The organism is Caulobacter segnis (assembly GCF_031454995.1).
GTDB classification, from domain to species: Bacteria; Pseudomonadota; Alphaproteobacteria; order Caulobacterales; family Caulobacteraceae; genus Caulobacter; species Caulobacter segnis_E.
Genome location: NZ_JAVDRV010000002.1, coordinates 341,769 through 399,439 on the forward strand (window position 1 = coordinate 341,769; position 57,671 = coordinate 399,439).

The 57,671-nt window shown below is 67.3% G+C and carries 43 protein-coding genes (1 of these 43 only partly in view); 22 read left to right on the plus strand and 21 right to left on the minus strand.

Annotated features, from left to right (window positions below; genetic code table 11):
* Window positions 1-896, minus strand: partial view of an efflux RND transporter periplasmic adaptor subunit gene (locus J2728_RS07810; RefSeq protein WP_309998063.1) — the 5' portion only. Its footprint begins 295 nt before the window's first position; 896 of the gene's 1,191 nt are visible here — the first part of the coding sequence; it begins with the start codon at window positions 894-896; its stop codon lies beyond the left edge, outside the window.
* A gap of 128 nt (window positions 897-1,024) precedes the next feature.
* Window positions 1,025-1,579 carry a hypothetical protein gene (locus tag J2728_RS07815; RefSeq protein ID WP_309998065.1) on the minus strand — a complete coding sequence of 185 codons (555 nt, stop codon included), beginning with the start codon at window positions 1,577-1,579 and terminating at the stop codon, window positions 1,025-1,027.
* A gap of 352 nt (window positions 1,580-1,931) precedes the next feature.
* Between J2728_RS07815 and J2728_RS07820 the strand changes: the two genes are divergently transcribed.
* Both J2728_RS07820 and J2728_RS07825 read left to right on the plus strand, forming a co-directional pair.
* A complete protein-coding gene (locus J2728_RS07820) occupies window positions 1,932-2,903 on the plus strand; it encodes a LysR family transcriptional regulator (protein ID WP_309998066.1) in 972 nt (323 codons plus the stop codon).
* A 457-nt stretch (window positions 2,904-3,360) separates the two neighbouring features.
* Window positions 3,361-4,182: a flagellin gene (locus J2728_RS07825; RefSeq protein ID WP_309998068.1), complete on the plus strand. Its 822-nt coding sequence runs from the start codon at window positions 3,361-3,363 to the stop codon at window positions 4,180-4,182.
* A gap of 122 nt (window positions 4,183-4,304) precedes the next feature.
* Here the strand turns inward: J2728_RS07825 and J2728_RS07830 are convergent, their stop codons facing one another.
* The 5 genes from J2728_RS07830 to J2728_RS07850 all read right to left on the minus strand — a co-directional run bounded on the left by J2728_RS07830 (window position 4,305) and on the right by J2728_RS07850 (window position 11,122).
* Window positions 4,305-4,835: a sigma-70 family RNA polymerase sigma factor gene (locus J2728_RS07830; protein WP_309998070.1), complete on the minus strand. Its 531-nt coding sequence runs from the start codon at window positions 4,833-4,835 to the stop codon at window positions 4,305-4,307.
* A 71-nt stretch (window positions 4,836-4,906) separates the two neighbouring features.
* Window positions 4,907-5,470 carry a cytochrome b gene (locus J2728_RS07835; RefSeq protein ID WP_309998071.1) on the minus strand — a complete coding sequence of 188 codons (564 nt, stop codon included), beginning with the start codon at window positions 5,468-5,470 and terminating at the stop codon, window positions 4,907-4,909.
* Between the two features lie 26 nt (window positions 5,471-5,496).
* Window positions 5,497-6,876, minus strand: a complete 1,380-nt coding sequence (locus tag J2728_RS07840) for an efflux transporter outer membrane subunit (RefSeq protein WP_309998073.1) — start codon at window positions 6,874-6,876, stop codon at window positions 5,497-5,499.
* Window positions 6,877-6,879: 3 nt separating this feature from the next.
* Window positions 6,880-9,996, minus strand: a complete 3,117-nt coding sequence (locus tag J2728_RS07845; RefSeq protein WP_309998076.1) for a multidrug efflux RND transporter permease subunit — start codon at window positions 9,994-9,996, stop codon at window positions 6,880-6,882.
* A gap of 4 nt (window positions 9,997-10,000) precedes the next feature.
* A complete protein-coding gene (locus tag J2728_RS07850) occupies window positions 10,001-11,122 on the minus strand; it encodes an efflux RND transporter periplasmic adaptor subunit (protein WP_309998077.1) in 1,122 nt (373 codons plus the stop codon).
* A 166-nt stretch (window positions 11,123-11,288) separates the two neighbouring features.
* Between J2728_RS07850 and J2728_RS07855 the strand changes: the two genes are divergently transcribed.
* Both J2728_RS07855 and J2728_RS07860 read left to right on the plus strand, forming a co-directional pair.
* Window positions 11,289-11,978: a response regulator gene (locus J2728_RS07855; RefSeq protein WP_309998079.1), complete on the plus strand. Its 690-nt coding sequence runs from the start codon at window positions 11,289-11,291 to the stop codon at window positions 11,976-11,978.
* Window positions 11,975-13,030 carry a HAMP domain-containing sensor histidine kinase gene (locus J2728_RS07860; RefSeq protein ID WP_309998081.1) on the plus strand — a complete coding sequence of 352 codons (1,056 nt, stop codon included), beginning with the start codon at window positions 11,975-11,977 and terminating at the stop codon, window positions 13,028-13,030. The genes J2728_RS07855 and J2728_RS07860 overlap by 4 nt, the downstream gene beginning before the upstream one ends.
* Before the next feature lie 223 nt (window positions 13,031-13,253).
* Here the strand turns inward: J2728_RS07860 and J2728_RS07865 are convergent, their stop codons facing one another.
* The 4 genes from J2728_RS07865 to J2728_RS07880 are packed head-to-tail and all read right to left on the minus strand — an operon-like array spanning window position 13,254 to window position 19,188.
* Window positions 13,254-16,415, minus strand: coding sequence for an efflux RND transporter permease subunit (locus J2728_RS07865; protein WP_309998082.1), 3,162 nt, complete (start codon window positions 16,413-16,415; stop codon window positions 13,254-13,256).
* A 2-nt stretch (window positions 16,416-16,417) separates the two neighbouring features.
* Window positions 16,418-17,560: an efflux RND transporter periplasmic adaptor subunit gene (locus tag J2728_RS07870; protein WP_309998083.1), complete on the minus strand. Its 1,143-nt coding sequence runs from the start codon at window positions 17,558-17,560 to the stop codon at window positions 16,418-16,420.
* On the minus strand, window positions 17,557-18,792 hold the full coding sequence (locus J2728_RS07875) for a TolC family protein (RefSeq protein WP_309998085.1): 1,236 nt from the start codon (window positions 18,790-18,792) through the stop codon (window positions 17,557-17,559). Before J2728_RS07875 ends, J2728_RS07870 begins: the two co-directional genes overlap by 4 nt.
* A gap of 51 nt (window positions 18,793-18,843) precedes the next feature.
* Complete coding sequence (locus tag J2728_RS07880) at window positions 18,844-19,188, minus strand: hypothetical protein (protein WP_309998087.1); 345 nt, start codon at window positions 19,186-19,188, stop codon at window positions 18,844-18,846.
* Window positions 19,189-19,649: 461 nt separating this feature from the next.
* Between J2728_RS07880 and J2728_RS07885 the strand changes: the two genes are divergently transcribed.
* The 11 genes from J2728_RS07885 (at window position 19,650) to cobA (ending at window position 33,683) form a co-directional block, all read left to right on the plus strand.
* Window positions 19,650-21,038, plus strand: coding sequence for an alginate export family protein (locus J2728_RS07885; RefSeq protein ID WP_309998088.1), 1,389 nt, complete (start codon window positions 19,650-19,652; stop codon window positions 21,036-21,038).
* A gap of 11 nt (window positions 21,039-21,049) precedes the next feature.
* Window positions 21,050-22,342, plus strand: coding sequence for a CmpA/NrtA family ABC transporter substrate-binding protein (locus J2728_RS07890; RefSeq protein WP_309998089.1), 1,293 nt, complete (start codon window positions 21,050-21,052; stop codon window positions 22,340-22,342).
* A gap of 14 nt (window positions 22,343-22,356) precedes the next feature.
* Window positions 22,357-23,235, plus strand: a complete 879-nt coding sequence (gene ntrB / locus J2728_RS07895; protein ID WP_309998092.1) for a nitrate ABC transporter permease — start codon at window positions 22,357-22,359, stop codon at window positions 23,233-23,235.
* 11 nt (window positions 23,236-23,246) lie between these two features.
* The gene (locus J2728_RS07900) at window positions 23,247-24,032 is read left to right on the plus strand and encodes an ABC transporter ATP-binding protein (protein WP_309998094.1); all 786 of its coding nucleotides are present in this window, start codon (window positions 23,247-23,249) and stop codon (window positions 24,030-24,032) included.
* Window positions 24,033-24,148: 116 nt separating this feature from the next.
* Entirely contained in the window at window positions 24,149-24,721 is a 573-nt protein-coding gene (locus J2728_RS07905) for an ANTAR domain-containing response regulator (protein WP_013079182.1), read from the plus strand.
* Window positions 24,718-25,863, plus strand: coding sequence for a CmpA/NrtA family ABC transporter substrate-binding protein (locus J2728_RS07910; protein WP_309998099.1), 1,146 nt, complete (start codon window positions 24,718-24,720; stop codon window positions 25,861-25,863). The genes J2728_RS07905 and J2728_RS07910 overlap by 4 nt, the downstream gene beginning before the upstream one ends.
* A 233-nt stretch (window positions 25,864-26,096) precedes the next feature.
* Entirely contained in the window at window positions 26,097-27,317 is a 1,221-nt protein-coding gene (locus J2728_RS07915) for a nitrate/nitrite transporter (protein WP_309998100.1), read from the plus strand.
* 30 nt (window positions 27,318-27,347) lie between these two features.
* Window positions 27,348-29,813: a nitrite reductase large subunit NirB gene (gene nirB / locus J2728_RS07920; protein WP_309998103.1), complete on the plus strand. Its 2,466-nt coding sequence runs from the start codon at window positions 27,348-27,350 to the stop codon at window positions 29,811-29,813.
* Window positions 29,810-30,175 carry a nitrite reductase small subunit NirD gene (gene nirD / locus J2728_RS07925; RefSeq protein WP_309998105.1) on the plus strand — a complete coding sequence of 122 codons (366 nt, stop codon included), beginning with the start codon at window positions 29,810-29,812 and terminating at the stop codon, window positions 30,173-30,175. Before nirB ends, nirD begins: the two co-directional genes overlap by 4 nt.
* A gap of 3 nt (window positions 30,176-30,178) precedes the next feature.
* Window positions 30,179-32,857, plus strand: a complete 2,679-nt coding sequence (locus J2728_RS07930; RefSeq protein WP_309998107.1) for a molybdopterin-dependent oxidoreductase — start codon at window positions 30,179-30,181, stop codon at window positions 32,855-32,857.
* Window positions 32,847-33,683, plus strand: a complete 837-nt coding sequence (gene cobA / locus J2728_RS07935) for a uroporphyrinogen-III C-methyltransferase (RefSeq protein ID WP_309998108.1) — start codon at window positions 32,847-32,849, stop codon at window positions 33,681-33,683. Before J2728_RS07930 ends, cobA begins: the two co-directional genes overlap by 11 nt.
* Here the strand turns inward: cobA and J2728_RS07940 are convergent.
* The 6 genes from J2728_RS07940 to J2728_RS07965 all read right to left on the minus strand — a co-directional run bounded on the left by J2728_RS07940 (window position 33,680) and on the right by J2728_RS07965 (window position 39,938).
* Window positions 33,680-34,135, minus strand: a complete 456-nt coding sequence (locus J2728_RS07940) for a chemotaxis protein CheW (protein WP_309998111.1) — start codon at window positions 34,133-34,135, stop codon at window positions 33,680-33,682. The genes cobA and J2728_RS07940 overlap by 4 nt on opposite strands.
* A complete protein-coding gene (locus tag J2728_RS07945; RefSeq protein WP_309998112.1) occupies window positions 34,135-35,931 on the minus strand; it encodes a methyl-accepting chemotaxis protein in 1,797 nt (598 codons plus the stop codon). Before J2728_RS07945 ends, J2728_RS07940 begins: the two co-directional genes overlap by 1 nt.
* Before the next feature lie 598 nt (window positions 35,932-36,529).
* On the minus strand, window positions 36,530-37,723 hold the full coding sequence (locus J2728_RS07950) for a benzoate/H(+) symporter BenE family transporter (protein WP_309998113.1): 1,194 nt from the start codon (window positions 37,721-37,723) through the stop codon (window positions 36,530-36,532).
* Window positions 37,724-37,837: 114 nt separating this feature from the next.
* Complete coding sequence (locus J2728_RS07955; RefSeq protein ID WP_309998116.1) at window positions 37,838-38,632, minus strand: alpha/beta fold hydrolase; 795 nt, start codon at window positions 38,630-38,632, stop codon at window positions 37,838-37,840.
* Between the two features lie 203 nt (window positions 38,633-38,835).
* On the minus strand, window positions 38,836-39,612 hold the full coding sequence (locus J2728_RS07960; RefSeq protein WP_309998117.1) for an SDR family oxidoreductase: 777 nt from the start codon (window positions 39,610-39,612) through the stop codon (window positions 38,836-38,838).
* Complete coding sequence (locus J2728_RS07965) at window positions 39,609-39,938, minus strand: nuclear transport factor 2 family protein (protein WP_309998119.1); 330 nt, start codon at window positions 39,936-39,938, stop codon at window positions 39,609-39,611. The genes J2728_RS07960 and J2728_RS07965 overlap by 4 nt, the downstream gene beginning before the upstream one ends.
* Before the next feature lie 62 nt (window positions 39,939-40,000).
* Between J2728_RS07965 and J2728_RS07970 the strand changes: the two genes are divergently transcribed.
* The 4 genes from J2728_RS07970 to J2728_RS07985 all read left to right on the plus strand — a co-directional run bounded on the left by J2728_RS07970 (window position 40,001) and on the right by J2728_RS07985 (window position 45,342).
* Window positions 40,001-40,993: a LysR substrate-binding domain-containing protein gene (locus J2728_RS07970; protein ID WP_309998121.1), complete on the plus strand. Its 993-nt coding sequence runs from the start codon at window positions 40,001-40,003 to the stop codon at window positions 40,991-40,993.
* 82 nt (window positions 40,994-41,075) lie between these two features.
* Window positions 41,076-41,504, plus strand: coding sequence for a hypothetical protein (locus tag J2728_RS07975; protein ID WP_309998123.1), 429 nt, complete (start codon window positions 41,076-41,078; stop codon window positions 41,502-41,504).
* Between the two features lie 61 nt (window positions 41,505-41,565).
* Window positions 41,566-43,869 carry a TonB-dependent receptor gene (locus tag J2728_RS07980; RefSeq protein ID WP_309998125.1) on the plus strand — a complete coding sequence of 768 codons (2,304 nt, stop codon included), beginning with the start codon at window positions 41,566-41,568 and terminating at the stop codon, window positions 43,867-43,869.
* Window positions 43,870-43,881: 12 nt separating this feature from the next.
* Window positions 43,882-45,342, plus strand: a complete 1,461-nt coding sequence (locus tag J2728_RS07985; RefSeq protein ID WP_309998126.1) for a PepSY-associated TM helix domain-containing protein — start codon at window positions 43,882-43,884, stop codon at window positions 45,340-45,342.
* On the opposite strand, the gene J2728_RS07990 is transcribed toward J2728_RS07985, so the two are convergent.
* Together J2728_RS07990 and J2728_RS07995 are read right to left on the minus strand one after the other, a co-directional pair.
* Window positions 45,239-46,534 carry a histidine-type phosphatase gene (locus tag J2728_RS07990; protein ID WP_309998128.1) on the minus strand — a complete coding sequence of 432 codons (1,296 nt, stop codon included), beginning with the start codon at window positions 46,532-46,534 and terminating at the stop codon, window positions 45,239-45,241. The genes J2728_RS07985 and J2728_RS07990 overlap by 104 nt on opposite strands.
* A 97-nt stretch (window positions 46,535-46,631) precedes the next feature.
* Window positions 46,632-49,436 carry a TonB-dependent receptor gene (locus tag J2728_RS07995; RefSeq protein WP_309998129.1) on the minus strand — a complete coding sequence of 935 codons (2,805 nt, stop codon included), beginning with the start codon at window positions 49,434-49,436 and terminating at the stop codon, window positions 46,632-46,634.
* Window positions 49,437-49,615: 179 nt separating this feature from the next.
* On the opposite strand from J2728_RS07995, the gene J2728_RS08000 reads away from it, so the two are divergent.
* Together J2728_RS08000 and J2728_RS08005 are read left to right on the plus strand one after the other, a co-directional pair.
* Entirely contained in the window at window positions 49,616-50,377 is a 762-nt protein-coding gene (locus tag J2728_RS08000) for a DeoR/GlpR family DNA-binding transcription regulator (RefSeq protein WP_309998131.1), read from the plus strand.
* 9 nt (window positions 50,378-50,386) lie between these two features.
* Complete coding sequence (locus tag J2728_RS08005) at window positions 50,387-51,424, plus strand: endonuclease/exonuclease/phosphatase family protein (RefSeq protein ID WP_309998132.1); 1,038 nt, start codon at window positions 50,387-50,389, stop codon at window positions 51,422-51,424.
* On the opposite strand, the gene J2728_RS08010 is transcribed toward J2728_RS08005, so the two are convergent.
* The gene (locus J2728_RS08010) at window positions 51,381-53,873 is read right to left on the minus strand and encodes a TonB-dependent receptor domain-containing protein (protein ID WP_309998134.1); all 2,493 of its coding nucleotides are present in this window, start codon (window positions 53,871-53,873) and stop codon (window positions 51,381-51,383) included. The two genes, J2728_RS08005 and J2728_RS08010, sit on opposite strands and share 44 nt — an antisense overlap.
* A 457-nt stretch (window positions 53,874-54,330) precedes the next feature.
* On the minus strand, window positions 54,331-55,542 hold the full coding sequence (locus tag J2728_RS08015) for a DUF2332 domain-containing protein (protein WP_309998135.1): 1,212 nt from the start codon (window positions 55,540-55,542) through the stop codon (window positions 54,331-54,333).
* A 514-nt stretch (window positions 55,543-56,056) separates the two neighbouring features.
* Here J2728_RS08015 and J2728_RS08020 point away from each other — a divergent pair.
* On the plus strand, window positions 56,057-57,544 hold the full coding sequence (locus J2728_RS08020; RefSeq protein ID WP_309998136.1) for an OprO/OprP family phosphate-selective porin: 1,488 nt from the start codon (window positions 56,057-56,059) through the stop codon (window positions 57,542-57,544).
* Window positions 57,545-57,671: the final 127 nt, after the last annotated feature.

Genomic DNA, 57,671 nt, shown 5'->3' on the forward strand with positions numbered 1-57,671 from the left:
TCGGAATTGGGCACCTCGAACAGCGCGCTGTAGTAGATGGCCGAGGCGGCTGGCGCGCCCTGCGCGGTCGCGCCGGACGCTGGTCCCAGTTCATTGACGATCGTATCGGGGACCGCCTGCACTTGCTCGAGACGCGCGTGGTAAGCCCTGTCCGGATCGCCAAGAATGGTGAAGCGAGCCGGCTGACCCGGCTTGACCTTGATGACGTCGGCTTCGGAGACGCTGGCCTTTACCCGCATGGTGTCCAGACTGGCCAACACGACGATGGTCGGGATCGATAGGGCCGCGCTGACCGTCTGGCCTTGCTTGGTCACGACCGAGACCACGACCCCGTCAATCGGCGCGATGATGCGCGTGTAACCAAGATTGACCTCGGCGTTGGCGACGCTGACGCTGGCCTGGTGAACTTGAGCCTGGGCCGAGATCACGGCCGCGCGGGCGCTTTTCAGCTCCGCCTCGGCCGTCTCGTATTCGGCTTGCGATGTCGCAAGGCCCGGGCCCATGTCCCGCTGGCGTTTGAACGCCAGCTCGGCGCGGGCCAGGGCGGCTTGGCGAGCGCCCTCTTGGGCCTTGGCGTTGGCGAGTTCCGCTCGCGCGACGCTCAGGGCGTTGGTCTGGGGCTGGGGGTCGATTTGAGCGATAAGGTCGCCCTTTCGAACCTGTTGGCCGAGCACGACCTTGAGCGCCTGGACCTGGCCAGAGACCTGGGCGCCCACGCCCACCAGTTGGCTGGGCTCAAGCTTGCCGTTCGCGACGACGGCTTCCTCGATATCGCCTCGCGTGACGACGGCGGTGAGCAGTCGCGGTGACTTGCGTGACGCGAGCATCGTGGGAATTGACACCGCGCCGACGGCTATGACGGCGAGGACGGCGCCGACAATCATGCGACGTTTCATGGCGCGGGTTATGCTCCATTGAATCTACCGCGCGGGGGGAGGGCGATCTCCCGCGGGCGCGAAAAGGGGCCGCCCATGGCCGCGCCAGGGAGCAGCCGCCGGCTCGACGCCGGCGGCGGAGGGCTTCTCTAGGGAGCCGCTTGGCATCCTTGCTTTAGGTGTACGCCGCGCAAGAAGCCGCGACGGGCCAGGCCCGCGTCCACGACCTCGTTCAGGTGGCGGTCGGCCGAAGCGGCGCCGGAGATTTCGCGCACCAGGCCACGGAAGGGGATCATGCCGTTGACCAGCATTTTACCGCCCGCTTCGGCCATCTTGCCGCTACCCGCCTTGGGCTTGTCGTTGACGTCGAAGTCGGGGCCAAGCGCTTCGTTCAACGAGGCGATTTCGGTCTCGATCGCCTTGCAGCTATCGAGGCCCTTCAAGTCGTAGGCGCCGTCATGCGCCTTGCGCAGGCTCGCGGGGATCTCGCGCTTGGCCATTCCAATGTCACGCGCCGGCTGGGAGCCAATATCCATGGCTTTCTTGCGCGCATCGCCCAGGTGGCTCGGCTCGGGCTTTTGGGAGTTCTCGGAGGCGCTCTCGGCGGGACGCGTCTCCGCCTTGACCTGAGCTAGAGCCGGCGTGGCGAGGGCCGCCGCGGCGCTCAGTACAGAGATTAGGAGGTATTTTCTTGAAGATGTCATGTGGTCCATGGTGGGATTATGTGTCTGTAGGTCTATTGTCGGGTATTGAGACTAATTATGGACTTGGCCATATTAGTGAAATTCAGATGATGCGCGCATTCATGTTGTGAATGTCGTGGATTTTTTGTCGCGATAGTTCGGGTTTCTGGGCCTTCATGTTTCGCCGTTGGTTGCGTCGCTTCCGAAAGGCGCGGCTCGCGCCAGCGCCAGAACCGCCGGTGAGGCCCTTATGCGCCCGCGCCGTTGTGCGGGGGTGTAGCCTTGATGGAGGGAGCGTGGAGGCGGCCAACTTCCTCTTGGTGGGGGAAGAGAAGGCTCTAAGACCGAGGGCGTTTACGGCGCGGCGGTCCAAATGTTGGAAGAGTTCGACCTCAATCTCCTGACGACTCTGCATAGCCTCATCGTTACGCGCAGCGTCACGCTGACGGCCCAGCGACTGGGCGTTAGTCAGCCGGCCGTCAGCCGTTCGCTGGGCCGGTTGCGGGAGCTTCTCCACGACCCGCTTCTGATCAAGACCAACAGCGGCATGGCGCTAACCCATCGCGCCAAATCCATGGAGGAGCCTCTCAATCGTTGGCTGGGCGAGACGGAGGCTCTCCTGCGTCAGGGGGACGCCGAAAATCCGCGCGATTTCACCGGCGAATACAGGGTCGCGTCTTCGGATTTTGGTGTTCTGGCGGTGCTCACGCCAGCGCTGGAGCGGATCAGTCGCGCCGCTCCGGATCTATGCCTAAAGGTCGAGCCTCTCTCTCCAGCGCACCTGAGCGGCCTGGCCGTCGGCGACGTTGATCTTGTTCTGACCAGCCAGCGGCCTCAGCCCACGCGCGTGTTCGAGCGGCTGCTCTTCGTCGAGACTTACCAGTGCATCCTCCGCGTCGATCATCCGCTCATGGTCGCCAGGCGGACTTCGGCCGTTGCATCGCGACTTACACTGGACGAGTTTCTGGCTTGGCCGCACGTGATCAACACGGCGCAAGGTGACGATCCCGCCGGCCGCCGCCTTGATGTCCTTGGACTCGAGCGCCGGATCATCATGCACATGCCGTATTCCGCGCTGGCGGCGACCCTTACGCTCAATACGGACGCGATTATGATGGTGCCCAGCCGCGCGGCTCGCCTGCTGACGTCCAGCAATCCTGATTTGACCATGCTGAGCGCGCCATTCGACTTCGAGCCCTTCGACTATTGGCTTCTTTGGCACGGGCGTTCGCGTCAAGACCCGGTCGTGCAGTGGCTCGTGGATCAGCTCGGCCAATTGGCGGAGGTCGCGCCGCGGCTTGGCCTCGAGCGCCCGCCAGCGAGCGGCCCGCCGATTCCGCCGTGATGGAGATCACGCTCCACGATCGCTCCATCAACGCGCCGCGCGCGCGCAACAATGATGAGTCATAGCGCGATCGCTTGAGGCGAGGCTTAGCCCGTCGCGTCGTGCCGGGTCCCCACACTCCACGGTCCGCAGCGCGGGGTGGCGCGTCTCAAGCGCAAAAGAAGGGCGCGGGCGGGTTTGGAACCCTCGCCGGCTTCCTCCGGAGCCTCCGGTAAGGCAGGTCTCGGGGCCGCGGCGCGGGCAGTCCCTCGCGCCGCGGTCGCCTTCTCCTGGCGCGCCGCGATCACCCTGTAGGTCGAAGCCCGCGGTCCAGAAATCTCAACATAACGAATGTGGATTTTGAATATTCAATAATAAAAATTAACGAAATTGCTCATTCGGGCGCGGACTGTGGCCATAGGCAAAAAGCCGATCAGCAAGCATTGGCTTGTAGATAGCTCTAAGGGCAATGTGAACTATGTCCATAAATAGCATAAACACAAACTCCGGCGCGATGATCGCGCTACAAAATCTGAATAACACGAGTTCTGATCTGAGAACTGTTCAGCAGCGTATCAGTACGGGCAAAAAGGTCGGTAGCGCGAAAGACAACGGCGCCATCTGGGCCATGTCCAAGACGCAGTCGGCCACCGCTCAATCGCTGAACGCCGTGAAGGACTCGCTGCAACGCGGTCAGTCCACCATCGACGTGGCCCTGGCCGCCGGCGACACCATCACCGATCTGCTCGGCAAGATGAAGGAAAAGGCTCTGGCCGCGTCCGACACCTCGCTGAACAGCGCCTCGTTCAACGCGCTGAAGTCGGACTTTGACTCGCTGCGCCAACAAATCACCAAGGCCGCGGAGAATTCGAAGTTCAACGGGGTCAGCCTCGTCGGCGCCAGCGCCAAGGCGCTGGTCTTTCTGGCCAACGCCGATGGCGCCGCTCTGACCGTGAACGCCCAGACCTTGACCGTCGGTGGTCTGGGCCTGAGCGCCACGCCGACCTTCACCTCGGCCTCGAGCGCCAAGACGATGATCGCCACCATCGACAAGGCCATCGGCACCGCCACCAACAAGCTGGCCGCCCTGGGCACCAGCTCGGTCGGCCTCGACACTCACCTGACCTTCGTCGGCAAGCTGCAAGACAGCCTGACGGCGGGGGTTGGCAACCTCGTGGACGCGGACCTCGCCAAGGAAAGCGCCAAGCTGCAGGCGCTGCAAACCAAGCAGCAGCTCGGGGTGCAGGCGTTGTCCATCGCCAACCAATCAACTCAGTCGCTGTTGAGCCTTTTCCGGTAAGAGGCGCGAGCCGCCTTCGCTCGTGACGCGGGGGCGGCGCTTTTCAAGGTTGGCTTCTGGTCGCGTGCTCGAGGGCGCGCGGCGCGGGCGCGGGCCGATCCGGGCCTCCATGCCGCTCTCGCTCACCCGCGGGATGCCGCGAGCAGGTGTTTGATCGCTCGGCTGATGTGCTTCTCGACCGCGCTTCTTGAGATTCCAAGCTGGCTGGCGGTCTCGGCATGGGTCAGGCCGTCAAGCTTGTGCAGCGTGAATACGCGCTTTGTCATGGGCGGCAGAGCGCCGAGGGCATGGGCCAGTCTTTCAAGTCGGAGGCGAGCGTCCACGGCGGCCTCGGCGTCCGCCGCGTCGGCGATGTCGGTGGCGCCCAGACTCGTATGATTGACGTCTCGCCAAGCCGCGTCGCGCGCGGCGGACCGATACTTGGCGCGTAGACGATCCAAGGCCAGATTTGACGCTAGCCGATATAGATAGGCCGAGGGGTTTTCGATCGCCTCGCCGTTCACGCGCTGGACCTTGAGATAGAGGTCCTGAATGAGGTCGTCGACGTCCCAGCGTCCGGCCGTCCTGGCGGAGAGGAAGCGGCGCAAGTCCTCGCGCCGCACGAAGTAGGCGATGATCAACGGAGAGGTCGAGGACGAAGGCGAAGTAGTCACGGAACTTGGCCTCGATGGCTTAAAGCCGATGTTGGGCGAAGGTTTTCGATGACGAGGGGGCTAGGTCGGCGTCACAGCATTCGGCCGAGCACGTCGCTTTCGCCGCCGCGATCCACCAGGCGGTGCTTCAGCGCCCCGATCACGTGCAGGAGGGCCAGGGCCAGCAGCGTGTAGGCCAGAATCCTGTGCAGCCACTGGAATACGGCGAAGCCGAGATCGCTCTTGGGCAAGAGCTCTGGAAGCATCATGAACAGGAACGGCACGCCGTCGCTGTCGACATAGGAACTGGACATCGCGTAGCCCATCAGCGGCACGACGATCGCCAGGACCAGCAGCGCGCGGTGCGTGAAGCGCGACAGGATCGCTTCAAGACGCGACAAGCCGCGCGGCTCGGCGGGGTGAACCGAACGTCCGCGAACAAAGAGCGCGGCGATGGCGACGAGAAGGACAGTCACGCCCAACTGCTTGTGGATCGGATAGAGGGCGAACTTGATCGGCGCCGCTTCGGGAAGGGCGGTCATGTACCAGCCCAGGGCGATCAGCCCGAGCAGCAGGAGCGCGCGAAGCCAATGGAAGGCGCGCATCGAGAAGGGATAGCGGGCGGGCCCGCCGAGCTCGCTCGTGATGGGTCTCATTCGTGACGCTCCTTCGATATCGTTTTTCATGACGCTGGCTCCACACCGCCACCGAGCGCGGCATAGAGCGTGACCATGGCCGCGAGCTGGTCGCGCCGAAGCGAGAGCAGCGTCTGACGGGCCGCGTAGCTGGCGCGCTGCGCATCGAGCAGTTCGAGGCGGCCCTCCAGGCCGGCGCGGTACCTGAGGTCGGACAAATGCAGGCGGACGCGCGCGGCCTCGGCGACGCCTTCCTGAACATTGACCTGGTTGGCGAAAGTGGCCTGCGCGGCGAGGCCGTCGGCCACTTCTCGGAAGGCGAGCTGGATCCGCCGCTCATAGGTCGTGACGGCGAGCGACTTGCGCGCCTCGCTCAAGGCCACGGCGCCTCGCAGTTGTCCGCTCCGAAAGATCGGCTGGGCTATCTGGGGAGCGAACGTCCATGCGCGGCTTGCGGGATCGAACAGGGCGCCAAGATCCGCGCTGGCGCCGCCGAGCGCGCCCGTCAGCGAGATCCTGGGCAGCAGGGCCGCGCGCGCGGCGCCGACATCGGCGTTGGCGGCGCGCAGCATGTGCTCGGCCTGAGCGATATCGGGGCGCCGGATGACCAGTTCGGCGGGCAGGCCCGGCTCCAGCTGGGTCGGAAGCGGCTGGGCGGCCAGGGAAATCGGCGCCGGCAGCGAAGCCGGTTCCGGTCCGCCGACCACGAGTTCAAGAGCGTTGCGCGCCTGGGCCAGAGCGCGGCGGCCCGCCTCGCGATCCGCTTCGGCCTGGCGCACCAGCCCCTCGGCCTGGGCGACGTCGAGGCCGCTGGCCTGCGAGGCCGACTTCAGCCGCCGGGCGATGTCGAGCGACGCGCGCCAGTCCGACAGGGTGGATTGGGTCAGCGCCAGTTGCTCCTCGGCGAGCCGTTCGTCGAGATAGGCCGTCGCGACGGCCGAGATCAGGGCGATCCGCGCGGCCCGCGCGCCAGTCTCGCTGGCGAGATAGCGCTCGTAGGCGGCGCTGGACTCCGCCCGGAGGCGTCCAAACAGATCCAGTTCGAAGGCCGTCAGCCCGAGATTGGCGGCGTACGCGTCCGACCGCCCCTGGGTCGGCGAGCGCTCCCGCGTTCGCGACAGATTGGCGTCCAGGCTTGGGCCCAGGGCGGCGCGGGCGACGCGGCGTTCGGCGCGGGCGGCCTCGACGTTCAGCATGGCCGCGCGGAGATCGCGGCTCTGGTCCAGGGCCTGGCCGATGAGGGCCTGGAGTCTGGGATCGCCGTAGACCTGCTTCCAGGCGAGCGATCTCGCCGCGGGCAGGCCCGCCGCCACGCCGCCACCGATCGCGGGGTAGGCGGCCGCCACGGGCGCCGCTGGAATCTCCAGGCGAGGCGTGGCGGAACAGGCCCCGAGCAGCGCCGCGCCACAAAGGATGAGAGCGCGCATGGATCAGTCCTCCGCCGAAGCGTTTTTATGTCGTCCCGACAGGCGCTCGGCGGCGCCGACCACCACGACGAAGAAGACGGGAACCAAGACGATCGTCAGCAGAGTGCCGGTGATCATCCCGCCGAACACGCCCGTGCCGATGGCGTGCTGGGTTTCGGCGGCGGCGCCCGACGCGATAACCAGCGGGACCACGCCGAGGGCGAAGGCCAGACTGGTCATCACGATGGGGCGCAAGCGAAGCCTGGCGGCGTGGATGGCCGCCTCGGCCAGGCCCATGCCTTGAGCGTGGCTGGCCTTGGCGAATTCGACGATCAGGATGGCGTTCTTGGCCGAGAGGCCAATGATGGTGATCAGTCCGACCTTGAAGAAGACGTCGTTGGGCAGGCCTCGCAGAAGCACCGCGGCCAGGGCGCCGATCAGGCCAAGCGGGATCGCCAGCATCACCGAAAGCGGGATCGACCAGCTTTCATAGAGCGCCGCCAAGACCAGGAAGACGACCAGCATCGACAGGGCCAGCAGGGCTGGGGCCTGGGCGCCCGCGAGCTTTTCCTGCAGCGACTGCCCGGTCCACGCGACCGCGTAGCCTCTGGGAAGCTGGGCGGCCAGCCGCTCCATCTCGGCCATCGCCTGGCCGCTGGAGACGCCGGGCGCGGCCGAGCCGGTGAGGCGGACCGAAGGATAGCCGTTGAAGCGGGTCATCTGGGCCGGCGCCTTGGTCCAGACAGGGGTGACCACCTCGGAGAGCGCGACCATCCCTCCGGTTTCGTTGCGGACATGCAGCTTCAGCACATCGCCAAGCTGCATCCGGAACGGCGCGTCGGCCTGGACGATCACCTGCTGCAGGCGGCCGGCGTTGACGAAATCATTGACGTAGCTGGAGCCCAGGGCGGTCGACAGCGTGTCGCCGATCGCCGCGAAGGAGACGCCGAGGGCTTGGGCCTTCCGTCGGTCGATATCCAGCCGCAGCGTCGAACCCGGCGGCAGGCCCTCGGGATAGACGCCGGTCACCAGTTTGCTCTGGGCCGCGAGCTCCAGGAGGCGCGTTCGAGCGTTCATCAGGGCCTCGGGGCCGCGATTGGCGTGATCCTGCAGCGCCAGGGTGAAGCCCGATGAGTTGCCGAGCTCATCGATCGACGGCGGCATCACCGACATGATCTCGCCCTCGCGCTGGACCGTCATGGCCTCGGTCGCGGCCTGGACCTCGCCGGCGCTGGTCGCGCCGTCGCGCTTCTTCCAGTCCTTGAGCATCGTGAAGACGATCGCCGCGTTCGGACCTTGGCCGGCGAAGCTGAAGCCCGTGACGGCCTGGGTCGTTTCGATGCCGGGGCGCGTGCGGGCATAGTGCTCGAAGCGCGCGACCGCTTCACTCGTCCGTTGCGCCGTGGCGTCGGCGGGCAGCTGGAACGAGGTCATGAAGTAGCCCTGGTCCTCCTCCGGCAGGAAGGCCGACGGCAGCACCAAGAAGGCGCCCGCCGTCACGGCGACGACAACGCCGAACGCGGCCATCGCGCGTCCCCCGCGCCGAAGCACCTTGCCCAGCAGGCGCTCGTAGCCGTCGGTCAGACGATCGAAGCGTTTGTCGAACCAGGCGAAGAAACCCTTCTTTGGCGCATGGCCATCGACCGGCTTGAGCAAGGTCGCGCACAGGGCCGGAGTCAGGGACAGGGCGAGGAAGGCCGAGAAAAGGATCGAGACGGCCATCGACAGAGTGAACTGGCGATAGATCGCGCCGACCGAACCATCCGCCAGCGCCATCGGAATGAAGACCGCCGACAGCACCGCCGTGATGCCGATGATGGCGCCGGTCATCTCGGACATGGCCTTGCGGGTGGCGTCCTTAGGCGAGAGGCCCTCGGTCGCCATGATCCGCTCGACCGCCTCGACCACGACGATGGCGTCGTCGACGATGATGCCGATCGCCAGCACCATGCCGAACATGGTCAGCACGTTGATCGAGAACCCCGCCATCAGCATCACGGTGAAGGCGCCCAACAGGGCGATCGGCGCGACGATGGCGGGGATCAGGGTGTAGCGGACCTTTTGCAGGAACAGGAACATCACCAGGAACACCAGCGCCATGGCCTCGATCAGGGTCTGGACGACCTTCTCGATCGAGACGCGCACGAACGGCGCGGTGTTGAAGGGGATGGCCAGCTGCATGCCGGGCGGGGCGGCCCGTTGCAGCTCGTCGAGGCGGGTCTGGATCGCCGCGGCCGTCCGCACCGCGTTACCGCCGGGCGACAGCTGAACGCCCAGCGCCGTCGCGGGCTGGCCGTTCTCGCGGGTGGCGAAGTTGAAATTGGCCGAGTTCAGCTCGATGCGAGCGACGTCGCCCAGGGTGACGCGCGAGCCCGAGGTGTTGGCGCGAAGCACGATGGCGGCGAACTGCTCGGGGGTCTGCAATTGGCCGCTCGCCGTCAGCGGCACCGTAACGCGCTGATCCTCGACCGTGGGTTCGCCGCCTAGGGCGCCGGGGGCCAGTTGCTGGTTTTGCGCCGCGATCGCCGCGGTGACGTCGCTCAGCGCGAGATTGAAGCCCGTCATCTTGTTCGGATCGACCCAGATGCGCATGGCGCGCTCGGAGCCGAACATCTGCACTCGACCAACGCCCGGAACGCGCTTCAACTCATCGGCGATGTTACGCACCATGTAGTCGCTGAGCGCGACCTCGTCGTCGCGCCCGTCGACGCTGCGCAGGCTGACCATCATCAGGAAGTTGGACGCGGCGCTTTCGACGCTCACGCCGGTCTGGCGCACGGTTTGGGGCAGGCGCGGCTCGACCGTCTTCAGGCGGTTCTGGACGTCGACCTGGGCCAGCTCGGGGTTCGTGCCCGGCTTGAAGGTGGCCGTGATCGTGGCCGAACCGGAGCTGTCGGTCGAGGACTCGAAGTAAAGCAGGTTCTTGACGCTGGAGAGTTCGCGCTCGACCAGGCCGACGACGGAGTCGTTCATGGCCTGCGGCGTGGCGCCCGGATAACTGGCGTAGATGCTGACCGTCGGCGGCGCCACGACGGGGTAGCGCGCCACGGGGAGGCGGGGGATCGCCATCAGGCCCGACAGGACGATCGCGATGGCGATGACCCAGGCGAAGATCGGCCGCTCGATGAAGAACTTCGGCATGGAACTAGCGCGCCCCGATCTGGAACGGGACGGTCTTGACCTGGGCGCCGGCCGCGACGCGGTCCTGTCCCTCGACGATGACGCGTTCTCCAGCCTTCAGGCCTCGAGTTATGACGTAGCGGCCGCCCACGACGTCCCCGACCTCGACGGAGCGGGTCTCGACGAGGCCCTTGGCGTTCACCAGGCTGACCATCGGATTGCCGCCGCCGTCGCGAAGCACCGCCTGCTGAGGCGCCAGGACCGCGCCCTGGATCGGCGCCCGCGGCAGCCGCGCGCGGACGAACATGCCCGGTAGAAGCGCGCGATCGGGATTGTCGATCTGCACGCGCGCGATGGCGTCGCCGGTCGTGGGATCGACCGTGACGCCCGAGAACAGGATCTTCCCCTTGCATGGATAAGGCGCGCCGGAGGGCGTCAGAATTTCCACCTCGCGCCCCGCGCCGCCGCCGGCCATGGCGCGGAGCGCTTCCAGGCGCGCGGAGGGCTGACGGACGTCGACATAGACGCGGTCGATCTGCTGGACGGTCGCCATGGGGCCCGCGCCGCCGGCGGCGACCAGAGCGCCTTCCGTGACCTGCGCCTCGCCGATCCGCCCGGAGATCGGGGCCCTCAAGGTCGCGAAGCTCAGCTCCACACCCCGGCGGCGCAGGGTCGCGCGCGCTTCGGCCAAGTCCGCTTCCGCCTGGGCCTTGGCCGACACCGCGTCGTCATAGCTCTGGCGGCTGATGGCGTCGGCCTCGACCAGCGGCGCCAATCGCGCGACCTGGGCCCTGGCGCGGTCGGCGACCGCGAGCGCGCGTGAAAGCGCGGCCTGGGCGCCAGCGGCTTCGGCCTGGTAGGGCGCGGGATCGATCTGGAACAGGGGCTGGCCAGCCTGGACCTCGCTTCCCTGATCGAAGAGCCGCCGCGTCACGACGCCGGACACCTGTGGGCGGATTTCCGCGGTTCGGAAGGCGACCACGCGACCAGGCAGGTCATCCATCGGCGTGACGGTCTCGACGTCCGCGGTCGCCACCGCCACCTCGGGGAGCGAGGGCGACACGCCGACCTCGGCCTGACCGCAAGCGCTCAAGATCGAGGCGCCCAGCACAAGGAGCGCGGCGATGCGAAGGTGGTGGCGGTCCATGAAACAGTCAGGCTCCGAAGACGCGCCTTCGGAGGCGCCGCGAGCCTATGCCCGAGCGCGGTTGCTCTATCGTGGAGGTATTGTTGCGACTTTGTGGAGGGTTCTAGCGCCGCCCGCGGAAGGGTGATTATTGCTGCGACGATCTGGTGGCCGCATTGGAGAGCCCGTGAACGCCCTGGTTCTGATCGTTGAAGACGAGCGCGAGATCGCGGAGATCCTCGTCGGCTATCTTGAGCGCGAGGGATTCCGGACCGTCACGGCCCGGGATGGCCAGACGGCGGTCGAGCTGCATCATGCGCTTCGCCCCGACATCGTCCTGCTCGATGTCGGGCTGCCCAAGCTGGACGGCTGGGAGGTCCTGGCGCAGCTCCGTCGGCGCGGCGCGACGCCCGTGATCATGCTGACGGCCCTGGACCAGGATCTGGACAAGCTGCAGGCGCTGCGGATCGGGGCGGACGACTATGTCGTCAAGCCTTTCAACCCGCTGGAGGTCGCCGCCCGCGCCAAGGCCGTGCTGCGCCGAGCCTCGGGCCGGGATGCGGCTTCGGTGGCGCGAGCGGGGTCGCTCGATGTCGATCCTGTCAATCACACCGCGACGGTGAACGCGCCGGATGGCCCACGCCGGCTGACCTTGACCCTCACCGAGTTCCGCCTCTTGCTTCACATGGCCCAGGCGCCGATGCGTCTCTATACGCGCGCCGAGCTGCTGGACGCCTGCCTCTCGGGCGGAGACGCGCTGGAGCGGACCGTCGACAGCCACCTGAGCAAACTGCGCAAGAAGCTCGAAGCCGCTGGCGCGCCTGGCATGCTCTCCAACGTTAGAGGTCTCGGCTATCGCCTCCTGGGGGACCAATGAAAGCGCAGAGTCTATCGCAGCGCCTCAACCTGGCGGTCGTCGGCATCACATTGGCGACCCTGGTCTTGAGCCTGACCTTCGTGATGGTGGCCTACAGCCTGCTCTTCGAGTTCGCGCCCAAGCTGCTGTCGGCCGAGGACGCGATCCTGCCCGGTCCGGTGGAGTGGGCGATGTACTCGGTCTGCATCGTGCTGGGCAGCATCGCCGCGAGCGTGGTGGCGACGCGGGTCGCCCGAAGGATGGTCGAGCCGCTCGAGGCCCTGGCGGAGGCCGCTCGCCAGATCGCCGGCGGAGACCTTTCGTCCAGGGCGACCTTGACCTCCCCGGCGCCGACCGAAGCCAGCCAGATGATCGCCGACTTCAACGCCATGGCCGATCGCCTGGAGAAGGCCGTCGACGATATCGTCACCTGGAACAGCTTGATCGCCCACGAACTGCGGACGCCGGTCACGATCCTGAAAGGGCGTCTCCAGGGACTTGCCGAGGGCGTCTTCAAACCGGAGCCGGAACTTCTGCGGTCCCTGCACCAGCAGGCCGACGCCTTGGCGCGACTGGTGGAGGACTTGCGCGTCGTCAGCCTGCTCGACAGCGGCCGCCTTCAACTAAGACCCATCGAGATCGAGCTGGCCTCGGAGATCGAGGGGCTTGCGCGCCTGGTTGAGCGCGACCTCGACAAGGCGGGCTTTGGATTGCGCACGGTCCTCACGAGCGGTCGCTGCGTCGCCGATCCCGTCCGCTTGCGACAGGCGGTGCTGGCCCTGGTCGACAACGCGCTGAAATATGCGGAGCCCTGCGTCCTGGAAATCGCGGCGCGCGTCTCGGAAACCGACGTCGCGATCAGCGTCATCGACGACGGACCGGGAATGCCGGAAAGCCTCAAGGCGCGAGCTTTCGAGCCCTTCCGGCGCGGGGACGACGTGGACAGCAAGACCGGCTCGGGCCTGGGCCTGGCCGTTGTGCGCGGCATCGCGGAGGCGCATGGCGGGCAGGTGAGCTACGAGCGCCGGGAGGGCCGTTCGGCCTTCACGATCACGCTGCCACGGAAGTGTTAGATTGGAGCACGGGGCCGTTTTATTGGGATCGCGCGCGCTGATCACGCCCAAAACAACGTCTGAAGGTGTCGCGCCGCAGATGGACGGCCCATGCCTGGCCGGACCCTGCTGATCCATGACGAACAGGGTTTGGGCGACACCTTCCGGTTCACGGACGCGCTCGCCGCCGCGCTGAGGGGGCAATCTTGGGGAAGATGAGACGAGAAGAGTAGGAAGTTGATGCTCAGCGGGGCGCCTCCCGTCGGCGTCGCGCCAGCCAGGCGTAGAAGCTGGGCAATAGCATCAGGGTCAGCACGGTCGAGGTCAGCAGGCCGCCGACCACCACCGTCGCCAGCGGTTTCTGCACCTCGGCTCCGGGACCGATGGCGAGGGTCATCGGGATGAACCCCAGGATCGCCACCAGCGCCGTGGTGAGCACCGCCCGCAGACGGGCGACCGTTCCATCGACGACGGCGGCGGCCACGTCGTCCGCGCCCTTGAGCCGCTGCTTGATGCTCTGCACCAGGACGAGACCGTTCAGGGTGGCCACGCCCGAAACGGCGATGAAGCCGACCGCCGCCGAGATCGAGAACGGCATGCCCCGCGACAGCAGCGCCAACGCGCCGCCCACCAGGGCGAGCGGAACGCAGGCGAAGACCAGCGCCGCCTCCATCGCCGAGCCCAGGGCCATGAACAGGAGGAGGGCGATGACCAAGAACACCACCGGTACGATGATGGCCAGACGCGCGCTGGCCCGCTCGAGGTTCTCGAACTGCCCGCCCCAGTCGAGCCAGGATCCCGGCGTCAGCTGAACGTCCTTGGCCACGGCGGCCTGGGCGTCGGAAACGAAGCCGCCCAGGTCGCGGCCGCGCACATTGGCCTGGACCACGATCCGCCGTTTGCCATTCTCGCGGCTGACTTGGTTGGGCCCCTCGACGGTGTCGAAGCGGGCGATGCTGGACAGCGGGATGGCCGTCCCACCCTCGCTTTCCGACACCACGGGCAATTGAGCCATGACGGCCGGATCGGCGCGCTTGGCGTCGTCCAGGCGCACGACGACGTCGAAGCGGCGGTCACCCTCCAGAATATGGCCGGCCTCGCGCCCGCCCAAGCCAATCTCCAGGGCGTCGGCCGCGTCGCTGGCGTGGACGCCCAGGGCGGCGGCGGCCGTGCGGTCGATGCTGGCGGTGATCGTCGGCTGGCCCGAGATCTGCTCGACCTTCACGTCCGCCGCGCCGGGGACCTTGCGCAGGGCCGCGGCGACCTGGTCGGCCGTTTTGCTCATGGCCGCGAAGTCGTCGCCATAGACCTTGACCGCTACGTCAGACCGCACGCCGGCGATCAGCTCGTTGAAGCGCATCTGCATAGGCTGGGTGAACTCGTAGGCGTTGCCGATGAGCTTCCCGAGATCTTCCTCCATGCGCTCGACCAGCTTGGCTTTCGAGAGGCCCGGGTTTGGCCAGTCCTTTCGAGGCTTGAGGATCACGAAGGTGTCCGAGGCGCTGGGCGGCATGGGATCGGAGGCGATCTCGGCCGTGCCGGTGCGCGTGAAAACCAGGGCCACCTCGGGCTGGGCCGAGAGAACTTTCTCGACCTCGAACTGCATGGCCTGGCTCTCTTCCAGTGAGATCGAGGGCACGCGACTGGCCTGGACCAGCAGGTCGCCCTCATCCAGCGTCGGGGCGAATTCGCGGCCCAGGGCGAAGAAGGCGATGACGCCCAGCGCCAAGGCCAGGATCGCGCCGCCGGCCACCGCCTTTGGGCGGGCCACGGCGGCGCGCAGCACCGGCTCGAAGCGCGTTCGGACGGTCTTCATGACTTTGGTTTCGCCGTGCCCCCTAGGTTCGCGCACCACCAGGGCGGTCAGGGCCGGGACCATGGTCAGGGATAGCACGAAGGCTCCGCCCACGGCGAACATCACCGTGGCGGCCATGGGCGTGAACATCTTGCCCTCAACCCCATCGAAGGTCAGCAGCGGGGCGTAGACCAGCAGGATGATCGCCTGACCAAAGGCGGCGGGGCGGGCCATCTCCTTGGCGGCCTCGATCGCGACCGAGAGACGCTCGCTGGCGGTGAGGTCACGGCCTTCGCTCTGGCGGCGAAGCGCCAGGCGGCTGAGGGTGTTCTCTATCACCACCACGGCGCCGTCGACGATCAGGCCAAAGTCCAGCGCTCCCAGGCTCATCAGGTTGCCGCTGATCCCGAACCGCCGCATGGCGATGGCGGCGATGAGGAACGAGAGCGGGATGACCAACGCCGTGATCAGGGCGGCGCGGAAGTTTCCTAGCGCGAAGAACAGCACCGCGATGACCAGCAGGGCCCCGACGGTCAGGTTGTGCTCGACCGTGCGAATGGTGGCGTCTACCAGGCGGGTGCGGTCCAGCACCGGCTTGACCACCACGTCGGGCGGCAGGCTGGCGGCGATGGCCTTGAGGCGTTCGTCCACGCGCGAGGCCACGGTGCGGCTGTTTTCGCCGACCAGCATAAGGGCCGTGCCGATCACCACCTCGCGGCCGTTCTCGCTGGCCGAGCCCAGGCGCGGCGCCTGGCCCAACGCGACCGTGGCCACGTCCGAGACCTTCACCACGGCGCCGTTACGGCGGCCGATCGGGGTGTCGGCCAGCTCGGCCAGGCTTTTCACGCGGGCGTCGGTCCGGACGATATAGGCTTCGCCGCCGCGTTGGACGTAGCCGGCGCCGGCGATGCGGTTGGAGTGCTCCAGAGCCTCGACCAGCTGCGGCAGGCTGATGCCGCGCGCGGCCAGCTTGGCCGGGTCGGGATGGACCGCGTATTCCTTGACGTAGCCGCCCAGCACGTCGACGCCGGCCACGCCGTCCAGGGTCTTCAGCTGCGGGGCCACGATCCAGTCCTGGACCGTGCGCAAATAGGTGGCCTTCTCGATTTCGGTCCGCAGGGTCTCGCCTTCGGGCGTGACGTAGGGAACACCGGTCCGAGCGGCCGCGCCCTTGAACTCCACGGTCCAGATATAGACCTCGCCCAGGCCCGTGACGGGCGGACCCATGCTGGGCTCAAGACCGTCGGGCAGGCTGGCGCGGGCGGCTTGCAGGCGCTCATTGACGAGCGCGCGGGCGAAATAGAGGTCGGTGCTCTCGGTGAAGACGGCGGTGATCTGCGAGAAGCCGTGCCGCGACAGCGAGCGGGTCTCGACCAGGCCGGGCGTGCCGGCCAAGGCCGTCTCCAGCGGGAAAGTCACCTGGCGCTCGACCTCCTCGGGACCTAGGGCTGGGGCGACGGTGTTGATCTGCACCTGGCGGTTGGTGATGTCGGGCACGGCGTCGATGGGGAGACGCGACAGCTGTTGCAGGCCGAACGCGGCCAGCGCCACGGCCAGCAGGACGACGATCCAGCGGAAGCGGACCGAAAGGTCGATGAGGCGATTGAGCATGATCAGTCCTCGTGTCCCGCTTCGCCCTTGCCGAGCTCGGCCTTCAGCCGGAAGGCGCCCTTGCCGGCGATGGTCTCGCCGCCGTTCAGGCCTTTCAGGATCTCGACCGCCCCCTCGGCGGCGCGGCCGGTGATGACCGGCGTGGCGCGAAAACCCTTGGGCTCGACGACGAAGACCACGGCGCGGCCTTCGAGGGTCTGGACGGCGTCGGCGGGCACGGTCAGGCCGCCGGCTCCCTTGGCCAGGATGACGCGGGCCGAGACGATGGAGCCGATCCGCGGCGCGGGGGCGGTGGGCTTGGCGCGAACGACCGCCGCGCCGGCGTCCACCGCGCTGGGCGCGACGGCCACGATACGCGCGCTGTCCTCGCCGCCGTCCGGCCGCTGGACCAGCACCTCGTCGCCGACCTTGATCGCGCCGACCGAGGCGGGTGGGGCGTCGAAGACATATTCGACCGCGCTTTGATCGGCGATCTCGGCGACCAGGCCGCCCTGGGTCAGGAAGGCGCCGACGCGGACGTCGACGCGGGTGATGATCCCGGCGATGGGCGCGCGCAGGGTGGCGAGGCCGCCGGCGCTGGGCGTTCCCTGGGCGGTGACCTGGGCGCGGGCGGCGCGAAGTTCGGCCTGGGCCTTGTCGGCGGCGGCCTGGCTGGCTTCCCAGTCCTGGCGGGCGACGACGCCGGCCTCGAACAGCCGACGGTCTCGGGCGGCGGCGGCGGCGGCCGCGCGTGCTCCCGCCGCCGCCACATCGACACTGGCCCGTGCGTTGGCGCCCTCGGCGCCGCGCAGGGAGGCGATGGCCGCGCCGGCCGAGACGTGGTCACCGACGGCGACATGGACGCGCTCGACCGCGCCCGACACCGGCGCGCCAAGGGCGGCCAAGGCGTTGACGGCGAGGGCGACGCGGCCGGGCAGGACAAGCTCCGACCCGCCGCCGCGGCCGACCGTGGTGGTCAGCACGCCGGCCTTGGCGGCGTCGGCGACGGACAGGGCGATGAAGTTCTCCTCGTGGTCGGCTTCTTCGGCGTGGCCTTCAGCGGCGGCGGGGGTCTTGTCGGTCAGGCGACCCAGACCAAAGCCCAGGCCGGCGGTGGCGACCAGGGCGATGGCCGCGCCGGTCAGGAACAAGGTGCGGTGGGTCATTGGGCGCCTCCAAAGGCGATCTGTCCTTGGGCCAGGGCGAGGTCGGCCGAGGCCTTGGCGCGCGCCAGACGCGCTTCGATATGGCGTTGGCGAGCGGCGATCAGGTCTCGGCGCGCCGAGAGCAGTTCCAGCAGCGGCAGCTTGCCGGCTTCGTAGCCCAGCTTGGCCAGGCGGTAGGCTTCGCTGGCGGCGGCCACGCCTTCACGGGCGGCGGCGGTCGAGCGTTCCGCCGCGCGCGCCTCGCCCTCGGCTCCGCGTCGATCGGCGGTCGTCTCGGCCTGGGCGATCAGCAGGCGCGCGTGGGCGGCGTCGACCTCGGCTCGCGCCGCCTTTACCGCGCCGCGGTTACGGTCGAACAGCGGCAGGGGCAGCGAGAGACCGGCCACCGCGGCGGTGGCGTTGTCACCGGCCAGCCGGCGGACGCCAAGGCTGACGGAGACATCGGGCGCGGCGCGGCGGCGCTCCAGGTCCAGCTTGCGCGCGGCGCTCCGCTGTTCGGCCTGGGCCACGGCGACGGCCGGGGACTCGGCGCCCGCGGCGGAGGCGGTCCAGGCGCGATCCAGCATCCCCGGCGTCACGGCGGCATAGGTCTGTTCGCCGCCGATCAGGGCCGACAGCCGCGCCAGGGCGGCGCCGGCCTCGGCCTCGGCCCGGGACTGTTCGGCCCGCGCCGCCGATATCGCCGCCTGGGCCTGCAGGGCGCGGAGTTCAGCCTCCTTTCCGTTGTCCACCAGCAGCCGCGCGGCGCGGGCGTCGGCCTCTGTCAGCGCGACGCCCTCCTTGGCCAGGGCCAGCCGCTCGCTAGCCGCCTCGGCGGCGACGTAGGCCACGGACAGATCGCGGGCGAAAGCGATCCGGTTCTGGCTGGCGCGAGACCGGGCCATGTCCAGTTCCGCGCCGGCGGCGGCGATCCGCGCGCCGCGCTTGCCGCCCAGCTCCAGGGTCTGGCCGACCGAAAGGGTGGTTTCGGCGCTCTGGAAGTCGCGATAGGGGCCGTTGCCCCCGACGTTCTCCACCTGCAGTTCCAGCGTGGGGTTGAGTCGGGCGCGGGCCTGGAGGGCGCGACCTTCGGCGGCGCGCGTCTCGGCCTCGCCGACGATCAGGCGCGGGGCCGAGGCCTCGCGCAGCAGGGATTCGAGGGGCGGCGCGGTCTGGGCCTGGGCCGCGCTCCAAAGCGCGCCGCAGGCGACGGGGGCCAAGGCCGCGCGCAGCGGCCATCGGTTCGATGACATGAAGATTCCTCGCGATGATGAGACGACGGCGCGCGGACGGCGCGCGGGTCCTCAGGCGCGAGGCGGTTGGTCGAGCGGGGCGGGCGAGCGCGAGCTCAGCGCGTGGACCGGGGTCATGACCTGCTTGGACGCGGCCGGGGCTGGTGGGGCGACCATGACAACCGGCGCGTCGAGCAGGGATCCGCCATGATGGCAGTGGCCGCCCAGGCAGCAAGCGGCCTTGCAGGGCGCGTTGTCATGGTTCTGGTCGGCCTGGATCGTCTGATGCGCGCTGGCCGGACGCTCGTCGCAGACACAGGCGGACGAAGCGATCGCCGGGGCGACGACGAGCAGCGTCAAGACGCAGGCGGCCAGAAGCCCCCCCACGTTCCGCCACCATGTCGTCGTCTTCGGCATGGCCGCTATATAGCTTTCGCGAACCACTCCGAGAACAGGTTACATAGTTACAGCTGTTGGGCTTGGTACGACGCGCGGGCTCTTCCGTCGTTGGAGCCGCCACGAGCTCCGCCCGTCACCGGCCGGTGCGGGAGGGGAGGTGGCTATTCAGGCCGCGTGGCGAGCCGTGGCGCTCCCAGCGCAACAATAGCGGGCAAGCCTTCGATCAAGAGTGCTTTGTTGCTGTGCAAAACCGTCCTCCGCTCACCATTCAGAGCACGGAACGGTGTTTTGCGGTTGTTCCTGTCTCCACCCCGTCGCTTCCTGATCGCGACACGGGAAGCAACGAAGTTTCTCGTTGGCCCGAGAGGGCCGCCAGTGGCGATGTAGCCACTTGGTAAGCTTGGACAACGACGTCCGGAGAGATCGCCGCGCGCGGTCTCGCCGGGCGTTTTTTCGTTTTGGCCTCAGGGGATGAAGGCATGAAACCCATGCGACTTGGGCTGCACCACGGTGCGGCGGCGCTGGCGCTCGCCTGTAGCACCACGGCTTGGGCGCGGACGGCGCCAGATCAGGCCACGACGCCAGCCGACAGGCCGGCCGCGGAGATGACATCTGAAACGACGGTCGAGCCGCCGCCTCCGCCCGCGCCGCGACCGACGATTAGCGAGCAGATCGGGGCGGGGAAGCTGATCCTCGAAGTCAGGGCGCGTTACGAGACCGTCGATCAGACGCGAACGGCCACGCTGCGCGACCCGGCCGACGCCTTCACGGTCCGTACCCGCCTCGGTTGGGAGACGGCGGAGTGGAAGGGCCTGAAGGGCCTGATCGAGTTCGAGGATGTCCGCCAAGCTGGCCCAGAGCACTACGCCGTCAACGTGCCTGGCGCGACCACGCCGCCGCTGAACGGCGCCGACAAGGCCCGCTATCCTGTCGTCAACGATCCCGACGTGACCGAACTGAACCGCGCGCAGCTGACCTGGACGCCGAACGCGGCCTTGCAGGTCACGGCGGGACGGCAGCGCATCCTGCTGGACGACCAGCGCTTCGTCGGCAATGTCGGCTGGCGCCAAGACGAACAGACCTTCGACGCCGTGCGCGCCGACATGGCGCTCGGACGCTTCAAGGCGACCTACGCCTACGTCACCCACATCAACCGCATCCTGGGCGAACTGCGCGACTGGGATAGCGACAGCCACCTGTTCAACGCCACCTGGTCGCCGGCCGAGGCGCTGCGCCTGCAGGGCTTCGTCTACGCGCTCGACTTCGGCAACTCACCGGTCAACTCGTCCATCACCAAGGGCGCGAAGGTGTCCGGCAAGACGTGGCTGGGGCTCTATCAACTGGCCTACAACGCTACCTGGGCCCGGCAGTCGGACTATCACCACAACACGCCGGACTTCAGCCTCGACTATTTCGGCGCCGATCTCGCGGCGACTTTCGACATCTATACCGCCAAGGTCTCGTACGAGTCGCTCGAGGGCGACGGGACACGCGGGTTCACCACGCCTTTGGCCACGGTGCACGCCTTCAACGGCTGGTCGGACGCCTTCGTCTCGCCGGGCGGCAACAAGAGTTTCGTCGATGGCCTCGAAGACCTGAACGTCGCGCTGAACGTCAAGCCGAGGTTCCGCGCGACCTACTTCTTCAACACCGATCTGGTGGCCCGCTACCACGCCTTCGATGACCAGCGCACCGGCGCGGACCTAGGTCACGAGTGGGATCTGCAGTTCACCGCCGCCATCACGACCAAGCTCTCGGTCCAGCTGAAATATGCCGATTTCCAGCGGGCGAAGACCGTCCCGGTCGGCACGGCCGCGCCGCCGGCCTCGCGGACCAAGACCTGGCTCACCCTCGAATACAAGTTCTAGCCCCAGGACGCATGACCATGAGCAAGACCGACACCACCAAGTCCGGCCTGACCCGTCGCCACGCCCTGATGGGCGCCGCCGCCACGGTCGCCGCCGCCAAGGCCGCGTTCCCGGCCGGGGCCCACGCCGCTGGCGCGGGACCCGAGATCGCCAAGGCTCGCCTAGGCTTCATCGCCCTGACCGACAGCTCGCCCGTGATCATCGCCAAGGAGCGCGGCCTGTTCGCCAAGCACGGCCTGCCCGATGTCGAGGTCGCGAAACAGGCTTCCTGGGCCGCGACGCGCGACAATCTGGTTCTGGGCTCGGAACGCGGCGGCATCGACGGGGCGCACATCCTAACGCCGATGCCCTATCTGATGACGACGGGCGCCATCACCGGCGGCGCCCCGACGCCGATGTACATCCTGGCTCGTCTGAACACGAATGGTCAGGGCATTTCGGTCGGCAACGATCTCAAAGCGGTGAAGGTTGGCCTCAACAGCGCCGGCGCCAAGGCCAAGTTCCAGCAACTGAAGGCGGCGGGCAACATCGCCAAGGTCGCCATGACCTTCCGGGGCGGCACCCACGATCTGTGGATACGCTACTGGCTGGCGGCCGGCGGCATCAATCCCGATGTCGACGTCGCCACGATCGTGATTCCGCCGCCGCAGATGGTGGCCAACATGAAGGCCGGCACGCAGGACGCCTTCTGCGTGGGCGAGCCCTGGAACGGCCAGCTGGTCAACCAGAAGATCGGTTACACCGCCTGCCTGACCTCCGAGCTCTGGATGAACCACCCGGAGAAGGCGCTCGGCATGCGGGCCGCCTGGGTCGACAAGTACCCCCGCGCCGCCCAAGCGATCACGGCCGCCGTGCAGGAAGCCCAGATGTGGTGCGACAAGACGGCCAACCTTCCGCAGATGTGCTCGATCGTCTCCGGGCGCCAGTATATCAACGTGCCGATGGGCGACATCCTGCCCCGCCTGCAGGGGACGGTGGACTATGGCGATGGCCGGACGCTGAAGAACTCGCCGCACCGGATGAAGTTCTGGGCCGACAACGCCAGCTTCCCGTTCAAGTCCCACGACCTTTGGTTCCTGACCGAGGACATCCGCTGGGGCGTGCTGCCGCAGAAGACCAACACCAAGGCTCTCGTCGACAAGGTCAACCGCTCGGACATCTGGCGGGCCGCCGCGAAGACGATCGGCCAGGCCGGCCCGGCCAGCGATAGCCGGGGTGTCGAGCGGTTCTTCGACGGCAAGCTGTTCGATCCGGCCAATCCGGGGGCCTATCTGGCCAGCCAGCCGATCAAGAAGCTGGTCTGAGGGGAGGGCGCGCCATGACCTATCCCAAGCCCACGTTCCCCGCGGTGACGCCGGTCGCCACGCCGCCCCCGCCAACGGCCAGGTCCTCCTTGCCACCGGAGCTGGCGCGCCGCGTGAAGGACGTCGCCGGCGTCGCGATCCCGCCGGTGCTGACTCTGCTGGTCGTCCTGGCCGCCTGGCAGGCCCTGGTTGGCGACTCCTACACGGGTCTGCCGTCGCCCAAGCAGGTCTGGCTGGAATCCAAGGATCTGATCCTGCATCCGTTCTATGACAATGGCGGGGTCGACAAGGGCCTGTTCTGGCACGTGTTCACCAGCCTCAAGCGGGTCGGGATCGGCTTCTCGATCTCGGCGGTTTGCGGAATCCTCTTGGGTGTCTTCGTCGGCTCCAACCGCTGGGCGCACCGGGGCCTGGATCCGATCTTCCAGGTCCTGCGAACCGTGCCGCCGTTGGCCTGGCTGCCGATCTCGCTGGCCGCGTTTCACCAGGCCCAGCCCTCGGCGCTGTTCGTGATCTTCATCACCGCCATCTGGCCGATCATCATCAACACCGCCGTCGGCGTGCGGAATATCCCCAGCGACTACGTCAATGTCGCCCGGGTGCTGCGCCTGTCGCCGGTGGAGTACTTTTTCAAGATCCTGCTGCCCGCCACGACGCCCTACATCTTCACGGGGCTACGCATCGGCATCGGCATGAGCTGGCTGGCCATCGTCGCCTCGGAAATGCTGCTGGGCGGCGTCGGCATCGGCTTCTTCATCTGGGATCAGTACAACGCCTCGCGCATCGCCGACATCATCGTGGCCCTGGCCTGGGTCGGCATGACGGGCTTCTTCCTCGATCGTCTGGTGGCCCTGATCGGCCACTTCGTCTCGCGCGGCAACGCCGTCAGCTAGGAGCGCGGACCATGGCCAAGGCCTATCTTTCCATCGAGAACGTCGGCGTCACCTTCGCCAAGGGCGCTGCCCGAACCGAGGTCCTGACCGGGATCGACCTGAAGATCGAGAAGGGCGAGTTCGTCTCGATCATCGGTCACTCGGGTTGCGGCAAGTCCACCCTGCTGAACGTCGTCGCGGGCCTGACGCCGGTCACGACGGGCGCGGTGATCCTGGACAAGCGGGAGGTCAACGCGCCTGGCCCCGATCGCGCGGTGGTCTTCCAGAACCATTCGCTGCTGCCTTGGCTTTCCGTTCGCGAGAACGTGGCCCTGGCGGTCGACAAGGTGTTCGGCGGAACTAAGTCCTCCGCCGAGCGCCGCGACTGGACGCTGCATAATCTGGAGCTGGTCAAGATGACCCACGCCCTGGACAAGCGGCCCTCGGAAATCTCGGGCGGCATGAAGCAGCGGGTCGGCATCGCCCGCGCGCTGTCGATGGAGCCGAAGGTGCTGCTGCTGGACGAGCCGTTCGGGGCGCTGGACGCCCTGACCCGCGCCCATCTGCAAGACAGCGTCATGGAAATCCACGCGGCGCTCAAGAACACGGTCCTGATGATTACTCACGACGTGGACGAGGCGACCCTGTTGTCGGACCGCATCGTGATGATGACCAATGGCCCGCGCGCCCGCGTCGGCCAGGTGATGGACGTGCCGCTGGCGCGGCCGCGAAACCGCCTGGCCGTGGCCGAGCATCCGACCTACGTCCACGCGCGCGCCGCGGTCATCGAGTTCCTGTACGCGAGACAAGCGGCGTGAATAGGCTCTTCGTGACGACTAGCGCGGCGCCCTTGATTTAGGCAGTTCGGACTTTGCAAAGATCAGCGGCGTGGCGGCGCTCCACAAACTTGTCCGACAACGCCTAGGTCAACCTCATGCGCGTCCTCGTCATAGATCCAGATCAGGTCCGAGCCGAGCTGGTGGCCGAGGGGCTCGAGGGTATCGAGCCCCTTGAGGTGCGCCATTCGGCGCTCTACGACGAGGCCGAGGTTCTGTCGTTCGCGCCGGATGTAGTGGTGATCGCCGCCGAGAGCCCCGATCGCGATACGCTCGACAGCCTCAAGGAGTCGAGCCAGGGCCATCCGGTGGTGATGTTCGTCGACCGATCCGAACCGGGCCTCGCCGAGCAGGCGGTGCGGTCAGGGGTGGCGGCCTATGTGGTCGATGGCCTCGCGCCCAACCGCGTGCGCTCCATTCTCGACGTGGCCATGAGCCGTTTCGCCTTGACGCGCCAGTTGCGAAGCGATCTGGCGAGGGCGAAGGCGGATCTGGAGTCGCGCAAGGTCGTGGACCGCGCCAAGGGGCTTCTCATGAAGGAACGGGGCCTCGACGAGGACGGGGCCTATCGCCTGCTGCGCAAGCTGGCCATGGATCGCGGCAAGCCGATCGGCGTGATCGCCGCCGACCTCCTGGCGTTCGCGGGCGTGCTGAAAGGGGATGCTTCGTGAGCGGCTTGTCGGACCTCCGCCTCGGCTTCATTCCGCTAACCGACTGCGCGCCGCTGATCGCGGCCCAGGCCCAGGGTTTCTTCGAGGACGAGGGCTTGGCCGTCGAGCTGGTCCGCGAGGCCTCTTGGGCGACCGTCCGCGACAAGGTCGCCGTCGGCGCTTTGGACGGAGCCCATATGCTGGCGCCCATGGCCCTGGCCACGGCCGCCGAGGAGTCGAGAAGCGCCGTGCTGGCGCCGTTGGCGTTGAACCGGAACGGCAGCGCGATCACGTTGTCGATGGCGCTCTTCGAAGCGCTGGATGGCGTGACCGCCGACCTCGCGGGGCCGCCGCCCTCGGCCGCGCGCCTCCAGACGCTGATCGCCGAGCGGCGCGCTCGGGGCGATGCGCCGCTGACCTTCGCTGTCGTGTTTCCCTACTCGATGCACAACTATCTGCTGCGCTACTGGCTGGCGCAGGGGGGGATCGACCCGGATCGCGACGTGCGCCTGGTCGTCATCCCGCCGCCGCGCATGGTGGAGCGGATGCGGGCGGGGGAGGTCGACGGCTTCTGCGTGGGCGCGCCCTGGAACGCCGTCGCCGAGCTGGAAGGGGTAGGTCGCATTCTGGCGGCTTCGTCGCAGCTTTGGCCCGGCGGCCCGGACAAGGTCCTTGGGGTCAGTGGTTCGCTGGCAGGCCAGAAGCCCGACGAGTTGCGAGCGCTCCTGCGCGCGATCATTCGCGGAGCCGCCTGGGCCGACGCGCCTGAAAATCGCGAGGCGTTGATCGCTCATCTCGCGGGGCCCGAGCGCATCGAGGCGACACCGATGGCGATCTCAAGGGCCTTGGAGCACGAGGTCGTGTTCCATCGCGACGCCGCCGGACTGCCACGGCGGGAGCACGGACTGTGGTTCCTGTCCCAGATGATCCGTTGGGGCCAGATCGATGCGAACCGGGATCTGGAGACGATCGTCGACCAGGTCTATCGGCCCGACCTCTATCGAGACGCGGCCCTGTCCTTGGGACCGGTGCTGGAGCCGGCGCTGGTGTTCCCCGACGCCGCCGAGCCGGTGGAGGCTCGACTTTTCGACGGCGTCCCCTTCGAACCCGCCGCGGCGCGCGCCTACGCCGAGAGCTTCAAGATCGCCCGCCTACGGAGATGATCCGCCTGTTTCGCGGGCGCCCCGGGGGCGCGGGTGCCGCGCAAATGTGCTCCAGGAGCTGGGAGCGAGGTTAGCGGTCCAGTCCTCGTGACAGCTCGCCCGATATCGTTTCCCTTGATGTCTAGGCCAACGAACAACGGCGTTCGCGGCTGCCAGAGGACCGCTCGGATGCGGTCAGCCACCCGGAGCGATGACGCTCCGCTCTCGCAGACACGCAAACATCCGAGGCCGTCATGATCTCCCGCGATTTCCTGAAGGCCGGCCATGCGCCGACCCTGTTCGCCGCCTTCCTCTATTTCGATCTCAGCTTCATGGTCTGGGTGATCCTGGGCCCGCTGGGCGTGGCCATCGCCAAGGACTTCCACCTCGATCCCGCCCAGAAGGGCCTGATGGTCGCCATTCCTGTTCTGGCTGGCGCGTTGCTGCGCCTGGTCAACGGCGTGCTGGTCGACCGTGTCGGTCCGAAAAAGACGGGGATGATCGGCCAGCTGATCGTCCTGGCGGGCTTGGTCCTGGCCTGGGCGGTCGGCATCCACAACTATCATCAGGTCCTGGCTCTTGGCGTGGTTCTGGGCGTGGCGGGCGCTTCGTTCGCGGTCGCCTTGCCCCTGGCCTCCCGCTGGTATCCCCAGGAGCATCAGGGCCTGGCGCTCGGCATCGCCGGCGCCGGCAACTCGGGCACGGCCCTGGCGGCGCTGTTCGCGCCAGCCCTGGCCAAGGTCTTCGGCTGGCAGAACGTGATCGGCCTCGCCGCCATCCCGCTCGCGGTCGCCTTCGTCGTCTACATGCTGCTGGCCAAGGACGCGCCCGAGCAGCCCGCGCCGAAGAAGCTGAGCGAGTACCTCGACGTGCTGAAGGTCCCGGACGCGTGGTGGCTGATGCTGCTGTACGCGGTCACGTTCGGCGGCTTCGTCGGCCTGGCCTCGTCGCTGACCATGTATTTCAACTCTGAATACGCCCTGGACCCGGTTATCGCCGGCTTCTTCACCGCCGCCTGCGTCTTCGCCGGCTCGTTCATCCGTCCGGTGGGCGGGGCCCTGGCCGACCGCTTCGGCGGGGTGCGGACCTTGAGCGTCGTCTACGTCCTGGCGGCTCTAGGCCTGACGGTGGCGAGCTTCCAGCTGCCCACGGCCTCCATCGCCCTGGCCGTGCTGATGTTCTCGATGCTGGCCCTGGGGGCGGGCAATGGCGCGGTGTTTCAGCTCGCCCCGCAGCGGTTCCGCAAGGAGATCGGCGTGATGACCGGCCTGATCGGCATGACCGGAGGCATCGGCGGCTTCTACCTGGCCTCCACGCTCGGCTTGGCCAAGAAGATGACTGGCTCCTACCAGTCCGGTTTCATCGGCTTCGCGCTGCTGGCCCTGTTCGCCCTGGTCGCGCTGCACGGCCTCAAGGCCCGCTGGCGCGCCGTCTGGCCGACGCTGCACGACGAAGCCGTCTCGGTCCGCGTCTGACCCTTTTCCTCCGACAAGCGAGATAGACCCATGACGAAAGAACGTCTGGTCGTCATCGGCAACGGCATGGCCGGCTGCCGGGCGGTCGAGGAAGTGCTCAAGCGCGATCCCGCCCGCTACGACATCACCATCTTCGGCGCCGAGCCGCGGGTGAACTACAACCGGATCATGCTCTCGCCCGTGCTGGCGGGCGAGAAGACCTTCGACGACATCGTCATCAACGACGAGGCCTGGTACCGCGACAACGCCATCACCCTGCACGCCGGCCGCGCCGTTACGGCGGTCGACCTCGAAGGCCGCAAGATAGTCGCCGAGGGCGGCCTGGAAGTCGCCTATGACAAGCTGATCCTGGCCACGGGCTCGGACCCGTTCCGCCTGCCGCTGCCGGGCTCAGACCTGAAGGGCGTGGTCACCTTCCGCGACCTCGACGACGTCGAGGCGATGGTCGAGGCTTCCGGCAAGGCCGGCGCCCGCGCCGTGGTCATCGGCGGCGGCCTGCTGGGCCTCGAAGCCGCCTATGGCCTGGCCCGACGCGGCATGGGCGCCACGGTCGTCCACCTGATGGACGTGCTGATGGAGCGCCAGCTGGACGAGAGCGCCGGCTACCTGCTGCGCGAGGCGCTGGCCGAGCGCGGCGTCGAGACGGTGCTGGGCGCGCACTCCGAGGAGATTGTCGGACAGGACGGCAAGGTCGCTGGTCTCAAGCTCAAGGATGGCCGCGTCCTGGCGTGCGACCTGTTGGTCATGGCCGTGGGCATCCGCCCGAACGCCTCCCTGGCCAAGGTGGCTGGCCTGCAGGTCAATCGCGGGATCATCGTCGACGACGCCATGCGCGCCTCCGATCCGGCCGTGTTCGCCGTCGGCGAGTGCGTCGAGCATCGCGGGAACTGCTACGGCCTGGTCGCGCCCATCTGGGATATGTGCCGGGCCCTGGCCGAGGCGCTAACGGAGGGGCAGGGCGCCTATCAAGGCTCGGTCCTCTCGACGCGGTTGAAGGTCTCGGGCGTCGACGTCTTTTCGGCGGGCAAGTTCGCCGGCGGCGACGGTTGCGAGGACATCGTGTTCCGCGACGCCGCCCGCGGCGTCTACAAGCGGGTGGTCATCGAGGACGGCAAGGTCGCTGGCGCGGTCCTGTTCGGCGACGCGGCCGACGGCGGTTGGTATTTCGACCTGATGCGGGCGGGGACGGATGTCGCCGAGATCCGCGAGACCCTGATCTTCGGGCAAGCGATCACGGAGGGCCTCTCGGGCCTGGACCCTAGCGCAGCCGTTGCGGCCATGCCCGACACGCAGGAGATCTGCGGCTGCAACGGCGTCTGCAAGGGTACGATCACGGGGGCCATCACGGCCCAGGGCCTGACCACGCTGGACGACGTCCGCGCGGTGACCAAGGCCTCGGCCTCGTGCGGCTCGTGCACGCCGCTGGTCGAGCAGGTCCTCCGCCTCACCCTCGGCGACGGCTTCCAGGCCCAGACTGGCCCCAAGCCGATGTGCAAGTGCACGCATCGCCCGCATGGCGAGGTGCGCGAGGCGATCGTGGAGTACGAGCTGAAGTCCATGCCGGCCGTCTTTCAGGCGATGGAATGGGCAACGCCCGACGGCTGCGCTTCGTGCCGGCCAGCCCTGAACTACTACCTGCTGTGCGCCTGGCCGGGCGAGTACGTGGACGACAGCCAGTCGCGCTTCATCAACGAGCGTGTCCACGCCAACATCCAGAAGGACGGCACCTATTCGGTCGTGCCGCGCATGTGGGGCGGCATGACCAGCCCCGCTGAACTCCGCGCCATCGCCGACGTCGCCGACAAATACGCCATCCCGGCGGTCAAGGTGACAGGGGGGCAGCGCATCGACCTGCTGGGCGTCAGGAAGGACGACCTCCCGGCCGTATGGGCCGACCTCAACGCCGCCGGCATGGTCAGCGGCCACGCCTACGCCAAGGGGCTACGCACGGTGAAGACGTGCGTCGGCAGCGACTGGTGCCGGTTCGGCACCCAGGACTCCACGGGTCTGGGGATCAAGCTCGAGAAGTTCATGTGGGGCTCGTGGGCGCCGGCCAAGGTCAAGCTGGCCGTGTCGGGCTGTCCGCGTAACTGCGCGGAGTCGACCTGCAAGGACATCGGCGTGATCTGCGTCGACAGCGGCTACGAGATCCATGTCGGCGGCGCCGCGGGCCTGCACATCCAGGGAACCGAGGTGCTGACCAAGGTCGCCACCGAGGAAGAGACGATCCAGGTCATCGCCGCAGTCATGCAGATGTACCGCGAAGGTGGCTGGTACCTGGAGCGGATCTACAAGTGGATGGCTCGCATCGGGCTCGACACGATCCGAGCCACCACCGTGGACGACCTCGAGAGCCGCGCGGCGCTCTTCGCCCGCTTCGTGCGGTCGCAGGAGACCGCCCAGATCGACCCCTGGGCCGAGCGCGCCACCGGCGGCGTGGCGGCGGGCGAGTTCACGCCGATCGCGACCCTTCCGATGGAGATGGCGGCCGAATGACCCTGCAAGCCCACATCGATCCCGCCCGTCTTTGCGAAAATTGGCGCGACGTCGGCGCCGTGACCGACATCCCCGAGCGCGGCGCGCGTCGGGTGGCCACCACTCACGGCGACGTCGCGGTGTTCCGCACCGGCGACGGCCAGGTCTTCGCCCTGGTCGACCGCTGCCCGCACAAGCACGGCCCCTTGAGCCAGGGCATCATCCACGGCCATGCCGTGACCTGTCCGCTGCATAGCTGGGTCATCGACCTGGCCACCGGTCAGCCCACCGGCGCCGACGCCGGAAAGGGCTGCACACCGGTCGTGCCAGTGCGCATCAAGGATGGCCGCGTCCTGCTGGCTCAGCCCGTGGCGGCGAGCTGATCGATGGCCGACGGCTCCAGCGCCCCGCGAACCGTCAAGACGACCTGCGCCTACTGCGGGGTCGGATGCGGCGTCGCGGGCGCGGTGGGAGCGGGGCGGTCGGTCTTGATCACCGGCGACGCGGCCCACCCGGCGAACCTGGGCCGGCTGTGCTCCAAGGGAGCGGCCCTCGGCGCCACCGTCGGCCTGGAAGGCCGGCTGCTGGAGCCGACGATCCACGGCAAGAGCGCGAGTTGGAACGAAGCCACCGCGTTGGTGGCGCGCCGTTTCAAGGAGACGATCGCCCGCCACGGTCCCGATAGCGTCGCGTTCTACGTCTCTGGCCAATTGCTAACCGAGGACTACTACGTCGCCAACAAGCTGATGAAGGGCTTCATCGGCTCGGGCAATATCGACACCAACAGCCGCCTCTGCATGGCCTCGGCCGTCGCCGCCCACAAGCAGGCCTTCGGCGCCGACCTCGTGCCCGGTTGCTACGAGGACCTGGATCTGGCGGATCTGGTCGTCTTCAGCGGCCACAACGCCGCCTGGACCCATCCGGTGCTCTTCCGCCGCATGGAGCAGGCGAGGGCGCGGGGCCAGAAGCACGTCGTCATCGACCCCCGCCGCACCGACACGGCCGAGGGCGCGGACCTGCATCTGGCCATCGCCCCGCAGAGCGACGTGCGTCTCTGGAACGGCCTGCTCGCCGACCTCATCCGGCGCGGCGCGATCGACCACGCGTACATCGCCGTCCACGTGAACGGCTTCGAGCAAGTCACCGCCGCGCTTGCGGAAAACGACCAGTCGGTCAGCGCGGTCGCCGCCGACTGCGGCGTCGCGATCGCGGATCTGCGGACCTTCTATGACCTGTTCGCCGCGAACGCGCGAACGGTCAGTCTTTTCTCCATGGGCGCCAACCAGTCCGCCCAGGGCGTGGCCAAGGGCCTCGCCATCATCAACGCCCACCTCGCCACCGGCCGGATCGGCAAGCCAGGCGCTTGCCCCTTCTCAATCACAGGCCAGCCCAACGCCATGGGCGGGCGCGAGACGGGCGGCATGGCCAACACCCTGGCCGGCCACATGGACTTCGCGCCCCAGGATCGCGACCGCGTCGCTCGTTTCTGGGGCGCGCCTGACACCGCCCGCGCGCCGGGGTTGAAGGCCGTCGAGATGTTCGAGGCCGTCAGGGACGGGCGGATCAAGGCGATCTGGGTGATGGCCACCAATCCGGCGGTCAGCCTGCCGGCCAGCGGCGCGGTTCGCGACGCCTTGGCCGCGTGCCCGTTCGTGGTGGTCTCGGACTGCGTCGAGACCGACACCACGGCCTTCGCCCACGTCAAGCTGCCGGCCCTGGCCTGGGGCGAGAAGGACGGCACGGTCACCAATTCCGAGCGCCGCATCTCACGCCAGCGCGCGCTGTTCCCGCCGCCGGGCCAGGCCCGCGCGGACTGGAAGATCATGGCCGACGTCGCCGGCGCGATGGGCTTCGACGGCTTTGGCTGGGCGAGCAACGCGGCGGTCTTCCGTGAATGGGCGCGCCTGACCGCCTATGAGAATCGCGATCGTTTTCTGAACCTCGCGGGCCTGTCGGCGCTGACGCCGGAAGCCTACGACGACCTCTCGCCAATCCGATGGCCCGTGCTGTCGGTCGGCGAGGGGACGCCTCGACTGTTCGCCGATGGACGTTTTCAAACGCCGGACGGCCGCGCCCGCATGGTTCCGGTCTCGCCGAAGGGGGCCGCCGAAGCGACCAGCGCGGCCTTCCCGATGTCGCTTAACACCGGCCGCATCCGCGACCAGTGGCATACCATGACCCGCACGGGACTGGCGCCGGACCTGTGTCGCCACGCGCCCGAGCCCTATGTCGAAATCCATCCGGACGACGCGGAGGTCTTGGGGCTGAACGACGGGGCCCTGGCCAGGGTGGCGACCGCGCGTGCCGAGGCTGTGGCCGTCGCCAAGGTCAGCGACCGTCAACGCCGCGGCTCGCTGTTCATGCCCATGCACTGGACCGACGCCTTCGCCCCGTCGGGGCGCGCCAACAGCCTGGTGGCGCCGATCGTCGATCCGACGTCGGGCCAGCCCGAGTTCAAGCACACGCCCGCTCGCGTGCGACCGTATCGCGAGACCTGGAAGGGCTTCTTCTTGAGTCGATCCGCCCTGATGTCCCCGCTGGGGGCGGATCTTGTCTGGCGGCGTATTCCCCAAGACGCCTGCCAGCGGCACGAGTTCGCCGGCCGGGGCGACGCGGACGAGCGCGACGCCCTTCGCAAGGCCTTGACCAAGAGGCTGGCCGGCGAACTCGTCACCTATGAGGACGCCGCGACCGGCGCTCGCCGGGAGGCCTGGGTCGAGCACGATCAGCTGGTCGCTGTTCTCTACATGACAACGACAGGCCGATTGCCGCCCCGCGACTGGTTGGTCGATCTGTTCCAGGCGGATCTGACGACCGAAGCGCGCTCGGCCCTGCTGTTCGGGCGTCCGCCAGGCGCGCAAGTCGACAAGGGACCGATGGTCTGCGCCTGCCTGAAGGTCGGCGCCAAGGTCGTCGCGGCCGCGATCGCCGCGGGCGCGGACACGGCCGACGCCGTCGGCGCGGCGACGGGGGCGGGGACCAACTGCGGATCCTGCCGTCCCGAAATCGCGCGCATGATCAAAGCCTTCCTCGTAACGCCCAAGGAGCCCGTCCATGCTGGTTGAAAGCAAACTCGGCAAGGTGCTGCTGGTCGGCGCCGGCCCAGGCCCGGTGGATCTCATGACGGTGCGCGCCATGCGCGCGGTCGAGAGCGCGGGAGCCTTGCTCTACGACGCCCTGTGCTCCGAAGAGGCCGTCGCGCTGGCGCCGCCGGGCTGTGTCCGGATCCAGACCGGCAAGCGCGCCGGCAAGCCCAGCATGAAGCAGGATGAGATCAATCGCCTGATGCTGCGCCTGGCGCGTCGAGGTCTGCGTGTCGTGCGCCTGAAGGGCGGGGACCCGTCGATCTTTGGCCGCGTGGGAGAGGAGATGGCGTTCCTGAACCGCTTCGGCGTCGAGACCGAGGTGGTGCCGGGCGTCACCGCCGCCTGCGCGGCGGCCGCCCAGTTTGGCTTCCCGCTCACTCATCGCGGCGAAGCGCGGCGCGTCGTCTTCACCACGGCGCGCGTCGAGGACGGCGCCATGGCGGGCGACTGGCGGATGGGCGGTGATCCGGAGGCGACGGTGGCGGTCTATATGGGCGCCGAAGCCGCGCCGACTCTTGCTCGGGCGCTGATGGCCGAAGGACGGTCCGCCAGCACGCCCGTGGCGGCCATCGAGAACGCTGGCGCGGCGTATGCGCGGCTGACGCGGATGACCTTGGCCGATCTCGGCGCCGCTCCGCTTCGGACGGGAGGCGGGCCGCTGCTGATCGTCGTGGGCGAGGTCGCCGCGTCAGCGACCGCTCAATCACGGCGCCACGCCGAACGGTGCTTCCGCCATGACGCAACTCGGCGATATCCCATGGCCGCGGCGCCCGGCCAGCCAATGGGCGTTACGCGCGCATCCTAGGCGGCCAGCGCGACGCCGCCGGGCATCAACGCGCCGACCACCAGGCGGCTGAGCATCCGCCCGTCGAGCGGAATGATCGCGTCTATGAACATATCGACGGTCGCGTCCATCACCGGTGGGGATTGTAGACACTCGGAATCGACCATGAAGGTCTCTTGAACCGCGTCGACGAGCAGGCCGACCATCTGGTCGTTGAGCTGGACGACGACGATGACATTTCGCGACGAAGGTTCCGTGCGGCCAAGGCCCAGGCGGTTTCGCAGGTCGAGCACCGCCATCACCACCCCCCGCAGATTGATGACGCCGCGAATGTACTCCGGCATCTGGGGCATGGGCATGGCGGGGGTCCACCCGCGAATTTCCCTCACGACACTGATGTCGATACAAAACTCCTGGCCGCCGATCTCAAAGGAAATCAGCTCCAACTGGCCGGCGGTCGAGGGCTCGGTCATCAGAACTCTTCCCAGTTTTCGGTTTTAAGGGCGGCGTTGGCCGCGGCGCCCGGGCGGGCGCCGGCGAAGGCCCTGATCTTTTGCTGCGCCGCGTGGACGGGCGACCTGGGCGGGGCGCTCGCGGCGCGGGACGGCGCGGCCGCCGCGCTATCGCCATACTGGAACTTCCCGATCAGGTCGGTCAGGGACTGGGTCTCCTCGCGAAGCGAGTGAGCGGCGGCGGTGGCCTGCTCGACCATGGCCGCGTTCTGCTGAGTGACCTGATCCATCTGATTGACCGCGGCGTTGACCTCGTTGAGCCCGGTCGCCTGCTCGCGCGATGAGGTGGCGATCTCCGAGATGAGGCTGTCGATCTGCGCGACCTTCTCGACGATCAGACCCAAGGCCTGCCCCGTGTCGCCCACCAGCTTCACGCCGCGGCCGACCTGGGCGGTGCTGCTGGCGATCAGCGCCTTGATTTCCTTGGCGGCGTCAGCGCTGCGCTGGGCCAGGGCCCGCACTTCCTGGGCCACGACCGCGAAGCCTCGGCCCGCCTCGCCGGCGCGCGCGGCCTCGACCCCGGCGTTCAGGGCCAGAAGGTTGGTCTGGAAGGCGATCTCGTCGATCACCCCGATGATCTGGGTGATCTGTCCGGAGCTTTGCTCGATCTCACCCATCGCCGAAACCGCCTCGCGCATCACCGCGCCCGACTGTTCGACTTCATTTCGCGTGCTGGACGCGGCCGACGAGGCTTGCGCGGCGTTCTCGGCGGCGCGCTTGACGGTGGCGGTGATCTCGTCGAGGGCGGCGGCCGTCTCTTCCAGGCTCGCGGCCTGTTGTTCGGTGCGCTTGGACAGATCGTCCGACGAGCTTCTGATCTCGTCGGTTCCGGCGCGGATGGTCGTGGCCGTGCGCCCGACCAATTGCATCGTGCCCTGCAAGGTTTCCAAGGCCCGATTGAAATCCAGACGCAACTGGTCAAGTTCGGGGATGAAGGCTCGCTCGATCCGTTGTTCGAGATCGCCATGCGCCAGCGCCGTCAGGGCCGCGCCGATTTCATTGACCGCCTCGACCCGCTTGGTGACGTCGGTGGCGAACTTGACGATCTTCACGACCCTGCCGTTCTCATCGAGGATCGGATTGTAAGAGCCTTGGATCGTGACGATCTGGCCGCCCTTGCCCATACGCGTGAACTCGGCGGCTTTATATTCGCCTCGGACGAGGCTGGCCCAGAAGTCGGCGTAGTCCTGGCTGTCGCGATAGGTCGGCTCGGTGAACATGCTGTGTTTGCGGCCAACGACCTCGTCCAGGGTATAGCCCATGGTCTTGAGGAAGTTTTCGTTGGCGTTGACGATCGTGCCGTCCACCTTGAACTCGATCATCGCCTGGGATCGGCTGATCGCGGCGATCTGGGCGGTGTAGTCCATGTTGAGCAGGCGTTCCTTGGCGTTGGCCCACTCGACCACGAAGCCTGTCGTCTTGCCGCTCTCGCGCAAGGGCGTCACCAGCAGATCGAACGCCAGCTTACCCACGCGGATCGTGGCGCTATGGGGCTTGGTCAGCTTGGCCAGCATATCGCGCTGGTGGGACGGGTTCTTGTGGAACACGTCGATATTGCTGCCGACCAGCTTGGCGACACTGAAGTTTGGTAGTTCCGCGCGAATGTCAGCCTCGCTCTCCTCCAGGAGAGCTCGCACGGCGCTGTTCATATAGGTGATGTTCAGCTTGGCGTCGGCGACCATGACATTGGCCCGCAGCGCTTCAAGGACTTGAGCGCGGTCGATGGCGCTTCCAGCTTTCGCAAATCTCTTCAGCATCAAATCCATCCCGCCGATCTTCCTCGTGGCGCGCAACTCTAAGTTTACATGCCCGAGACGTGTCCATCCCATAATGCGTTCCAAGTTAAACGACGCCGGTTAAGGGGACATTTCGGGCGCGCACCTGGACGCGTCGTGCGTTGTTTTGACGCGGATGCTGGAGTTAATTATAATATATTCAAATATTTCGTAATTTGCTCGCCGTATATATTGAATTCAATCGAGCGGAGTGGTCGCTTGGGGGATATTCGAGGCGATTCGAGCAAGCAGAGCCTTGTGTAAGACCGGCCGCCGTGCGCCCGTCATCCTGTCGTCTTAACGTTACTCTTTAGTCTCCAAAGTATCGGCGCGGATCGACACCTCGCCATCGAGGCCGAGGACGCTTTAGCGATGCCGCGAAGTCGCCGAACACGTCCACCATTTCCCAGGCGATCATCTCGCCTAAGGGGGGGGGCCTCTCCCCCGAGGGTTGGGCGTCCGCCGTCACGCGGGCGGTCGATCTAGGCGTCGGGCCGGCGGGCCGGTTTCTCATGGCCGCCCCGCGGGAGGCCAGGTTCAGGCTTTTGGGTTTCAACCGCAACCGACGCGCCCGTGGGGCCTAGGTCGGGTTTGCTTGATCCGCCCGCGCGCGGCGACGTACGAGCGCGCGAGCGCCCAGGGCGAGGAAGCCCGCCGCCAGGCCCCAGAACGCCGAACCGACGCCTAGCAGCGTCAACCCCGAGGCCGTGGCCAGAAAGGTGACGATCGCCGGATCGCGGTCGCCCGTTGGCGCCAACATTGACTCGAGCGCGCCCAGCAGGGCCGGGATCAGGGCCAGCCCGGTCAAGGCCGCGATCACGGTGTGCGGCAGCCCCAGGAAGACGCCGACCAGGAACGGAGAGAACAGCGCCAGCAGCAGATAGCAGCCCGCGTAAATCACGCCGACCACCCATCGTTTCGCCGCGTCTGGGTGGGCTTCCGGATTGGTGCAGATGGCCGCGGTGATGGCCGCCAAGTTCACGCCATGAGCGCCAAACGGCGCCGCCAGCAAGGACGCCAGGCCAACTCCGGCGAGCAGCGGGCGGGGCGGCGGGCGATAGCCGGCCGTGCGCAACACCACCAGGCCGGGCAGGTTCTGAGAGACCAAGGTGACCAGGAAGAGCGGCAAGGCCAGACTGACGATCGCCGCGGGCTGAAAGAGGGGCGCCTGCGGCGCCAGCATCCCCAGGACGTGGCCCGAGGACGGCAAGGAGAGGCCTCCGCGCACCAGCGTCAGCGCCACCCCGGCCGTCAGGGCCAGAAGCATCGCATAGAGCGGCGCGCGCTGCCGGGCAGCGAGGAAGACCGCCAGAATCACGCCGACCAGAAGGGGATCGATGGCCGCCGTGCGAAAAAGGGTCAGGCAGAACGGCAGCAGGACGCCGGCCAGCATGGCCGAGGCGACGGCGCTCGGAATCCTCTCGGCCAGTCGACCCAGGACCGGAACCAGGCCGAGCACGATCGCCAGCACGGCCGAGATCACGAAAACGCCAACCGCAACGGGCCATGAGAGCTGAGCGGTGGTCCCCGCCAGCAGGGCCGCGCCCGGCGTCGACCAGGCGAGCACGACGGGCATCCGCAGCCCGACCGACAGCGCGCCGCCGGCGAGGCCGATCGCGAGGCAGAGGGCGGTGACGGCCGAGCCGGTCTCTTCAGGGCTGGCGCCCATGACCTTCATGGCCTGGACGACCAGCGCCACCGTGCCGCCAAAGCCAATGAGGGCGGCGATCAGGGCGGCGGACCAGGCGGTGACGGGGGGCGTTTTGAAGGTCATGAAGCTTGTCGCATAGCAGGAGAGCGGCGGCGGCTTCCAGCCGCCATCGGCGAAGCCGCCGACGCGAGGGATGCGTCGGCGGCTGGCTCAACGGGCCTTGAGAGGACCTTGGCGCTACTTCGTCTTCTGGTCCGCGGTCGTGGCGGCCTTGTCGATGACGTTGGCGACGGCCTCGGGCTGGCTGAGGAAGACGACGTGGCTGCCCTTGATCTCGACGGTCTGGGCGCCGATGCGGGCGGCGGTCTTGCGCAGCAGCTTGGGATCGATCGCGCCGTCTTCGGTCGCGACGACGAACCAGCTGGGCTTCACGCGCCAGGCGGCCTTGGTGACCTTGTCGCCGAAGGCGGACATGGCGATCGGCACCTGGGAGTCGCGCATGAAGGCCGCGTCCGCGTCGCTGACGTCGCCGGCGAAGCCCGACTTGAACTTGGCCATGTTGACGAAGCCGAAGCCATCGGACTGCGCCTCGATGACGAAGCCGGGAGGGGCGGGGATCTCGGCGAACTGGTCGCCGGTCGACTCGCCGGTGTCGGGCGCCAGGGCGGCGACATAGACCAGGCCCGCGACCTTGGGGTCGTTGCCGGCCTCGGTGATGACCGTGCCGCCGTAGGAGTGGCCGACCAGGATCGTCGGCCCGTCCTGGCGGGCCAGGACGCGGCGGGTGGCGGCGACGTCGTCGGCGAGCGAGGTCAGGGGGTTCTGGACGACGCTGACCTTGTAGCCCTTGGCGGTCAGGCGGTCGTAGACCCCGCGCCAGCCCGAGCCGTCGGCGAAGGCGCCGTGGACCAGCACGACGTTGCGGATCGCCGGGGCGCGGGCGCCTCGCGAGGCGTCGGTCTGGGCGTGGGCGGCGCCGGCCAGGCCGGTCAGCGCGGCGGCGACGAGGATGTTGCGAGCTTGGCGGATCATCGGGTGTTTCCTTCGTAAAGCTGTTTGTTTCAGCGATATTTGTTATCGCAATAACTGTTGTGTAGCGACGGCTCGGCGGGTTGTCCAGATAAAACTTATCGCGATATGTATTTTTCCGCGGCGAGCGGGAGATCGCTATCCGAGACGGCCTTGGCTTGAAGGCGGCGACCTCGAAGCCCAGCCTGGATAGCGACCTCGGGCGGCTAGATGGTGGGGATCGTGCCGCCGTCGATGACGTACTCCGCGCCATGAATGGCCGAGGCGCGGTCCGACGCCAGGAAGGCGATCAGCTCCGCCACTTCCTCGGGCTTGGCCGGCCGGCCGAGCGGGATGCCGCCGAGGGCGTCGAGGATACTCTGCTTGGCCGCTTCGAGGCTCCCGCCCGTGCTGTCGGCGATCCGGCGCATCAGATCGTCGGCCGCTTCGGTATGAATCCATCCCGGAGATACGACGTTGACGCGCATGCCCTTGGGGCCGACCTCCTTGGACAGCGCCTTGCTATAGGTGGTGAGGGCGGCCTTGGCGGCGGCGTAGGCCGTGGTCGACTCCGGCAGCGGAAGTGTCCTCTGGATCGACGAGACGTGGACGACCGCGCCGCGGCCACGCGCGAGCATTTGTGGCAGCAGCGCTCGGTCGAGACGAACCGCGGTCATCAGGTTGAGGTCGAGTTCCGCGGTCCAGTGCGCGTCGTCGAGCGCGGCGAAGCCGCCGCCCGGGGAGGACGAACCGCCCAGGACGTGGATGAGGACATCGACGCCGCCGAGGCGTTCGATCGCCGCCTCGGCCAACCGCTCCGCGCCTTCCGGCCGCGTCAGGTCGACTTCCACGACAGAGGCGCCGGCGGGGGCGTTGGCGGCGCTGCGGGCGGCGGTCACGACGCTCGCGCCGCCTTGCAGCAGGCGTTCGACCGTCGCGCGCCCAGCGCCCTTGGTGCCGGCGGTGATCACGGCGCGAACGCCTTCGAATTCGGCCGGGCTCACGGCGTGATCTCCAGGTCGGCGATCTTGTCGTCCTCTAGGACGAAGAAGTAGCGCAGGTCCGTGGGGCTGCCGGGGAAGTCGCCGACCAGATGAGCGGTAACGACGATGCGGCCCTTGTCGACGACGATCCCGAACGGTTCGACGCTGTAGGTGTACTTCTTGGACGACTGCTCCTTCCATCGACGGATGGAGTCGCGCCCCACGTAGGTGTTGCGCTCGTCGCGGACGATCGCTCCGCCCGTGAAGCATTGGGCGGTGGCGTCGGCGTCCTTGCCTTTGTCGGCGTCGAAATAGCGGGAGATGGGGTGAGGCAACTTGAGGGTCATGACGGCTCCTTTCTTGGGGAAGGGGAGGGCGGCCCGGGCGCCGCTTTCCGTTGCGACGGGTCTTGGGCGCTGCCGATGAGCTCAATTTAGAGCTGGACCAGCATCCGGATAACCGGGACAAATCGGCATATGGTGTTGCGCTGGAGGGGATAATGGAGCGCCTCAAGCTCATCGAACTTGAAGCCGTCCTGGCGATCGCTCGCAAAGGGTCCTTCCGAGCGGGCGCGCTGGATCTGGGCTTGTCGACAACCGCGTTGAGCAACACGGTCGCCAAGCTCGAACAACGACTTGGGGTGCGGGTGTTTCATCGCACGACCCGCAGCGTCTCGCTGACGGACGCGGGGCGAGCGTTCGTGGCGCAGCTACGTCCAGCGGTGCAGAGCATCCATGACGCGGTGGAGGCGGTGCGATCGCAACAGGAGACGCCGTCCGGCATGCTGCGCATCAACGCCTTTCCGAGCGCCGCGCGGGAAATCTTCGAGCCGTTGATTCTGGACTTCGCGCGCGACTATCCACGGGTGCACGTCGACCTGGTCACGGAGGGCAAGCTGGTCGATATCGTGGCGGACGGCTTCGATTTCGGCATTCGGCGCGCCGATCTGGTTCCGAGCGACATGATCGCTCTGCCTCTGGGTCCCTCTCGCGGTCACGCGGTCGTCGCCTCGCCCGACTACCTGGCCGAGCCGCCTCGCGTTCCAGCGGATCTGCTGCGCCATCCGTGCATTCGGGTTCGACTGCCCAACGGCGCGCTGCTTCGCTGGGGATTTGAAAAGGCGGGGGAAGTCGTCCAGCTCGATCCCGAGGGCCCCCTGACCCTCGATGAAACAAGTCTCGTGCGCGCCGCGGTCATGGGCGGCATGGGTATTGGCTATCTCATGGAAGCCGATGTCGCCGACGACATCGCCACGGGCCGAATGGTCCGATTCCTGGCGGATTGGACCCCGCCGATCGCACCGCTTTGCCTCTACTACTCAGGCCGCAGAAACGCCTCGGCCGCTTTCAGGGCGCTGGTTCAAGCCGCGCGTCGGTACGCTTCGCGTCAAACGGCGGCTTAGGGGCGGGCCGCGCGCTTTCACAGGGTCCAGACGGCTAGACAGCGTTGCCGGTTGGGCGTAGGGCGGCGTCATGGACCGGGGGATGTCAGGACTGACGCGGATGCTGGCCCGCTTCGGCGTGGCGCTGGCGATCTGCGCGATGGCCCTGAGGATCGCGATCCCCAGCGGCTACATGCTCGGCCAGCCCAGCGGCGTGAATGGTCTACCGGCGCTCGTGATCTGCTCGGGGCAGGGCGCGCTGGAGGTCAAGAACACCGCCAACCCCGCCCTGGACGACTTGCGGCGGATCATCGGTGATCAGGACAAGAAGGACGGGGAAAAGGGCGCGACCCAGCATGGGTGCGCCTTCGCCGGACATTCAGCGCCTGTCCACGCGCCGGTTCTCCAGAGCCTAGCCGCGCCGGCCTTCGCGCCGTTCGTCCAGACCGCTTCGACGCCGGTTCATCAACGTCCAGGTCTTGGCCTGGCCGCGCCCCCGCCGCCCAAGACAGGCCCCCCTTCGATCGTCTGACCCTCGATCCCGCTCGCCAATCGGCGGCGGCTCCTCACCGTCTGACGAATCGGAAACAAGAATGTCTGTCTCTAGCGGCGCCGCCTCCGCGCGCGCTCTCCTGGCCGCGCTCGCGGTCAGCCCCTTCGCGTCGCCCGCCTTCGCGCTGGCCGCCGATCCCGCCAATCCCGCCGATCCCAAATCGTCCGAAGTCGACCAGGTCCTGGTCGTGGGGCGAGGCGACAAGCCCGTTACCGTCGTGCCGCGCGGCCTCGCCGTTTCGCTGGGGCAGACCGAGTTCGAGGCGATCAACGCGGTCAATGTCGAAGACCTGATGAAGTACGCGCCCGATTTCTTCGTGCGCAAACGCTTCGCCGGCGACGACAACGCCGTGGTCGCCCTACGGGGCGCTAACACCGTCCAGAGCGCCCGCACCATCGTGCTGGTCGATGGTTTAGTGGTCTCCAACTTCCTGGGCAATCGCTACGACTATCCGCCCAAGTGGAACGTCGTCGGCCCGGCCGAGGTGCGCCAGTTCGACATCGTCTACGGGCCCTATTCGGCGCGCTACGGCGGCAATTCGATGGGCGGCGTGATCTCGGTCACGACGCGCGAGCCAGAGCCTGGCCGCGAGGTCTACGCCAACGCCCAGACCATGATCATGCCGTTCAAGGAATACGGCTATGACCAGACCTTCAAGGGCTACAGCGCCGAGGGGGGCGTCTCCTACAAGCAGGAGGACGGGCCGTGGAGCGTGCGCGGCGGCTTCCGGCATTTCGAGAACACCGGCCAGTCCATGACCTACAACCTGTTGTCGGCGACGACCGGGACGGGGACGGCGGTGACCGGCGCCTATAGCGATAGCCGCTTGGCCACGCCGGTGTTTGGCGGGGCCTCGCCGGTGCATGTGATCCAGGACCAGCTTCGCCTGCGCGTCGGCTATGCCGCGGCCAATGGCTGGGACATCCAGGTCTTGGGCTTGGCCTGGAAAACCAACCAGGACCTGACTAATCCGCGCGGCTGGCTGGTCGATGCGTCGGGCAAGCCAGTCTATCAGGGCAAGGTCACCTATGCCGGCAAGACCTGGAACGCCACGGGCCTGACCTTTTCCGAGACCGACCGCACCGAATATCTGGCCGGGCTGAAGCTGGACGGTCCGCTGGCGGGCTGGAAGGCGTCGTTCAATCTGTCGCGCTACTGGATTCCCGACCAAGACTCGCGCACCTCCAACGACTACGCCACCGGCGCGTCCAATGGCGCCGGCACGCAAAGCCGCCAGACCAAGCCCGGCTGGTGGACAGGCGACGCCACCTTCGATCGCGCGTTCGGCAAGCACGAGATCGGCCTTGGCCTGAACGCCAACCTCTACGAGGCGGGGACCGACACCTACGCCACCACCCACTGGCACACCGCGACCGCGCCGGTCTATTCGACCTCGACCTACGGCAAGACCAGCCTGTGGGGCGTCTGGGCCGAGGACGCCTATGACCTGGACGGCAACTTCGTCCTGACCGGCGGCCTGCGTTTCGACAGCTGGCGCGCCTTCGACGGCGGTATCGGCAAGCGAGTCTCGGGCGCGCGGGTCGACAGCCGCTATCCGGAACGCGACGAGACCTCGGTCAGTCCGAAGCTCTCGCTGCAAGGTCGGATTCCGGGCGACTTCGAGCTGCAGGTCAGCCTCGGGACCGCCAAGCGCTTTCCGACCGTCGGCGAGCTGTTCCAGGGGCGGTTCGACGACATCACCCGCCAGATCGATCCCACCAGCTACGACCCGAACCTGAAGTCTGAAAAGTCCACGGACGCCAGCGTCATTCTGCGCCGCAAGTTCGGGAAGGTCCGGTCGACCACCAGCCTGTTCTACCAGGACATCGACGACGCGATCTTCAGCTTCAGCGGCCTGAACCAGTACGGAACCGTCATCACCTCCTACAAGAACGTCGACAAGGTCCGGCAGTATGGCCTGGAGCTGATCCTCGAGGCCTCGGACGTCTTGATCCCTGGCCTGGACATCGACGCCAACGTGACGCGGATCGACGCCAAGACGATCAGGAACCGCGCCAACACCGCCGCCGAGGGCGTGAAGTTCCCGCGCATTCCCGATTGGCGCTCCAGCGGCAATGTCCGCTATCGCATCAGCGACAGCCTGAAGGCCTCGCTAGGGTGGCGCTACGCCTCGCGCCCGAACTCCGACCTGTTCGGCTTGGTGCGTGGCGACGCGTACGGCTTCCAGACCGAGTACTTCACGGTCGATGCGCGGGTGTCTTGGAACGTGACCAAGAAGGCCCAGCTCAGCGTCGGGATCGACAACCTGTTCAACGATCAGGCCTACGTCTCGCACCCGCTGCCCCAGCGGACCTTCGTCTTCGACATCAAGACCAAGTGGTAGGAGCCTGATCTCATGACCGCCTCCAGCCCGGCCCTGATCAAGGCCCGCCAAACGATCTTCGACTATCGCGCCATCTGGCGCTGGCACTTCTATGCCGGCCTTTTTTGCGCGCCGTTCGTCATCATCCTGGCGATCACCGGTTCGATCTATCTGTTCAAGCCCCAGGTCGAGGCTTGGCTGGATCGCCCCTATGATCACCTGACGCTGACCGGGAGACCGGTCAGCGCCCAGGCGCAGGTCGACGCCGCCCTCAAGGCCGTGCCGGGCTCGCGTCTGCGCAGCTATGAGGTGCGGCGCGAGGCCGATGACGCCGCCCGCGTCGTGGTGGGCAAGCAGGGCGAGAACATTCTCGTCTACGTGCATCCCGAGACCCTGCGGATCCTCAAGGTGATCAACCAAGAGGATCGCCTGATGCAGATCGACAAGACCATCCATGGCGAACTGCTGATGGGCGACAATGGCTCGATCCTGGTCGAGCTGGCCGCTTGCTGGGCCATCGTCATGGTGGTGACGGGCCTTTATCTTTGGTGGCCGCGCCAGGCCCAGGGGCTGGGTGGGGTGCTTTATCCGCGCTTGGGTCGGGGCTCGAAGCTGTTCTGGCGCGACCTGCACGCGGTCACCGGCGTATGGATCTCAAGCTTGGCGCTGTTCCTGCTGCTGACCGGTCTGCCCTGGGCCAAGGTCTGGGGCGACGGCTTCAAGGAGGTCCGCGAGCTGACCGGCACGGCGGTCGCCAAGCAGGACTGGTCGACGGGCCGGGCCGGCGAGAAGGCCGAGGCCAAGGCGATGGACGCCTCGGGCGGCGCCGACGAGCACGCCGGCCACGGGATGGGGATGGACATGGCCGGCATGGAGATGTCGGGGATGGATATGGCCGCCGCGCCCTCGGATGCCAGACCGCTGCTGGACCGCATGGTCGCCACGGTCCATCCGCTGGACCTGCCGCCGCCGGTGCTGATCACCCCGCCTTCCAAGAAGAAGGGTTTCAACGCCTCGCCCGATTGGACCGCCCGTTCCGACACCCCCAATCGCCCCCAGCGCGTGACCCTGACGCTCGATCCGGAAACCGCCCGGGTGATACGAACCGAGGGCTTTAGCGGCCGCCACCCGATCGACCAGGTGATCGGCTACGGCATCGCCGCCCATGAAGGCCAGCTGTTTGGCCTGGCCAACCAGCTTCTGGGCGTCCTCACCGCCATCGGCTTGATCACGCTCAGCATCAGCGGCCTGGTCATCTGGTGGCGTCGCCGACCGCGGGGCCAGCTGGGGGCGCCGCCCGCCTTGCCCGAAGGCCGCGTCGCGGCCGGTGTCGGTGTCTTGATCGTCGTGTTCGGCGTGCTGCTGCCGGTGCTGGGGATTTCAATGATCGCTATCGCGCTTCTGGAGCGCTTGGCGTTTCGTCATATCCCCGGTGTTCGCCATTGGCTGGGTCTGCGGTCAAGCGAACCGACGGCGGAGGCGCATCCGTACTGACCGCTTCGGAGAGGCGACGCTCGAACTCGTCCAGAGAGATAGCGTCGCCGCCTCGGCTCCAGGGGGCGATCACTGGCCTGGACACCAGCCGGCTTTCCAGCCGCAAGGCTTCCGGGGATTGGGTCTGGTAGCGGATCTGGATCCATCGGCGGCCAGCGTCGTCAACGAGGCGGAGCAGGACCAGGGAGCCGCCCGGAGGAACATCGCCGACGGCATAGCCCGGCGCGGCGAGGGGGACACCCAGCGCCGCCGCCAGCGCCGTGACGTTGGTGTCGTGCCCCATGAACACGTCGACGCCAGGCGCGGGGGAGGCGAGAGAGTCCAGCACGCGGCGCGCGAGCGGCCCGGCTTGTCGCGCGGTCATGTACGGCGGGCGCGTGAAGACGTCGAACAGCGCCGCGTGAAGCGCGCCCAGCCTCTTCAGCGACGCGGGCTCGATACCCCGCCAGCGCGACCCGCTCGGCGACACGCCTTCCACATACTGCAGCAGAAGGACTTGGGCCGTGCCGGAGGCGTCGCGGATCGGACCGGTCAGTTCGACGCCGCGTCCATCGGCGGAGGGCCTGACGCTGGACGGATGTTCTGGCTGGCAGCCTCGGGGCGCGCCGCAGTCCAGCACGCGGTCGAGTTCGTCGAGCTCGGGCTTGAGCCGCGCGGCCAGCTGATCAACGCCGCCGGTATAGGCGTTGATCGACGCGATGGCGGCGGGTGGATCGAAGGGCGCGACGCCGGCTCGAAGCGGCTCGAACAGCGGATCGACCTCTCCCGCCGCCCGATGGCCGATGGGCAGGTCGCAGCCGGGCGCGAGGCCCTCGGCGAAGGCTTCGCCACTGCTGATCGTGCGCTGGGCGGTGTTGGTCCAGATCCTGACCTGTCCGCGCGCGGGGCAGCCTCGCGCCGGCAAGACGCCGAGCTTGGCGAACCAGGTTCGGTCCGAACGGCCCAGGATCTGGAGCGCACGCGCGCCGCGCGGGGTCAGATGCTCGGCCGGAACCGGCCAGGTCGGCCAGGGATCGCGGGCGAGGGTGCCCTCGGGGGCTTCGCCGACGATAGGGGCGCGGACGCCGTGGCGCATGACGATGGCGACGCGCTCCACGCGCGGCGCGGCGGCCTCGGCGGCGCCCGCCCAGGCCGCCAAGGCGCAGGCGAGCAGGGCGGGGGCGAGGAGGCGCGGCGTTTTCAGGCTGGACACGTTCTTGTTCCTCTTGTGCGCCCGGCGCGAACGCAACGATGCGCTCCCCCGAGGGAGGAGCGCATCGCCGCTTCCGGACGCCGGGATTAAAGCGCCGCTAGAAGCTCTTCTTCAGCGTCAGCAGCGAGGTCCGGCCGGAGTCGACGACATCCGAAATGGCCAGGCTGTTTTTGCCGACGTGCGACCAGTAGGTGTAGTTCTTCAGCAGGTTGGCGACCGACAGGTCCAGCTTGAAGCCGTTGCCGAAGGCGTAGCCCACGTGCAGGTCGACGCCGCGCATCGGGCGGACCCAGAGATTGTCCCACTCGCCGGGCTGATCCAGCACGTCGTAGCCGGACACGTAGGCGCCCGAGTAGTGGTAGATCACGTCGAAGCTGAAGCCGCCCTTCTGGTAGAAGAGCTGGGCGTCGGCCAGCCAGTCGGGGGCGTTCTGAATGCGGTTGTCGACGCCGTCGCCCAGGTCGACGCTGGTCCATTGGCGGGTGACGTTCACGCCGGCGCCGAGGCCGCTCAGCAGGCCCGGCAAGTCCGAGAACTTCTGACGCAGCTGCAGTTCCAGGCCGTAGACGTCGCCGTCGCCGCCGTTGGTCGGCTGGCTGATCTTGGTCTTGCCCTCGGCGTAGGTGTCGGTGTTCACCGAGCTGGAGCCATTGTCGTACATGTAGTCCGACAGGTGCTTGTAGAAGCCGCCGAGCATGGCGTAGCCGCCCTTGCTGTTGCTCCACTCGCCCGACAGGTCGAGGTTGATCGCCTTGATCGGCTTCAGGTCGGGGTTGCCGCGCGAGATCGAGACGCTGCCGTCATCGCTGATCGAGCGGCGCTCGCCGCCCGCCAGCTGGATGAAGGCCGGGCGGGTGTACGAGGTCCAGACCGAGCCGCGATAGACGGTCGCGTCGCTGGGACGCCAGGTGACGAACACGCTGGGCAGCACCTCGTTGTATTCGGTGCTGCTCTTGCCCCACGAGCCGGTCTGTTCGCCGGCGCTGGTGGTCGGGATCGCCCAGTAGAGGTTGTCGATCTTGGTGTGCTCGTAGCGCAGACCGGGCGTGACCTCGACATCGCCGAACTGGTAGTTGGCCATCGCGTAGATCGAGGCGACCGCCTCGTCACCCTTCTGGGTGTTGCAGTTCCAGTTGTTGACTTCGTTCGAACCGCAGGTGTCGAACGAGGCGGCGGTTTTGTACTTGTAGAAGTACTCAAGCAGCTTGTCCTGGTTCACCTTGGGCGCGCGCCAGTCATATTCGCCCGGAAACACGTCGTCGTAGTAGCTGGTGGCGATGCCCAGGCTCTGCCAGGTCAGGCCGCCCTGGCCGATCAGGTTGGCGAAGTGGTCGTTGGTCCAGTCGCGGTTCGTCACGCGGCGGTGGCTGTCGACGTACTTGCCGCCCAGCTTGACCCATTGAAGGGCGCGGCCCTCGAAGACCCGCTTGGCGTCGAACTTGAAGCCGTACTTCTGCTGGCCGCTGTACTGCTCGGTCAGCTGCCCGGCGCGACGCGCCAGCAGCGCCGTGTTGGCGTTGTTCAGATCGTCGTAGATGGTGCTGGTGAACAGGGGGCGCGGCAGGTTGTTGGAGTAGCCCATCGACAGGCCGCCGAGGGGGCGGTTGGAGCCGCTGTTGTACTTGTCGCTCTGATTGATCCGCGCCGAAGCCTCGATGTGGTTCGGACGGTCGTTGTCGCCCTCGCTATAGAAGATCTGCGGCGACAGCGTCCAGGCGCCGAGCGTCTTGTCGAAACCCGCCTGCAGGGTCCCAAGGTCGGCCTCTTCCGGGTTGGTCTCGTACCAGACGCGGGTCGAGACCTGGTCGACGCTGAGGGCGTAGCGGCCGCTGCCGGCGACGGCTTCCTTGTAGCTTTTGTTGGTGCTGACGAACTGGGTGAGCGTGGAGTTCTGCTGGGTCTTGGCGCGGGCGTATGAGCCGCGCAGATAGACGTCCAGGGTCTCGTCGGGCCGCCAGTTGAGCGTGAAGTTGCCGCCCCAGCGCTCGGTGAAGCCGTTCGAAACGCCAACGTTTATCCCGGTTTGGGTGATGTTTTGCTCGGGATCGAGACCGGGATAGCTGACTCCAGCGGCGTTTCGGACCAGATAGCTCCAGCCGCCGTCGCTCTGGGCGGCCATCACGCCGGCCATCTCGCTGTTGGCGTAGTTGCGCTTGTCGTAGAAGGCGCTGGCGTAGACGCCGAAGCTCTGTTCCGGGCCAAACTTCTTGGCCAGCTCGGCCGACAGGCCGCCGCCCAGGCCTTGGTCGCCATAATCGCGGGCGCGGCTCTCGACGCGGCCCGAGGCCGTGATCGAGCCGGAGAAGTCGTCGCGGTAATCGAAGGCCGACGGCGTGCGGAAGTCGACCGTGCCCCCGATCGCGTCGCCGTCCATGTCGGCGGTCGAGGTCTTGTTCAGCACGATGGTGTGCAAGCCCGACGGCGGCAGCAGGCTCAGCTTGACCTGCCGGCTGTAGGGCATGCCCTGAGCCACGGTCACGCCGTTGATCATGTTGACGTTGAACTCGGCGTTCAGGCCGCGGATCGAGACGAACATGCCTTCGCCGCGCGAGGCGCCGTCGATGCCGCCGAAGAACGACGAGCCGGTGTTCATCACGTTGACGCTGGGCATCATGCCGAGCGCCTCGGCGACGTTGTGGACGGCCGTGTGCTCGAGGTCCTCCGCCGACAGCACGGCGATCGCGTTGGCCGCCCGCATCTGGGTCTTGGCCGCGTCATTGCGCTTGGCGACGATCACCAGGGAATCAATCGTGTCGGAGGGCTCGGTCGACGGCGCGACGGTCTCGGCGTGAACGCCGCCCGACCACGCCAGGCCGAAGACGCCCGCCAGAAGGGCGGCCTTGATCGACTTGCCCGCTTGCCCGCGCGGACGCTTCGCGCCTTCGCCATTCCACATATTCATGACCCACACCCCTGACTTGGTTCGCTGTTCGCGACGGCGCGGCTCATACGTGTCTGTTGAGACAGGGTTGTGACATTTATGCGGAATTTGTCAGTGTATCCACCGCCATCGCTCGACATCGCGCATTAAATCATCATAATTCCCACAGGTGGGGTGAGGGATGCCGGGGAGAAACGGCCATGCTCAGACGTCAGGACCGTCAGCGCGAAATCCTCCGCAAGCTCAAGCCTGGGGAAAGCCACGCCATCGGACGCCTGGCCCAGGAGCTGGAGGTCTCGGAAGAGACGATCCGGCGCGAACTGCGGGTGCTGGAAGCACGCGGCGCGGTGGTCTGGACGCACGGCGCCGTGCAGTTGGCGGCGGTCTCCAGCGAAGGGCCCCATGACCGACGCATGCAGGAAAACCTGGCCGAGAAGACCCGTATCGCGGCGGCGGCGGCGCCTTTCGTGCGTGACGGCGACACCCTCTTCATCGACGCCGGAACGACCGCCTGCTACGTGGCGCGGGCCCTGGCCGGCGCGCGCCGCGAGCTGAAGGTGATCACCAATTCGCTGGTCGTGGCCCAGACCCTGGGTGGGCGAGACGGCAACAGCCTGTTCCTGGCCGGCGGCGAGCTGGACTACGACTACAAGGCGTTCTCGGACCACGTGGCCCAGGCCTATGTCGCGCAGTTCACGCCGCACCTGGCCATACTGACGGTGGGGGGGATCCACGCCGATCACGGCCTCACCGACCGTCACGCGCGCGAGGCGGCGATGAGCCGGATCATCTACGAACGCGCCGATCGGGTCCTGCTCGCCGCCGATCACAGCAAGTTTGGGCGTCTGGGTCTGATCCGCACGGCTTCGCCCGACGAGGTCGACATCTTGGTGACCGATAAGCCGCTGGATGCGCCGTTCGCAGAAGCCTTCCGTCGCGCCACCGTCGTCATCGCGGCCTAAGGAGGCCCCATGCTTAGAAATCTCGTGAAGCTCGCCCTTGTCGTCATCGTCTCGATCGCCGCGCCTCCGGCCATGGCGCGGGCGGCGTCGCCGTCGCTTTGGGTGATGAGCTACAATATCCGCTACGACAATCCCGACGACCGGCCCGACTGGCGCGCGCGTCGCGGGCCCATGGCCCGCCAGATCGCCTTCCTTCGCCCGGACATCCTGGGCGTCCAGGAGGCGCTGGCGTCCCAGGTGGCCGATCTGTCGAAAGCGCTCCCGGACTACGTCCACTACGGCGTCGGACGCGACGACGGCGACAAGCGCGGCGAGAGCACGACGATCTTCTATCGCGCCGCCCGGTTTGAGCGATTGCTGGCGCAGACCCAGTGGTGTTCGCCGACGCCCGACCGCCCAGGCAAGGCCTATGACGCGGCTCTGCCGCGGACCTATACGCGGCTGGTGTTGCGTGATCGCGCCAGCGGCGTCCTGCTGGACGTCCGCAACGCCCATTTCGACCATGTGGGCGCGGAGTCGCGACGACTGTGCGCGCTGCAAATTCGCGATCAGGCGCCCTGGCCTGGGGCGCGCCTGATCGTCCTCGGGGACTTCAACAGCATGCCCGCCGAACCGCCTTACGTCGCTCTGACGGCTCCCGACGCCCCCCTGAAGGACGCGCGCCTCTCAAGCCCCGTGGTTTTCGGTCCGGCCGGCACCTTCAACAATTTCTCGCCGGCGGTCGCGCCGTCCGGCCCCATCGACCACATCTTCGTCGATCGCGCCCTGGCCGTGCCGCGCTTCGCCACTTTGACCGATACGGACAACGGCTTGGCGATCTCGGACCATTTCCCGGTCATCGCCGAGATCGCCTTGCCAAGCGCGGTGAAGCGCAAGCGCGCGGTCGCTAGACCGACGGACAAGCGACAAAGCCTCCCGCCGCGGGTCCAGGGTCGGCAACAGGCTAGTGGCGAGTTTGATCGGGAGGCTGGCGCGCGACTGGCGCGTCAGCCTCCCAGACCGACTAGAAGTTCATGCGGGCCGACAGGGAGACCGTGCGCCCGTTGACGGCTCGTCCGAGGCCAATGCCGTTGGTCGGAACCGACGGCGTGGTGATCTCGATGAAGGCGACCTTGTCGAACAGGTTCTCGGCGTTCAGCATCAGCTGCAACCGCTCCGTCGGACGATACTGCGCGAAGGCGCCGACGAGCGTGTAGCCCGGCATCTTCATCAGGTTGTTGTCCTGCACCCAGCTGTTGGTCTGGCCGGTAATGTTGGCGCCGATCGTCACCTGGCGAAGCTCGAACTGGGGCGAAACCTGGTAGATGAAGTCCGGTTGACGGCGCGGGACCTTACCGGCGACGGCGGCGTTCAGCTTGTCGTTGACGAGTTCGGCATGGGTATAGGTCACGCCGCCCCGCAGGCTGAACGGACCGTGGCGATAGGTCCCTTCGGCCTCCACGCCATAGGCCTTGTAGGTCCGGTCGGTGGTGATGGCGCCGGCCTGCACGTTCGTGTCTTCGGTGTCGGCCTTGAAGCCAGTGATATTCAAGGTGATGTCACGCACGCGGTACTTAAGCCCAGCTTCGAACTGCTTGACGATGTCGTAGCCGTCGGCCTTGTTGACGAGGCTGCCGTCGGTGGCGCTGACCTTGTTCGAGAACAGAAGCTTGTCGGCCCCGGCCCGCGCGCCGCGGCTGTAGCGCGCGAAGACCGCGAACGGCTCGGCGACCCGATAGTTCACGCCCACCGAATAGCTGACATAGCCGTAGTTGTAGTGGACGGGCGCCGGCCGGTCGTACGGCGTGAAGGCGGTCTTCGACTCCGCGACGGAAATGACGCCGTCGCCGTTGAAGTCCACCGGCTTTATGCCGATGCGGCCGCCACCTAGATCCGCGCCGAACAACTGGCCGCGCACGCGGCCCCCGTCGTGGCGGATGCTGCCCCCGATCGCGACCTTGCCGAAGCGATAGTTCAGCGACCCGTAGGGCGCGGTGATGTTGTATCGGAGGTCGTAGCTGCGCCGGAAAAAGGCGGTGGAGCCGGACCGGTTGAAGCCCAGATAGCCGTTCTGGGTCTGCGGCACGCCGGCGGCGTTGGTGTAGTTGATCAGGCCTGAGCCGCCGTCATCGGCCACGTCCTGGATGTGGTTACTGTACAGGTAGTCGCTGGTGTAGTCCTGCAGCGATTTGTAGACGCCGCCCGTGACCGTCAGCTCGCCGTTGCCGACGTCGTAGGCTCGGGTGGCGCGCAGATCGTTGATGAAGTTGTTCAGCGACCGCGACTCGATCCGGTTCAGCGAGGTCGCGACAATCAGGCCGTTGCCGTTGAGGGCGCCCAGATTGGTGATGACCTTGCCGGCGTTCGGGCCGGTGGCGTAGCTGTAGGTCCCGACGCCGCCGCCGAGCGAGGCCGGCAGCGCGCCGCCTGAATAGATGTTCGCGACCAGATTGCGGGTCGTCCCGCCCTGGACGTCGGCGTATCGGCCGCGCTGGGTGATCGTCCAGCCGCGGACTTCGAACTGCGATTCCAGGCCGATCGATTTTACCAGGGCGTTCATGCCCTGGCTGAGCGGAAGCACGGAAGGCTTGTTGTCGGCGTCGAGCGTGACGAGATTGCCCAGGTGGCCCGAGAGCATCGAGTCTCGCCGGACATCGTAGGTGTTGAAGCTGCCGTAGACCGGGTTGTCATTGGTTCCGGTGATGCGCACCGGGCCCGGCAGGTAGTGCGGCGAGCGGTCATCCAGATACTTGCCCGACAGTCGGACGTATCCGTTGGAAAACTGCCTGGTGAGGTTGAATTTCAACTGGCCGCCCTTGAAGGCGTCGAAGCCGACGCGGCGCGGACCTTCGCCCACCCTGTAGAAGCCGCCGATGTGGAAGCGCCACGAGTCGTTGATGGGAGCGCCGTACTCGAAATCCACGCGCTTCATGTCGTAGCCGAGTCCGGTCATCACCTGGACCGTGCCTCCGGCGACATCGCCGGTCTTGGAGATCAGGTTGATCACGCCGGCCGGCGAGTTCGACGCGAAGGTCGAGGACGAGCCGCCTCGGATGGACTCGACCGCGGCTAGGTTCAGGTCGGCGCGGATGTAGATGTCCACCGCGCCGTTGAAGAAGTCGCCGAACTCCAGGACCGGCAGGCCGTCTTCCTGAAGCTGCATGTATTTCGAGCCGCCGGACGCCAGCGGAAGGCCGCGGATCGTGTAGGCGGAGCTGCCGTCGCCCGTGGACGACTCGGTCCGGATGCCTGGGAGGTTGCGGAGCAGATCGCCAAGCGAACGCCCGCCCAAGACCTCGATGTCCTTCTCGCGCAGCGCGCTTGTCGAGGTCGCGCTGTCCAGTCGGTCGCGCCCCTTGGCGACGCCGGTGGAGAAGACCTCTTCACGACCGGCCGGCGTATTCGCCGGCTGTCCAGCAGCCTTGGCGGTTGTAACCGTGGTGGTTTCAGCTAGCGCGAACGAGGGTGCGACAAATAGAAGCGGCGATACTAGCGCTGAAATGTAGAATTTCTTCATAGTGGCTCTGGGCCCCTGCGATGTTTCTACAATATTCAAGCACGGTATTGTTTGTTGCTTTGTAAATTTCTCGAGTGTTGCGGTGGTCTTTAATTGTGTGTTAGCGCTATCATTTTGTGCGCATCTGAAAATAGCGGGCCGTCCCGGTCTGGCGCCGGTTCCCTTTGGGGTTGCGGAGGTGTCGTGACGATGGGGCGTCATGACGATGGCTGGCTGCTCTTGAGTCGCGAGCAACCCGGCGATCGCTTCAGGGCTCCGCGGGAGGCGCGGCCTGTCGCCAAGTGGGCGTCGATGATCGACCTAGAACTCAAGGGGCTAGGCGGCCGCGGTCCGAGCCGAACGCGGATCGCGCCGATCGGCGGGAAGGCCGGCCACTCGCGGGCTAACGGGTGGTTGCGGGCGCGCTCCGGCGCCCTGGCGCGGTCGACGGGGAAGATCGCGTCTCCGAGCAGGACGCCTAATGCGTGGTCTGCCACTCCAGCCAATCGCCGTAGGGGTGGCAAACCGCTAGCACGCTGGTCAGGCCTGTTGGCCATTGGGTCATGCGTAGCTCGACCCTGTCGCGGTCGGCCGTCCACTCAAAACCTATTCGTAGTAGCGGCCTTTTGTCGCTCGCCTTCGCGCCAGCCCTGGCAATCGTCTCGTCAATGCGGCGACGATCCTGGTCGCTTAGATACTGGAGGAACATCGTGTGGGTGATGGCGCGGCCGCGTCCCTCCGGCTGAGGCGTTTCCAGGTGCTGGGCCAGCCACGTCGCGGCGTCCCCCTGGTCGACACAGGGCGGATGTGCGGCGGCGATCCGAAGCGCCGCGTCGAGGCGTCGATATCGGTCCCGCTGGTCGGCCCAGGCGAAAGACAGCAGCCGCTCGCGATGTTCGGGGTTGGAGGCGTCGAGCGGTTGAAGATCGACGCCGCGCGCCGACACGACCTCCAGGGGGGCGATAGTCGGGGAGGGGCCTCGCCATTGGGGTTCGACACGAACCGCCGAGTTGGGGTCGCCGACCGAGATCGCCCCGAGCTTATAGAAATAGCGTGAGAGGTTGAGGTTTAGGCCGGCGCTCGATCCAAGATCGAGCAGTTCAAACGGCATGTTCCAGCGCGCGCGCGCCGTCAGCAGCGCCGCGACGATGGCGCCGGCCCGAGCAACTTCATTGGTCTGGGGCGGATGTCCCAGCCAGCGAGCGATGAACGCGTCTTCTTGCGACAGGGCCTCGGCGATCGCGCCGTCGAAGTCGTTGTGATCTCCGTTGTACAGCCTGGCCAGGGCGGCTGGCGCGCCGCGGCGAGCAAGGGCGTTGAGCGCGCCATTGAAGCGCATGGCGATGGCGGCGGCCGCGGGGTCGCCCTCCCAGTCGCCAATCATCGCGGCGCTGATCGGAGCGCGCGAAAGCTGACGATCCACCGCTTCGAGCACGGAGGCGACGAACGGCGATCCCATCGCGCGGCATCTGTCGGCTTGGCGCAGAAATTCGCTTCCGCCGCTGACGTCAGCGCGTTTCGTCATCCATTCGCACTCCACGTGGGACCGCGCCCAAGGTTCATCGGCGCGGCGAGGGCCGGCGGCCGCGTCATTGACCTCGCGCCGCCCTGGCGTGTGGGGCGTTGTGCGGATCCGTTCCCGCCTGGGTTCGCGACACTCGGTTACAGCCACTTTCGCGTCTTTCTCCACACCTGATCCATGGTTCCGGTCGCCGAAGCATGGCGCTCGGTTGGCTCCAAAAGTTCCGGCTGGTTCTCTAGGTGCATGATCAGCGCTTGGGTTAGATAAGGGTCTCAACCGTTAATAATTGGCCTATGTTGCAGTCATAATCGCCTCGTGTGCATATATTCGACTGTGTAGTCCGTGGATGTTGAGTCATCTCGGAGTTATCTATGAAATTCTAGGTTGCGGTATGGGCATCTATAATCTAACGGTATGTCTGTTAGGCTTTATATATACTTGCGGCAATTTGTCGCATATTAGTATATACGCCTGCGAGGCGCTCCATCCTTAATTGTTTGGACACCTTCCCACTGCCTCCTTGCGCCATCTTGCGTGGGTTTTGCGTGGGATGAAGTGGTCAGGGAGTGTTCGCGCCGGTCGGAGGCGCCTGCGCTCCACGGCCTCGGTCTCCAGCTCGCCAAGACTCAGAAGCGTTGGTCGCCGCAAGGCCCTGACACGGCAATCATGGGGAAAGTTTAGAATGAAGGTTGTTCTTCTCGCTGGCACGGCGCTCGCCGTCTTGACGATGGCTACGCCGACGCTGGCGCAAACCGCCTCGCCCGATCAGGCCGAGCTCATCGCGCTCGTCCGCGCTCAGGCCCAGGAAATCGCGAACCTGCGCGGCCGCCTGGACAAGATCGAAGGCGCTGGCGTGGCCGCCGCCCCGCGCGCGCCCGCCGCTCGTCTCGAGATCGGCGCGGCTCGCCAGCCCGTCGCGAATGACGACAGCGCCGGTGAGGCTTCCGGGCCTCAAATCGTCACGCCGGACTTGGCCGATCAGAGCATCGCTCAGGTAATCGCGGCCGCGAAGGACGCCGCGGGCGTCACGACCGAGTGGAAGGGTGGCTTGCCGACGTTCCGGTCGCCGGATGGCTTCTACATGTTCAAGATGCGCGGCCGGATCATCAGCCACGCGAGCACGACCTTCGGCTCGAACTACGACACCCGCAATATCACCACCACCGGCATGCGCGCCCTGCGCATCGGCCTGGAGGGCGGCGCGGGCGCGCATTTCTTCTACCAGTTCGAGAACGACTTCGCCGACAACGTCTCCGACGTCGGCACGGCCTTCGTCGGCTGGCGCGACACGGTGGGCGACGTCTCCTATGATGTTCGCTTCGGCAACATGTTCAACGACCGCGGCTTCGAGGGATCGAGCGGCTCGGACGCGCCGTCGTTCCTGGAGCGCAATGTCGTGGCGACCTCGATCATTCCGCAGCGCGGCTTCTACGGCATCTCGATCATGCCGCGGATCTTCTGGAAGAGCGGCCACGCCTCGATCACGCTCAGCGGCGACAGCATGGACGCCAAGCAGAGCGTTTCGGACAGCCGGACCCTGATGGCTCGCGCGCACTGGAACCCGATCAAGACGGATCGCTCGACGCTGCACCTCGGCCTCTGGGGCTTCGACGAAGACCTAGCCGTCGGCGGCGGAACCCTGACCCGCAATACGGTCATCGGCGGGCGCTTCAACGGCGCGCTGCGCGTCTCGACCGGCACGGTGACGGGCGGCACGGGCACCCGCGGCTACGGCGCGGAAGCCGGCGGCTATGTGGGCCCGTTCTGGGTCATGGGCGAAGCCGGCAAGCGCAACGCGGCGCTGGACGCCGGGCGCCCCGATCTCGTGACCAAGGCCTGGAGCCTGTCGAGTGGCTACTTCATCACCGGCGAGCTGCCGCCCTATAACGCTCGCCTCGGCACCTTCGCCCAGCCCAAGGTTCGCAACCCCGTTCTGCGGGGCGGCCCGGGCGCGGTCGAGCTGCTCGCGCGCTACGAGAACATCGACTATTCGGGCGTTCCGACGGCCGGTGACGGCTGGGCGGCGACCGGTGGCGTGAACTGGTATCTGGATAACGTGATCCGGCTCCAGTTCAATGTAATCCATTGGAGCGCCATGAACCGTTCGGGCGTCTATCCGACCAAGGACAGCGGGCAAACCGTCAGCGGCGGGATCGGCATCACCTTCTAGGCCGAACCGTTCGTTGGAGCGCGTCGGCGGCCCCGGATTCTTTCATGCGAAGGAAAAGCCTCGGGTCGCTGGCGAAGCTTCCGTCGACCGCGTTCGCGTCGAGGTCCTCTATTTTGACGAAATGGAT

Coding starts and splice junctions, on each gene's coding strand:
- J2728_RS07965 (WP_309998119.1), bottom strand. CDS start 39,938: ATGACCCTCAAGTTGCCTCACCCCATCTCCCGCTATTTCGACGCCGAC.
- J2728_RS07850 (WP_309998077.1), bottom strand. CDS start 11,122: ATGGACCGCCACCACCTTCGCATCGCCGCGCTCCTTGTGCTGGGCGCC.
- J2728_RS07900 (WP_309998094.1), top strand. CDS start 23,247: ATGGCCAAGGCCTATCTTTCCATCGAGAACGTCGGCGTCACCTTCGCC.
- ntrB (WP_309998092.1), top strand. CDS start 22,357: ATGACCTATCCCAAGCCCACGTTCCCCGCGGTGACGCCGGTCGCCACG.
- J2728_RS07860 (WP_309998081.1), top strand. CDS start 11,975: ATGAAAGCGCAGAGTCTATCGCAGCGCCTCAACCTGGCGGTCGTCGGC.
- J2728_RS07975 (WP_309998123.1), top strand. CDS start 41,076: ATGTCAGGACTGACGCGGATGCTGGCCCGCTTCGGCGTGGCGCTGGCG.
- J2728_RS07840 (WP_309998073.1), bottom strand. CDS start 6,876: ATGCGCGCTCTCATCCTTTGTGGCGCGGCGCTGCTCGGGGCCTGTTCC.
- J2728_RS07880 (WP_309998087.1), bottom strand. CDS start 19,188: ATGCCGAAGACGACGACATGGTGGCGGAACGTGGGGGGGCTTCTGGCC.
- cobA (WP_309998108.1), top strand. CDS start 32,847: ATGCTGGTTGAAAGCAAACTCGGCAAGGTGCTGCTGGTCGGCGCCGGC.
- J2728_RS07845 (WP_309998076.1), bottom strand. CDS start 9,996: ATGCCGAAGTTCTTCATCGAGCGGCCGATCTTCGCCTGGGTCATCGCC.
- J2728_RS07995 (WP_309998129.1), bottom strand. CDS start 49,436: ATGAATATGTGGAATGGCGAAGGCGCGAAGCGTCCGCGCGGGCAAGCG.
- J2728_RS07930 (WP_309998107.1), top strand. CDS start 30,179: ATGGCCGACGGCTCCAGCGCCCCGCGAACCGTCAAGACGACCTGCGCC.
- nirB (WP_309998103.1), top strand. CDS start 27,348: ATGACGAAAGAACGTCTGGTCGTCATCGGCAACGGCATGGCCGGCTGC.
- J2728_RS07950 (WP_309998113.1), bottom strand. CDS start 37,723: ATGACCTTCAAAACGCCCCCCGTCACCGCCTGGTCCGCCGCCCTGATC.
- J2728_RS07940 (WP_309998111.1), bottom strand. CDS start 34,135: ATGACCGAGCCCTCGACCGCCGGCCAGTTGGAGCTGATTTCCTTTGAG.
- J2728_RS08000 (WP_309998131.1), top strand. CDS start 49,616: ATGCTCAGACGTCAGGACCGTCAGCGCGAAATCCTCCGCAAGCTCAAG.
- J2728_RS07890 (WP_309998089.1), top strand. CDS start 21,050: ATGACCATGAGCAAGACCGACACCACCAAGTCCGGCCTGACCCGTCGC.
- J2728_RS07870 (WP_309998083.1), bottom strand. CDS start 17,560: ATGACCCACCGCACCTTGTTCCTGACCGGCGCGGCCATCGCCCTGGTC.
- nirD (WP_309998105.1), top strand. CDS start 29,810: ATGACCCTGCAAGCCCACATCGATCCCGCCCGTCTTTGCGAAAATTGG.
- J2728_RS07865 (WP_309998082.1), bottom strand. CDS start 16,415: ATGCTCAATCGCCTCATCGACCTTTCGGTCCGCTTCCGCTGGATCGTC.
- J2728_RS07955 (WP_309998116.1), bottom strand. CDS start 38,632: ATGATCCGCCAAGCTCGCAACATCCTCGTCGCCGCCGCGCTGACCGGC.
- J2728_RS07885 (WP_309998088.1), top strand. CDS start 19,650: ATGAAACCCATGCGACTTGGGCTGCACCACGGTGCGGCGGCGCTGGCG.
- J2728_RS07835 (WP_309998071.1), bottom strand. CDS start 5,470: ATGAGACCCATCACGAGCGAGCTCGGCGGGCCCGCCCGCTATCCCTTC.
- J2728_RS07815 (WP_309998065.1), bottom strand. CDS start 1,579: ATGACATCTTCAAGAAAATACCTCCTAATCTCTGTACTGAGCGCCGCG.
- J2728_RS07905 (WP_013079182.1), top strand. CDS start 24,149: ATGCGCGTCCTCGTCATAGATCCAGATCAGGTCCGAGCCGAGCTGGTG.
- J2728_RS07820 (WP_309998066.1), top strand. CDS start 1,932: ATGTTGGAAGAGTTCGACCTCAATCTCCTGACGACTCTGCATAGCCTC.
- J2728_RS07945 (WP_309998112.1), bottom strand. CDS start 35,931: ATGCTGAAGAGATTTGCGAAAGCTGGAAGCGCCATCGACCGCGCTCAA.
- J2728_RS08020 (WP_309998136.1), top strand. CDS start 56,057: ATGAAGGTTGTTCTTCTCGCTGGCACGGCGCTCGCCGTCTTGACGATG.
- J2728_RS07825 (WP_309998068.1), top strand. CDS start 3,361: ATGTCCATAAATAGCATAAACACAAACTCCGGCGCGATGATCGCGCTA.
- J2728_RS07875 (WP_309998085.1), bottom strand. CDS start 18,792: ATGTCATCGAACCGATGGCCGCTGCGCGCGGCCTTGGCCCCCGTCGCC.
- J2728_RS08010 (WP_309998134.1), bottom strand. CDS start 53,873: ATGAAGAAATTCTACATTTCAGCGCTAGTATCGCCGCTTCTATTTGTC.
- J2728_RS07980 (WP_309998125.1), top strand. CDS start 41,566: ATGTCTGTCTCTAGCGGCGCCGCCTCCGCGCGCGCTCTCCTGGCCGCG.
- J2728_RS07915 (WP_309998100.1), top strand. CDS start 26,097: ATGATCTCCCGCGATTTCCTGAAGGCCGGCCATGCGCCGACCCTGTTC.
- J2728_RS07985 (WP_309998126.1), top strand. CDS start 43,882: ATGACCGCCTCCAGCCCGGCCCTGATCAAGGCCCGCCAAACGATCTTC.
- J2728_RS08005 (WP_309998132.1), top strand. CDS start 50,387: ATGCTTAGAAATCTCGTGAAGCTCGCCCTTGTCGTCATCGTCTCGATC.